The following is a 57,671-nucleotide window of genomic DNA, read 5'->3' on the forward strand; positions in this document are numbered from 1 at the left end:
CTTGTCCCACTTGGATTTCTTTAGCAAGTGCATTTTCAATTAGGGTATAAAAAGCTCTTACCGGGTAACTTGCTTTGTCTTTTAATAGTGTGCGGATCCGTTCGTAGTCGGCAGGTGATTTCTCTAATACCAAATACTTATAGCGTGCCCATTCTTTCTCTAACAAAGAAATATTAGCATCAACTTCAGTGGCATTTACACATTTAAGAGCAGAAATATTTTTATCTTTTACTTCCAACATGATATCGATTGATTGGTCAGTCAGTCCCTCGTAAAATGCTAAGAAGGTTTCGAGATTGATTGTTTGGGTATGTGCACCGAGTCTTTTTTTTGAAGCCTGTTGAGAATAGTGAATTTTTTGTTTCCCATCTTCTGCTTTCCAGGTATTTTTTACTTGATCAATCCACTGACTATCACTTCCGAATTCAGGAGGGGGATTGATAGCGTGATGTAAATTATCGTACACGACGGGAATGCCTAATGTCTCTGCTAAGGTGAGTACATCGACGATATTGTAGAGACGATCATCGTTTTCAATAATCAAACGTTTTTTGACAGCGGAACTCAAACGTTGGAAGTTCTCAGCAAAACGCGCCATGGCTTCTTCTTTATCTCCATATACGCCACCGACATGTAAGATTATTTTGTGGTCGTAGCCACTCCCTAAGCAGTCTAGTACCTTACTATGATAGTCCAAATCTAAGATAGCTCTCTCAACAACGTCTTCTCGTGGAGAATTCAAAACTGTATATTGGCCAGGGTGAAAGGATAGACGCATGTTACTTTTTTTGACTTTCGCTGCAATCCTTTGAAAAGTGTCATGATGAATATTCCACCATGCGAGTTGATTAACCGGACTAGAACCAAATGGAATGAGGTCTGAACTAATTCGAAAGAGTCGAATATTATTTTCAATGTTGTAATCAATCATTTTTTCTAATGCTTCTAAATTATGCTGGGTAACTTGTGTTAACATTTCGTTAGTAGCATTGCGCTTAATAACGCTACGCATTGCCGTGTTTGGTGTTCCTACATTTAAACAGGCATAACCGATACTCATACAATCACTCCTTTTATGTGCCTATTATACTAATAGACGCAATCTTAAACCATTTATAAGAACCTGAATTATTCATACTTCTAAATTTTCCTTATTAATTTAGGAAAACCGTTGGTTTATACTTTTTTATCATTGTATTCCGAATGTGAATCGCACCATTGTTTCAAATTTTGTTTGCGTTCAAGAATCAGTACGAAAAACTTCCGGTTTTTGGGCGCACGATCCCCTTGGAATTCATTAATTTTTTTAAAATTTCAGTTGGCTCTCGGCCCTACCAACAGAGTTGCTGGATTTTGTCCAATAAGTGGTAGAACAGGTTTTGGTAGACATGGGAAGAGCTCGTCTTCAAAAACAACTTTCGGCCACTGCGGACCAGCTTGCCAGCCACTTTGAAGAGGCGCAGGCGCAAGGTGTCTACTTGGAAGGCCGCTTCTTTCGCCGGTAAACAGATTGTTTTCACGAAGTTGACCAGGTTGTAAGCCAAGAGGCTTACCATCATCCGGCCATGGTTTTCCAGAAAACAGGAGCTATCCGTCTTGTCGAAATGGAAACCGTTCTTCGCTTCCTTGATATAATTCTCCATGGTGCCACGCTTGTGGTACAGCTGGAACATTACTTTGGCGGATACATTCTCCGAAAAGTTCGTCACCAAGTATTCATGGCGAAACGTTAATTCCCCTGCATCGCGTGTCGATTTGATGCAGACACGCCTCTTTTTTTCCCAACTGCTGGCTTGATAGGTTGTCGAGTAATAGTAGACTTCCCGGTGTTCCCAGGGATGGTCGTCGCCGATCAAGACGAAAGATTCGGCCAACTTGGCCAGTTTCGCATTCGCCTTGAGGCGAATCACATAATAACTTTTGTAGGTTTCACAGGTATCATAGACTTCCGGTGTCGCAAATCCGCTATCTCCACGCACCATGATATCGGTGCACGGGAGGGTGTGGCTGTAATGCTCCAGCATTGGCTCCAGAAATGTTTTCACCCCATTTGAGGTATAAACATTGCCAGAACGAAGTTCTGCTTTCAGGAAATCACCCGTTAGGCCATCGAAAGCGACCAAGGGATGGTACCCGTTCGTGCCATAGTGGGCATTGTAGTTGGCAGCCTCTTGATTACCGAATGTATCGGAATGAGTGGAATCCAAATCGATGATGAGTTCGGTCGCATTCCGTTTCGTCCGCGCTTTATCAATTATGGCTTGATTCAGGCTTTGGAATTGGGAGATGGTTGCCTCCGTTATTCGGTCCCAGAACCGAGAAAGAGACGCTTGCGATGCAATCCCGTCCTTATCAAGCACCAAACGGAAAATAGGATCTTCCTTCAGTAAATTGGCGGAAGAATCCGTAGCGTATCCGGCAATCAACTGGAACAAGAGTTGCTCCAGCAAGGAAATGTTGTCATGATGCCAGTAGTGTCGGTTGTCCTGGAAGGTGAGAGAATGGGTAGCTAATGTTGAGAAGCCAATGGAATCCATGAATTCTTTTACCAAAATCAGCCCAGAATCGGTGGAAAGATTTCCGCCCGTATTATTTACGACCATGTTTGAGTTGAAATTTACGCGTTTTTCCTGTAATGTAGCCATTGAGAGAACCCCTTTCATGGTTTAGTTTAGTCGCTTTAACCATAGCAGATTGGGGTTCTTTTTGTACACCCAAAGGGTGTCGGATAACTAAACAAAAAACAGTGTTGGAACAACGCTTAGAGAGCATTTTAGAAAAACTATGAATTATTCAGGAAGAAAATAAATTTCTTTAACTCGTTATTTCTATCTTTACCTTGACCTTCTTTCCATAGGGTGGTAAGTTAAAATATAAAAAATTGTAAAGATGGTCAAAGGAGAGGGGAAATAAAAATGTCAAACTGGGAAACAAAATTTGTTAAAGAGGGTTATACATTTGATGACGTACTACTTATTCCAGCAGAAAGCCACGTTCTACCGAATGATGTCGATATTTCTGTACAACTTGCGGATAACATTCGTTTGAATGTTCCTATTTTAAGCGCGAGTATGGATACTGTTACCGAATCGGAAATGGCAATTGCGATGGCACGTAGTGGCGCTTTGGGTGTCGTTCATAAAAATATGTCTATCCAAGAACAAGCAGATGAAGTGCGAAAAGTAAAACGCTCTGAAAGTGGCATTATCAAAGACCCTTTTTTCCTAACTCCAGATCGATTAGTTAGCGAAGCACATAATTTAATGACCACTTATAATATTAGCGGTGTTCCGGTTGTAAATGATATCAAAGAACGTGAGCTTGTGGGTATTTTGACCAACCGTGATTTACGCTTTATTTCGGATTATACACAAGCAATTGGGGATGTGATGACCAAAGAAGAGCTTGTAACAGCACCCGTTGGAACGTCCATTGAAGAAGCCGGTCGTATTTTACAACAATATAAAATTGAAAAACTACCTTTAGTTGATGACAAAGGAAAATTAGCAGGTCTCATTACCATTAGAGATATTGAACAAATGATCGAATTTCCAAATGCCGCTAAAGATGCAGACGGACGCTTGCTCGTTGCAGCAGCGGTGGGAGTAACTTCTGATACCTTTGAGCGTTCACAAGCCTTGATAGATGCAGGGGTGGATGCGATTGTTATCGATACAGCCCACGGTCATAGTGCAGGTGTAATTCGTAAAATTCGTGAAATCCGCCAACAATTTCCTGATACAACTTTAATTGCTGGAAACGTAGCGACAGCAGAAGGAACGCGGGCACTATTTGAAACAGGTGTTGATGTTGTTAAAGTAGGAATTGGTCCAGGTTCGATTTGTACAACGCGTGTTGTTGCTGGAGTTGGCGTTCCCCAAATTACCGCTATCTATGACGCTGCTAGCGTAGCGCGTGAATTTGGTAAAACAATTATTGCCGATGGTGGGATTAAATATTCAGGCGATATTGTTAAAGCTATGGCAGCTGGGGGACATGCCGTTATGTTAGGAAGCTTATTAGCAGGTACGGATGAATCACCAGGTGAATTTGAAATTTTCCAAGGACGTCGTTTCAAAACGTATCGCGGAATGGGAAGTTTGGCCGCTATGGAAAAAGGGTCAAGTGATCGCTACTTCCAAGGGGGCGTAAATGAAGCCAACAAATTAGTTCCGGAAGGAATTGAAGGTCGTGTTTCTTATAAAGGGCCAACCAGCGATATTATTTTCCAAATGCTTGGTGGCGTACGCTCTGGTATGGGTTATGTAGGCGCAGCTAATCTAGAAGAGTTGCGAGAAAATGCTCAATTTATGCGTATGACAGGTGCAGGTCTGATTGAATCTCATCCGCACGATGTCCAAATTACGAAGGAAGCACCAAATTATTCAATGAAGTCTTAAAACAAAGCCACTGCCTTTTGGGTAGTGGCTTTTATAGTAGGCTTGTTTATAAAAGCATATAAAAAAAACAGGCTTTCTTAACGATTCCTTTATGTTTTTTTGGTAAACTGATAGCAATTATTGATAAAAAGAGGTGTAACAATGGATAAACTACTAATTGTTGATGATGACCGTGAAATTGTAGATTTATTAAGTATCTATTCTCGAAATGAAGGTTACGAGGTATTGAAAGCTTACAACGGGATAGAAGCGCTTCAGTTGTTAAAGCAACACTTAAATATTCAGTTAGTTATTTTAGATGTCATGATGCCGCGTAAAGATGGAATTACCGTCTTAACAGAATTACGTGAAAGTGACAATCATATTCCTGTTCTCATGCTGAGTGCAAAGACGACAGATATGGATAAAATTCAAGGCCTCACTTCAGGGGCGGATGACTATGTATCCAAGCCGTTTAATCCACTGGAAGTCATGGCCCGTATTAAGTCGTTATTGCGCCGATCATCTATGACCCAACAAGAAATAGAAGGAAATGTCATTGAGCGGGGACCACTTATCATTAAAAAAGAATCACACGAAGTGAAAACACTAACCGGTAAAGAAATTCAATTAACGGCTTTGGAATTTGGAATCCTCTACTTATTAGCCAGCAACCCTAATCGTGTTTTTAGTGCGGATGAAATATTTGAACGTGTTTGGCTACAAGAGAGTATCGTTTCAGCGAAAACGGTCATGGTTCATGTGAGTCATTTACGGGATAAAATTGAAAAAGCCACAGGCGGAGAAAAAGTTATTCAAACTGTTTGGGGTGTAGGTTACAAAATCTCAGAATAAGAAAGGGTTCTTGATTTGCCAAAATTAAAACTCACGAGAAAAGAGCTAGGGGAACTAATTTTTGAAGCTATCGTTACAATGACCATGTTATTTTTCCTGTTCGTCGGTTTTTATTTAATCTTTAATCAAATCGTACAAACGCCTTCTGATCTTTTAATCAAGACGAATTCTTTGTGGGATATGATTTTGTATTTTGATTTTATTCTTTTAGAATACCGGGTTGTTTTTTTGATATTTGCTTTGTTAGTATCCATTCTTTTTACTTGGTGGCGATTATTTCGGCGCTACAATCAAATGCAATTGCGTCATATTTTAGCTGAGCTCCATTATATTGCATCAGGAAATTTTGATCATCGTATTAAAGCTAACTTAACGGGAGATATGAACGATGTAGTTAATAGTATAAATACGTTAGTTGAGAGTACCGTAGCTGCTATGGATGAAGAACGTAAGATTGAACAATCTAAAGACGAGCTGATAACCAATGTCAGTCATGATATTCGGACCCCGCTTACTTCGATTATTGGCTATTTGGGTTTAATCGAAGATAAGCAGTATTCTTCTATAGAAGACTTAGAACGTTATATTCATATCGCTTACGAAAAAGCACTGCAAATGAAAGTGCTAGTTGATGATCTTTTTGAATATACCAAAGTCCGCCAACCAGCCACACCGCTTAATTATACCAAGTTAGATTTGGGGAAGTTTTTAGAGCAAGTTGCGGCTGAGTTTGAATTAGAATCAGCTAGACGAAAAATCGAAATAGAAGTAATAATGAAAACAGACCCGCTCATGATTGAGGTAGATGTAGACAAAATTGTTCGTGTTTTTGGGAACCTTGTTTCGAACGCTTTGAAATATGGAGAAAAAGAAGGCTGGATTAAAATCCAAGCAGATAAGGTCGGTTCAGAGGCCATTATTTCGGTTATTAATAGTGGGGAGAAAATTCCTCAAGAAGCTCTGGAAGAATTGTTTGGACGATTCTATCGCTTAGAAAGTTCGCGCTCCCAACAAACAGGTGGAACAGGCCTAGGATTAGCAATTGCACAAAGTATCGTTGCCCTGCATAGTGGTTATATCTACGCCGAATCTGATGATGAAGAAACAAAATTTGTGATGCATTTACCCTTAACACAATCAAGCGAGTAAGCATTGTATTTATAAGCTATTTCCGATATTATAGTAAAGAACTTTAATTTGACGGGAGTAGTAGAAAAATGTATAAGATGAAAAAATGGGCAGTCGGTATTGTAACCACAGGTATGTTAGGAAGCACCCTTTTCGCCACAAGAACAGTATCAGCAGTAGAGCCAATATCAGTTTCAGCAGAAGCAGCCTTTGTAATGGATAATGGAACGAATAAAGTTTTATTAGACCAAAACGGCAATGAACCTTTATACATTGCTTCTATGACGAAACTATTACCAATATATTTAATAAATCAAGCAGTTGAAGAAGAAACCATCAGCTGGGATACAGCGGTTCCGATTAGTGATTATGCTAAGGCTATTAGTCAAAATTATGAGTTATCTAATGTGCCATTGCGACAAGACTTTGACTATACGGTAAAGGATTTATACGAAGCAATGGTTATTTATTCTGCAAACGGGGCAACAATTGCGGTTTCTGAATTGTTAGCAGGATCTGAACCAGCTTTTGTTGATCTTATGAAAAAACAGCTGGATGAATGGGGAATAGAAGGTTACAGTCTTTATAATGTAACGGGATTACCAAATAATTACGCATCAGAATTAGGAAATCTCTATCCAGACGCTCCTGTTAATGAGGAAAACAAATTATCAGCGCGCGGTGTAGCTACTGTGGCGGATCACTTGTTAGATGATTATCCAGAAGTTCTGGAAACCGCAAAAATCCAAGAGAAAATATTTATGGAAGGTTCAGGCGATGAAGTGCGTATGACCACTTATAATTTAATGTTGCCCGACCAACTTTATGCGCGACCAGCTGTAGATGGACTGAAGACAGGAACAACCGATGCATCGGGTGCGTCTTTTACAGGAACTGCTTTAGAAAATGATATGCGTGTGATTACAGTTATTATTGGTGCCGAAGACAATTTGATGCGCTTTGGAGAAACAGGACGGCTGATGAATTATGCCTTCACGAACTTTGAGAAAGTTCAAGTTGGAGAAAAAGGAATGGCTGTAGAAACTGAAAAACCGCTGACAGTTGATAAGGGGAAACAAGAAGAAGTTGATTTAATTTATAGCGAAGATGCGTATGTAGTCACTGCGACTGAAGAAGCAGAACGTACAATAACGACAGAGCTTTCTTTAGACACGGAGTTACTAAATGAAAAAGGACTTATAGAAGCACCTATTGAAAAAGACACCAAAGTTGGAGAAATCAGTATTTCAGTTGAAGGTGAAGAGTCAGATTATATAGGAGATTCCTCTAATCAAGCCAGTGTCGCAGTTGGCAGTACTATTGAAAAAGCGAATGCTTTTGTCTTAGCTGGCCGGTGGATTACTAACACGGTTTCCAATGGTTGGAACAATATGACTGAATTTATAAGTGGCTTCTTCAATTAAGTTGACGAATGAATGAAACATCTAGTAAAATAGATTCAAACAACTTTATAAATCGCTAAGCATGTAGCTAGTAAGCAAAATGAAACAACCAGAGAGTCGGTGGTAGGTGCGAACCGATTGTATCATTTGCTGAATCCATACGTGAAGCAAACAATGAAAACGAGCTAATCGACTAAATTGTTTCGGGTCCCCGTTATCGTCACAAAGTGCGGATGCTTTTGCGTCCGAAGCTGGGTGGTACCGCGAACGAGAAGTCACTTCGTCCCAATATATTTCGATATGGGATGAAGTGACTTCTTTTATATAACGAGGAGGAAAAAAGATGCTAGATATGAAAAGAATTCGCGATGATTATGAAGGAATGGTTGAGCAATTAGCTAAACGCGGTGTAGATGAAAGTGAGTTAAAAAATTTATACCAATTAGATCAAGAGCGCCGAAAGCAAATTGCTGAGACTGAAAATTTGAAGAAACTACGTAATCAAGTTTCACAAGATATTGCAACACTTAAACGTAACAAAGAAAATGCTGATGATAAAATTGCAGAAATGCAAAATGTCGGGGAAAAGATTAAACAGCTCGATACCGAGTTACACGAAGTGGAAGAACAAATAACTTATATAGCGGCCCGTTTACCAAATGTTCCCCATGAATCCGTTCCTGTAGGGGAAGATGAAGATGATAACGTTGAAATACGTAAATGGGGTAAACCTCGCGAGTTCGACTTTACACCTAAAGCGCACTACGAAGTGGCAGAAGATTTAGGAATTCTAGACTTTGAGCGAGCAGCAAAAGTAACCGGTTCACGTTTTGTCTTCTATAAAGGACTAGGTGCGCGTTTGGAACGTGCATGCTATAACTATATGCTCGATTTACATTCCGAAGAACACGGATATTTAGAAGTTATCCCACCATACATGACAAACGAAGCATCTATGTTTGGTACAGGCCAATTTCCTAAGTTCAAAGAAGATGTATTCCAATTAGAAGATGAACGTCATTTTACCTTAATTCCAACTGCGGAAGTTCCTTTAACAAACTATTACCGCGATGAGATATTAAATGAAGCAGACTTACCGATTTATTTTACGGCAATGAGCCCATCTTTCCGTTCGGAAGCCGGAAGTGCAGGCCGTGATACACGAGGTCTTATTCGTATGCACCAGTTCCATAAAGTTGAAATGGTTAAATTTAGTAAACCATCAGAATCTTATGATGAATTAGAAAAAATGACAGATGATGCAGAGTCAGTTTTACGTAACCTCAAACTACCGCATCGTACAATCGTATTGAGTACAGGTGATATGGGATTCTCAGCTGCTAAAACATATGACGTTGAAGTTTGGGTTCCAGCGCAAGATACTTATCGTGAGATTTCTTCTTGTTCGAATACGGAAGATTTCCAAGCACGTCGCGCAATGATCCGTTACCGTTCAGAAGAAACAGGATCTATTGCTTACTTGCATACTTTGAATGGTTCGGGTGTTGCTGTAGGACGAACAGTAACTGCAATTCTAGAAAATTATCAAAATGAAGACGGTTCTATAACAGTACCAGATGTTCTTGTTCCCTACATGGGCGGTATTACAAAAATTACTAAAGAAAATGCTTTAAATAAAAAATAAAAAAGGTGGTTAGTAAAATGACTTTAGAAAAAGCAACGTTTGCTGGTGGCTGTTTCTGGTGCATGGTAAAACCCTTTGATTCACTACCAGGGATTGAATCAGTTGTATCAGGATATACAGGTGGCCATGTTGAAAATCCTACTTACGAACAAGTTACAACAGGTAGGACAGGGCATACGGAAGCCGTTCAAATTACTTTTGATCCTGAGATATTTCCATATAAAGATTTAGTAGAAGTATACTGGCAACAAACAGATCCTACCGATCCAAATGGACAGTTTGTTGATCAAGGGAATTCATACAGACCTGCAATATTTTTCCATTCAGAAGAACAGAGAAAGATAGCTGAGGAATCGAAAAAAGAGTTGCAAGAAAGTGGGCGATTCTTAAAACCTATTATTACACCTATTGAACCTGCTCAACCTTTTTATGAAGCAGAACAATATCACCAAGACTTTTATAAAAAATCTGCTAGCCATTACAATCGTTACCGTGCGCATTCTGGTAGAGATAGCTATATTAATAAACATTGGTAAAATGAAGGGATTATAAAGATATTCACGTCAAGGAGTTAGGCTCAACTCTAGCTCCTTGTTTTTTTATGCCTAAAATATGCTTTGAAATTTAAAATTAACTTGCCAAAAGATATAATCCGGTGTATTATTAAATTCTGCTAGCAAATAAAAATATTTATTTGTTAGTAGAGATGAATTGACTTGACAGTTTTTTTATCTTAATGTAAGATAGTAACCGTATTTGTTAAAGAGATGTACGAAAACATTTTCAATGTTTTTCAAATTAAGTGTTGACACATTGAACAGCGCATGTTATTATTTAGAAGTTGTCACGAAGAGCAATACACGTAACACGTGATAACCTATTGACCTTTGAAAACTGAACAAAGAATGAACGAACCAAACGTGCAGGGCATCCTTCGGGATGCACAATTAGTCGACAGGTAACTGTCGCAACACAAGTAAGTCAGCAACAAATGAGCAATTAAACGTATCATTGTGGATCTCTGTACAAGAATCCATTATTAATGAGAGTTTGATCCTGGCTCAGGACGAACGCTGGCGGCGTGCCTAATACATGCAAGTCGAACGAACGGAAGAAGAGCTTGCTCTTTGGAAGTGAGTGGCGGACGGGTGAGTAACACGTGGGTAACCTGCCCTTCAGTGGGGGATAACATCCGGAAACGGGTGCTAATACCGCATAGGTTCTCTTTCCACATGGAAAGAGAAGGAAAGACGGCCTTTGTGCTGTCGCTGAGGGATGGACCCGCGGCGTATTAGTTAGTTGGTGGGGTAAAGGCCTACCAAGACCATGATACGTAGCCGACCTGAGAGGGTGATCGGCCACATTGGGACTGAGACACGGCCCAAACTCCTACGGGAGGCAGCAGTAGGGAATCTTCCGCAATGGACGCAAGTCTGACGGAGCAACGCCGCGTGAGTGAAGAAGGTTTTCGGATCGTAAAACTCTGTTGTCGGAGAAGAACACGTAAGCGAGTAACTGCGCTTACCATGACGGTACCCGACCAGAAAGCCACGGCTAACTACGTGCCAGCAGCCGCGGTAATACGTAGGTGGCAAGCGTTGTCCGGATTTATTGGGCGTAAAGCGAGCGCAGGCGGTTCTTTAAGTCTGATGTGAAAGCCCACGGCTCAACCGTGGAAGGTCATTGGAAACTGGGGAACTTGAATGCAGAAGAGGAGAGTGGAATTCCATGTGTAGCGGTGAAATGCGTAGATATATGGAGGAACACCAGTGGCGAAGGCGACTCTCTGGTCTGTTATTGACGCTGAGGCTCGAAAGCGTGGGGAGCAAACAGGATTAGATACCCTGGTAGTCCACGCCGTAAACGATGAGTGCTAAGTGTTGGAGGGCTTCCACCTTTCAGTGCTGCAGTTAACGCATTAAGCACTCCGCCTGGGGAGTACGGCCGCAAGGCTGAAACTCAAAGGAATTGACGGGGACCCGCACAAGCGGTGGAGCATGTGGTTTAATTCGAAGCAACGCGAAGAACCTTACCAGGTCTTGACATCCCTTGACACGCCTAGAGATAGGCCGTTCCCTTCGGGGACAAGGTGACAGGTGGTGCATGGTTGTCGTCAGCTCGTGTCGTGAGATGTTGGGTTAAGTCCCGTAACGAGCGCAACCCTTATTGTTAGTTGCCAGCATTTAGTTGGGCACTCTAATGAGACTGCCGGTGATAAACCGGAGGAAGGTGGGGATGACGTCAAATCATCATGCCCCTTATGACCTGGGCTACACACGTGCTACAATGGATGGTACAACGAGCCGCTAACCCGCGAGGGCATGCGAATCTCTTAAAGCCATTCTCAGTTCGGATTGCAGGCTGCAACTCGCCTGCATGAAGCCGGAATCGCTAGTAATCGCGGATCAGAACGCCGCGGTGAATACGTTCCCGGGTCTTGTACACACCGCCCGTCACACCACGAGAGTTTGTAACACCCGAAGTCGGTGGGGTAACCCTTAGGGGAACCAGCCGCCTAAGGTGGGACGGATGATTGGGGTGAAGTCGTAACAAGGTAGCCGTATCGGAAGGTGCGGCTGGATCACCTCCTTTCTAAGGAAAAATCGGAACCTGCCGGTTCATTCATTCTTGTTCAGTTTTGAGAGGTTAATCCTACTCACTATACAGGAGAACCATCTTACCGGAATCTCTTGGGCCTATAGCTCAGCTGGTTAGAGCGCACGCCTGATAAGCGTGAGGTCGATGGTTCGAGTCCATTTAGGCCCATTCCTTTTTTAGGGAGTTCCTGTGTCATTATAAAGCCCTGGGGGCTTAGCTCAGCTGGGAGAGCGCCTGCCTTGCACGCAGGAGGTCAGCGGTTCGATCCCGCTAGTCTCCATTAGTAACCATTCTGGTTACTTCTTTTGTTCCTTGAAAACTGAATACCATAACATGAAAGTAACAAAGAAAGACCAAAACATTTATACCGCGTTCATAGAGGATTATTCCCTATGATGGCCAGCAATGGCCGAAACTTGACTCAGGTTAAGTGAATAAGGGCGCACGGTGGATGCCTTGGCACTAGGAGCCGATGAAGGACGGGACTAACACCGATATGCTCCGGGGAGCTGTAAGTAAGCTGTGATCCGGAGATTTCCGAATGGGGGAACCCCATATCTGTTATAGGATATGACGTAGACGTGAATACATAGCGTGTACGAGGTAGACGCAGGGAACTGAAACATCTCATTACCTGCAGGAAGAGAAAGAAAAATCGATTCCCTGAGTAGCGGCGAGCGAAACGGGAAAAGCCCAAACCAAAGAGCTTGCTCTTTGGGGTTGTAGGACTGGGACATGGGATGGCGTGAGATAGCAGAAGCCAACTGGAAAGTTGCGCGATAAAGGGTAAAAGCCCCGTATGCGAAATTGACCGTCACCCTACCAGTATCCTGAGTACGGCGGAACACGCGAAATTCCGTCGGAATCCGGGAGGACCATCTCCCAAGGCTAAATACTCCCTAGTGACCGATAGTGAACCAGTACCGTGAGGGAAAGGTGAAAAGCACCCCGGAAGGGGAGTGAAAGAGTACCTGAAACCGTGTGCTTACAAGTAGTCAGAGCCCGTTAATGGGTGATGGCGTACCTTTTGTAGAATGGACCGGCGAGTTACGATCCCATGCGAGGTTAAGCTGAAAAGGCGGAGCCGTAGCGAAAGCGAGTCTGAATAGGGCGAAGAAGTATGTGGTCGTAGACCCGAAACCAGGTGACCTACCCATGTCCAGGTTGAAGGTGCGGTAATACGCACTGGAGGACCGAACCCACGTATGTTGAAAAATGCGGGGATGAGGTGTGGGTAGCGGAGAAATTCCAATCGAACCTGGAGATAGCTGGTTCTCTCCGAAATAGCTTTAGGGCTAGCCTCGGACGTATAAATCATGGAGGTAGAGCACTGTTTGGACTAGGGGCCCTTCTCGGGTTACCGAATTCAGATAAACTCCGAATGCCATTGATTTAAGTCCGGGAGTCAGACTGCGAGTGATAAGATCCGTAGTCGAAAGGGAAACAGCCCAGACCACCAGCTAAGGTCCCAAAGTATCTGTTAAGTGGAAAAGGATGTGGGGTTGCATAGACAACTAGGATGTTGGCTCAGAAGCAGCCATCATTTAAAGAGTGCGTAATAGCTCACTAGTCGAGTGACCCTGCGCCGAAAATTTACCGGGGCTAAACAGATCACCGAAGCTGTGGACAGAACCATTGGTTCTGTGGTAGGAGAGCGTTCTAAGGGCGTTGAAGCTGGACCGTGAGGACTGGTGGAGCGCTTAGAAGTGAGAATGCCGGTATGAGTAGCGAAAGACGGGTGAGAATCCCGTCCACCGTATGACTAAGGTTTCCTGGGGAAGGCTCGTCCTCCCAGGGTTAGTCGGGACCTAAGCCGAGGCCGATAGGCGTAGGCGATGGACAACAGGTTGATATTCCTGTACCAGTTGATTTTGTTTGACCAATGGAGGGACGCAGGAGGCTAAGGAAAGCGTGCGATCGGAAGAGCACGCCCAAGCAACACGTCTAGTGGTGAGTCAAATGCTTACCGCTGTGAAGGACAAGTTGTGATGGGGAGGGAAATTTAGTACCGAAGTTCCCAATGTCACACTGCCAAGAAAAGCTTCTAGTTAGAAATCAACTGCCCGTACCGCAAACCGACACAGGTAGTCGAGGAGAGCATCCTAAGGTGAGCGAGCGAACTCTCGTTAAGGAACTCGGCAAAATGACCCCGTAACTTCGGGAGAAGGGGTGCTGACCACATGGTCAGCCGCAGTGAATAGGCCCAAGCGACTGTTTATCAAAAACACAGGTCTCTGCTAAATCGAAAGATGACGTATAGGGGCTGACGCCTGCCCGGTGCTGGAAGGTTAAGAGGAGAGGTTAGCCGCAAGGCGACGCTTTGAATTGAAGCCCCAGTAAACGGCGGCCGTAACTATAACGGTCCTAAGGTAGCGAAATTCCTTGTCGGGTAAGTTCCGACCCGCACGAAAGGCGTAACGATTTGGGCACTGTCTCAACGAGAGACTCGGTGAAATTATAGTACCAGTGAAGATGCTGGTTACCCGCGACAGGACGGAAAGACCCCATGGAGCTTTACTGCAAGTTGATATTGATTGTTTCTGCTACACGTACAGGATAGGTAGGAGCCGTAGAAGTCGGGACGCTAGTTTCGATGGAGGCATCATTGGGATACTACCCTTGTAGCAGGACCAGTCTAACCCGCCACCCTAATCGGGTGGGGAGACAGTGTCAGTTGGGCAGTTTGACTGGGGCGGTCGCCTCCTAAAGAGTAACGGAGGCGCCCAAAGGTTCCCTCAGAATGGTTGGAAATCATTCGTAGAGTGCAAAGGCAGAAGGGAGCTTGACTGCGAGACAGACAAGTCGAGCAGGGACGAAAGTCGGGCTTAGTGATCCGGTGGTACCGCATGGAAGGGCCATCGCTCAACGGATAAAAGCTACCCTGGGGATAACAGGCTTATCTCCCCCAAGAGTTCACATCGACGGGGAGGTTTGGCACCTCGATGTCGGCTCGTCGCATCCTGGGGCTGTAGTCGGTCCCAAGGGTTGGGCTGTTCGCCCATTAAAGCGGCACGCGAGCTGGGTTCAGAACGTCGTGAGACAGTTCGGTCCCTATCCGTCGCGGGCGTTGGAAATTTGAGAGGAGCTGTCCTTAGTACGAGAGGACCGGGATGGACACACCTCTGGTGTACCAGTTGTTCTGCCAAGAGCATCGCTGGGTAGCTATGTGTGGAAGGGATAAACGCTGAAAGCATCTAAGCGTGAAGCCCCCCTCGAGATGAGATTTCCCATCATCTAGAATGAGTAAGACCCCTGAGAGACGATCAGGTAGATAGGCTAGGAGTGGAAGTACAGCGATGTATGGAGCGGACTAGTACTAATCGGTCGAGGACTTAACCACGAATAAAACAAGGTGGTTGTAATGGCTTTGGTCAGCTGTTCATTGTTGTGTTATGGATTCAGTTTTGAGGGAACGCAATGTTTCTTCAATTAAATAGAAAATGTGCGGTGGCAAGGGCAAGAAGGTCACACCTGTTCCCATCCCGAACACAGAAGTTAAGCTTCTTAGCGCCGATTGTAGTGAAGGGTTCCCCTTTGTGAGAGTAGGACGCTGCCGCGCATTTTTACATTATTCCGCAATAGCTCAGTCGGTAGAGCGCTTGACTGTTAATCAAGATGTCGTAGGTTCGAGTCCTACTTGCGGAGTTTTTTCTTTGCCGTCTTAGCTCAGTCGGTAGAGCGTCACCTTGGTAAGGTGGAGGTCGTCGGTTCGATCCCGATAGATGGCTTAATAAAATAATTTGTATTATTTAATCGGAATAAAATTAAAAGGTGCTGTAAATATTTGCATAAGCAAATATTTACAGCACCTTTTTTATTTGAAGGATGCAGGAGTTTTTTAATAGATAAGACCAAAGGTCACTGACGCTTTTATTTTATAGTTCGCTTTAAATTGAGAATAAAGAGTCTGTAGCAATTAATCTATCGATTGATATTATACAAGCGCGATTGACTATGATAAACTGAAACAATAAAACGTTTTCAGAAGGAGTGTTAGTGTGAGAAAAGTAAAAATTGCTAATACAGATTGGGAAGTTTCAGAAATTGCTCTAGGGGTTATGCGAATGAATGTATTATCATCCCAAGAAGCAAAATCAGTTATCGAAGCTGCAATAGAGAATGGTATAGATTATTTTGATCATGCAGATATTTATGGTGGCGGAGAATCTGAACAAGTTTTCGGATCAGCTTTTACTGAGTTAAGTATTCCACGTGATTCAGTATTTTTACAATCTAAAACTGGAATCATTCCTGGTAAAATGTATGATTTTTCTAAAAAACACATAATCGAGTCTGTAGATGGCAGTCTAAAACGGTTAAAAACAGATTATCTTGATGCTTTGCTATTGCATAGACCAGATACCTTAGTCGAACCAGAAGAAGTTGCTGAAGCATTTGAGCAGTTAGAAGAGCAAGGAAAAGTTAGAAGCTTTGGAGTAAGTAATCATAACCCCATGCAAATTGAATTATTGAAAAAATATGTAAGACAACCACTTTTAATAAATCAGTTGCAAATGAGTGTAACTCATCATCCCTCTATAAATGCGGGGTTTAATGTAAACCGTACAAATCAAGAAGCTATAGTTAGAGAAGGGTCAATTCTTGAATATTGTCGAGTAAATGATATTACAATTCAACCATGGTCACCATTTCAAGTGGGAAATGAAAAAGAGGGCATTCTTTTTGATCATCCTGACTTTATAGGTTTAAATGAAGTTCTTGCAAAGCTAGCTGAAAAATATAAGGTGGAACGTGAAGCAATTGCAATTGCATGGCTACTTCGCCACCCAGCAAAAATGCAACCGATAATAGGAAGTATGAACCCTAAACGTATTGCTATCACGTGTCGAGCTTCTGATATTAAGTTGTCACGAGAAGAATGGTATGAAGTTTATCGTGCTGGGGGTTTCCAATTACCATAGTATTAATTTAAATAAGCTATTGCTAAAAGATCTTACAGATGTTATACTGTTAGAATTGTTAATTTAGATGCGTATACGGTGATGAAAATACTTTATATATTTTCTTGACAAGCTTATTTCTAAGTGTTAAGATATTAAGGTTGTCACATTGATAGCGACATAACATCTGTAAATTCTTTTTAAAAATAATTTCAAATAAGTGTTGACATATTGAACAACACATGTTATTATTTAGAAGTTGTCACGAAGAGTAGTACACGTAACACGTGATAACCTATTGACCTTTGAAAACTGAACAAAGAATGAACGAACCAAACGTGCAGGGCATCCTTCGGGATGCACAATTAGTCGACAGGTAACTGTCGCAACACAAGTAAGTCAGCAACAAATGAGCAATTAAACGTATCATTATGGATCTCTGTACAAGAATCCATTATTAATGAGAGTTTGATCCTGGCTCAGGACGAACGCTGGCGGCGTGCCTAATACATGCAAGTCGAACGAACGGAAGAAGAGCTTGCTCTTTGGAAGTGAGTGGCGGACGGGTGAGTAACACGTGGGTAACCTGCCCTTCAGTGGGGGATAACATCCGGAAACGGGTGCTAATACCGCATAGGTTCTTTTTCCACATGGAAAGAGAAGGAAAGACGGCCTTTGTGCTGTCGCTGAGGGATGGACCCGCGGCGTATTAGTTAGTTGGTGGGGTAAAGGCCTACCAAGACCATGATACGTAGCCGACCTGAGAGGGTGATCGGCCACATTGGGACTGAGACACGGCCCAAACTCCTACGGGAGGCAGCAGTAGGGAATCTTCCGCAATGGACGCAAGTCTGACGGAGCAACGCCGCGTGAGTGAAGAAGGTTTTCGGATCGTAAAACTCTGTTGTCGGAGAAGAACACGTAAGCGAGTAACTGCGCTTACCATGACGGTACCCGACCAGAAAGCCACGGCTAACTACGTGCCAGCAGCCGCGGTAATACGTAGGTGGCAAGCGTTGTCCGGATTTATTGGGCGTAAAGCGAGCGCAGGCGGTTCTTTAAGTCTGATGTGAAAGCCCACGGCTCAACCGTGGAAGGTCATTGGAAACTGGGGAACTTGAATGCAGAAGAGGAGAGTGGAATTCCATGTGTAGCGGTGAAATGCGTAGATATATGGAGGAACACCAGTGGCGAAGGCGACTCTCTGGTCTGTTATTGACGCTGAGGCTCGAAAGCGTGGGGAGCAAACAGGATTAGATACCCTGGTAGTCCACGCCGTAAACGATGAGTGCTAAGTGTTGGAGGGCTTCCACCCTTCAGTGCTGCAGTTAACGCATTAAGCACTCCGCCTGGGGAGTACGGCCGCAAGGCTGAAACTCAAAGGAATTGACGGGGACCCGCACAAGCGGTGGAGCATGTGGTTTAATTCGAAGCAACGCGAAGAACCTTACCAGGTCTTGACATCCCTTGACACGCCTAGAGATAGGCCGTTCCCTTCGGGGACAAGGTGACAGGTGGTGCATGGTTGTCGTCAGCTCGTGTCGTGAGATGTTGGGTTAAGTCCCGTAACGAGCGCAACCCTTATTGTTAGTTGCCAGCATTTAGTTGGGCACTCTAATGAGACTGCCGGTGATAAACCGGAGGAAGGTGGGGATGACGTCAAATCATCATGCCCCTTATGACCTGGGCTACACACGTGCTACAATGGATGGTACAACGAGCCGCTAACCCGCGAGGGCATGCGAATCTCTTAAAGCCATTCTCAGTTCGGATTGCAGGCTGCAACTCGCCTGCATGAAGCCGGAATCGCTAGTAATCGCGGATCAGAACGCCGCGGTGAATACGTTCCCGGGTCTTGTACACACCGCCCGTCACACCACGAGAGTTTGTAACACCCGAAGTCGGTGGGGTAACCCTTAGGGGAACCAGCCGCCTAAGGTGGGACGGATGATTGGGGTGAAGTCGTAACAAGGTAGCCGTATCGGAAGGTGCGGCTGGATCACCTCCTTTCTAAGGAAAAATCGGAACCTGCCGGTTCGTTCATTCTTGTTCAGTTTTGAGAGGTCAACTCTCATTTTACACTTGTTCCTTGAAAACTGAATACCATAACATGAAAGTAACAAAGAAAGACCAAAACATTTATACCGCGTTCATAGAGGATTATTCCCTATGATGGCCAGCAATGGCCGAAACTTGACTCAGGTTAAGTGAATAAGGGCGCACGGTGGATGCCTTGGCACTAGGAGCCGATGAAGGACGGGACTAACACCGATATGCTCCGGGGAGCTGTAAGTAAGCTGTGATCCGGAGATTTCCGAATGGGGGAACCCCATATCTGTTATAGGATATGACGTAGACGTGAATACATAGCGTGTACGAGGTAGACGCAGGGAACTGAAACATCTCATTACCTGCAGGAAGAGAAAGAAAAATCGATTCCCTGAGTAGCGGCGAGCGAAACGGGAAAAGCCCAAACCAAAGAGCTTGCTCTTTGGGGTTGTAGGACTGGGACATGGGATGGCGTGAGATAGCAGAAGCCAACTGGAAAGTTGCGCGATAAAGGGTAAAAGCCCCGTATGCGAAATTGACCGTCACCCTACCAGTATCCTGAGTACGGCGGAACACGCGAAATTCCGTCGGAATCCGGGAGGACCATCTCCCAAGGCTAAATACTCCCTAGTGACCGATAGTGAACCAGTACCGTGAGGGAAAGGTGAAAAGCACCCCGGAAGGGGAGTGAAAGAGTACCTGAAACCGTGTGCTTACAAGTAGTCAGAGCCCGTTAATGGGTGATGGCGTACCTTTTGTAGAATGGACCGGCGAGTTACGATCCCATGCGAGGTTAAGCTGAAAAGGCGGAGCCGTAGCGAAAGCGAGTCTGAATAGGGCGAAGAAGTATGTGGTCGTAGACCCGAAACCAGGTGACCTACCCATGTCCAGGTTGAAGGTGCGGTAATACGCACTGGAGGACCGAACCCACGTATGTTGAAAAATGCGGGGATGAGGTGTGGGTAGCGGAGAAATTCCAATCGAACCTGGAGATAGCTGGTTCTCTCCGAAATAGCTTTAGGGCTAGCCTCGGACGTATAAATCATGGAGGTAGAGCACTGTTTGGACTAGGGGCCCTTCTCGGGTTACCGAATTCAGATAAACTCCGAATGCCATTGATTTAAGTCCGGGAGTCAGACTGCGAGTGATAAGATCCGTAGTCGAAAGGGAAACAGCCCAGACCACCAGCTAAGGTCCCAAAGTATCTGTTAAGTGGAAAAGGATGTGGGGTTGCATAGACAACTAGGATGTTGGCTCAGAAGCAGCCATCATTTAAAGAGTGCGTAATAGCTCACTAGTCGAGTGACCCTGCGCCGAAAATTTACCGGGGCTAAACAGATCACCGAAGCTGTGGACAGAACCATTGGTTCTGTGGTAGGAGAGCGTTCTAAGGGCGTTGAAGCTGGACCGTGAGGACTGGTGGAGCGCTTAGAAGTGAGAATGCCGGTATGAGTAGCGAAAGACGGGTGAGAATCCCGTCCACCGTATGACTAAGGTTTCCTGGGGAAGGCTCGTCCTCCCAGGGTTAGTCGGGACCTAAGCCGAGGCCGATAGGCGTAGGCGATGGACAACAGGTTGATATTCCTGTACCAGTTGATTTTGTTTGACCAATGGAGGGACGCAGGAGGCTAAGGAAAGCGTGCGATCGGAAGAGCACGCCCAAGCAACACGTCTAGTGGTGAGTCAAATGCTTACCGCTGTGAAGGACAAGTTGTGATGGGGAGGGAAATTTAGTACCGAAGTTCCCAATGTCACACTGCCAAGAAAAGCTTCTAGTTAGAAATCAACTGCCCGTACCGCAAACCGACACAGGTAGTCGAGGAGAGCATCCTAAGGTGAGCGAGCGAACTCTCGTTAAGGAACTCGGCAAAATGACCCCGTAACTTCGGGAGAAGGGGTGCTGACCACATGGTCAGCCGCAGTGAATAGGCCCAAGCGACTGTTTATCAAAAACACAGGTCTCTGCTAAATCGAAAGATGACGTATAGGGGCTGACGCCTGCCCGGTGCTGGAAGGTTAAGAGGAGAGGTTAGCCGCAAGGCGACGCTTTGAATTGAAGCCCCAGTAAACGGCGGCCGTAACTATAACGGTCCTAAGGTAGCGAAATTCCTTGTCGGGTAAGTTCCGACCCGCACGAAAGGCGTAACGATTTGGGCACTGTCTCAACGAGAGACTCGGTGAAATTATAGTACCAGTGAAGATGCTGGTTACCCGCGACAGGACGGAAAGACCCCATGGAGCTTTACTGCAAGTTGATATTGATTGTTTCTGCTACACGTACAGGATAGGTAGGAGCCGTAGAAGTCGGGACGCTAGTTTCGATGGAGGCATCATTGGGATACTACCCTTGTAGCAGGACCAGTCTAACCCGCCACCCTAATCGGGTGGGGAGACAGTGTCAGTTGGGCAGTTTGACTGGGGCGGTCGCCTCCTAAAGAGTAACGGAGGCGCCCAAAGGTTCCCTCAGAATGGTTGGAAATCATTCGTAGAGTGCAAAGGCAGAAGGGAGCTTGACTGCGAGACAGACAAGTCGAGCAGGGACGAAAGTCGGGCTTAGTGATCCGGTGGTACCGCATGGAAGGGCCATCGCTCAACGGATAAAAGCTACCCTGGGGATAACAGGCTTATCTCCCCCAAGAGTTCACATCGACGGGGAGGTTTGGCACCTCGATGTCGGCTCGTCGCATCCTGGGGCTGTAGTCGGTCCCAAGGGTTGGGCTGTTCGCCCATTAAAGCGGCACGCGAGCTGGGTTCAGAACGTCGTGAGACAGTTCGGTCCCTATCCGTCGCGGGCGTTGGAAATTTGAGAGGAGCTGTCCTTAGTACGAGAGGACCGGGATGGACACACCTCTGGTGTACCAGTTGTTCTGCCAAGAGCATCGCTGGGTAGCTATGTGTGGAAGGGATAAACGCTGAAAGCATCTAAGCGTGAAGCCCCCCTCGAGATGAGATTTCCCATCATCTAGAATGAGTAAGACCCCTGAGAGACGATCAGGTAGATAGGCTAGGAGTGGAAGTACAGCGATGTATGGAGCGGACTAGTACTAATCGGTCGAGGACTTAACCACGAATAAAACAAGGTGGTTGTAATGGCTTTGGTCAGCTGTTCATTGTGTTATGGATTCAGTTTTGAGGGAACGCAATGTTTCTTCAATTAAATAGAAAATGTGCGGTGGCAAGGGCAAGAAGGTCACACCTGTTCCCATCCCGAACACAGAAGTTAAGCTTCTTAGCGCCGATTGTAGTGAAGGGTTTCCCTTTGTGAGAGTAGGACGCTGCCGCGCATTGAATAAAGGCTATAGATTCTAAATGAATCTATAGCCTTTTTGTTTGTTTTTAGGAGTAACCATGCTAAGCTAACAGTAAATAAGTAATGGAAGGTGAAGCAAATGGAATTTGAAAAATATAAGAATGGCTATCACAAGCTTGATGATATGGGTGATGTGATTGCTGAGATTACTTACCTACCAGTAGATGATCATACGGTTATTGCTAATCATACGTATGTGAGACCAGATTTCCGTGGACAGGGTGTTTCGCAAAAAATACTGGATCATTTTGTTGATGAAATGAGAAAAGAAAATAAGAAAATCATTCCAAAGTGCTCTTTTGTTGTTGCGATGTTCAAGCATAATCAAGCTAAGTATGAAGATGTTATCGCTGAAGGATATAAGAAGTAGATTGTATTGAGTACATATGAATTAGTTTGTAGAAAAGTATCTTTTTATAAGGTGCTTTTTTATCTTTACATGCATAAACAATAATTATAGCTTATAGTAGGTTATATATGTTACTTTAATTAAGAAAGGAGCGAGTAAAATGTGGCAAGCCTTTAAACTTGTTTTTGAAGAAAAAAAGATATGGGTCACACTAGGTGGGAGCGTGCTCTTTTCTTTTGTATTAGCTATGGGTGTTATTCTTCTAGATACACGCTTTATTTTAACATTGGACTATTTTCCTTCCTTCCTACTAACCAGTGTTAACCTAGCCAAGTCCATATTAAGTCTGCTAGCAGGTTCACTATTCTCGGTAGCGACATTTACCTTTGCAACAATGTTATCCGTTATTTCATTTTATTCTTCAAATTTTAGCCCGCGGACTGTTGAAAATTTTCTTTTGCATAAAACTTCTATGCAGACGCTAGGTATCTTTTTAGGAGGATTTATTTATTGTCTATCATCTCTCTTCTTTATGCGTAGTTCTGAAGATGAATATTTAGTTATTTCGGCAACTATTGCTCTTTTTTACGCACTAGCATGTGTTTTTTATTTTATTAAGTTTGTCTACAATGTTTCTACTTCAGTACAGTTAAATAAACTGGTTGATCGACTATATGAAGAAGCAGACGGTGTTTTTAATGAAACCATCAAATACTTCAAAGACATGCCAACATACGATCATCTTCCCCAGATAGAAATGCTTCACTGGTACAATCTTCATGCTAATAAAAGTGGTTATGTTGAGCATGTTAACTTTAATCGGCTTTTAGATCTTAGCAAAGAATATGAAGGTGTATTAATTCTAAACTTTAGAGTGGGTGAATTTATTTCGCACAATCAGCCGTTAGCAGTATTACACACGAACAAAAAAATAGACAATATCGGTAATTTACAAGAATCTATGAATCAATGTTTTACTTTTGAAACAGAGCCTTCAACCATGTTTGATCCGAATTTTGCGCGTCAGAAATTAATTGAGATTGCCCTTCGAGCTGTTTCGCCGGGTATTAATGACCCCAATACTGCTATCCACATATTACGGTATAAAGCGCTTTTGGACGTTAAATTTGCACGTTTACCAGGACGGTTTGTTTTAATAAGTGATGGCGATAAAGATTCTTTTGAGCAAGAGGGTGGCGTATTCTATGATTTTAATAACTTTTCCAAAGATCTATATCAAAGTAACTGGCAATTAATCCATTATATGAAGACAGATATTTCGGGTGTAGTAGCTCTCTTAGACTCTGTATTGATGATTGCTTACGGAGCTGAACAAAAGAAATTAGGCTATCTTAAAGATTATAGTTATTACCTTTGTAACTTAACAACCCCAAACTTCACAGAAGACTGGGATATCCAAAATATTAAAGAGCGACAAGAGCGTATTTTAGCGATTAATGTTGATGAAGAAAAATAAAAGATATAAGAAAAAGCTGATAAAAAGTTTAATTTTTTATCAGCTTTTTCTTTTTTTGACGATTTAAGGTTAAACGATAAAGTCTTTCTAGACGAGGGCGATTAAAACGTTGTGCCATAATAAAGGGGACATTTGCTATAAGCGCATAGACAATCATAATAAGGCCTGCCCAGATAGGATTCCAAATAAAAAATAGAAAAGCAGGTGGAATTAGTAACCAGTGAGTGAGTTCAGCACGTTTGGTTTCAATAATAAATTTATTAATGCTTTCTAAATCGGTAGCAGGTAAATGAGTCTTATTATATCCTTCGCTAATAATCATCGTTCCATCAGGAAGAAATTTTTTCCAATCTTTAATCCTAAAGAGAGACTGCCAAATACTACCGTTTTTCTCCCACTTCCAAGAGGTGAAACCTTTTTGCGTTTTTTCATACCAACTATCTGGTACTTTCATCAGCAACAAGGAGATGGTCATATGAAAGAAAAACCACGCCACAATATCGAGGATAATAATCCATAACATTGGTAGGTCAACAAGCATACGAATCGCCTCCTACAAATTGATTTTTCGACCTTTCCAAGAGACAGATTGGAAAAAATGCGTTTGGATGGTTGACCAAATGAAAGTAGCTACAAAATATAAAAAAAGAATGGGATAACATAAGATAGCAACCCAATGAAACTGACCAGCTTTTTGTGACATGATTAAAAACTGCATAAAATATAAAAGATACCCAGCTAAAGCGATTAAGATAATAGGTATGTCTCCTTGAAGAAGGGCTATAATAAAATAAAAGAAAGTGATGAAGGCGCCGCTAATCCACAGACTTATTCCCATGATGATGGCCGGATGTGTAGATCCAGAAGCAGAGGCGAAGCTCTTTGACCAGCCTTGTGTCAATAGTCGCAGACCATCTGGATACATCCGGAAATGCAAGGTACCTTTTCCACCATAAAGGGTAAGAGGATACTGGTTATCTAAAAAATATTTGCCTAAAGCGATATTTTCCATAATAGAGTCCTTTACTTGTTTGTGACCACCTAATTTAAAATAAATAGTGCGATCACAAAGGAAAGATGGACCGAAGGCACCGGCGGCTTCCAGTCTTTCACCCAAGAAGGAGAAGCGGTTCATACCTGTTAAAACAAGGATATTAAAAATAACTGAAAAGTTTTCGTAAGCAGACCGAATGACATGATAGGGCTGAATAGAAAGCACGCCCCTAGCACCGGTATTTTGATAGGTCTGAACAATAGCTGCTAAACTATCTTTTTCGGGAAGAAATATATCTGCATCTAGAAATAGCAACCACTCTCCATTGGCTTCTTGGGAACCTCTCCAGCAAGCTGCAGACTTCCCAACCCAATTAGTCTCATCGACTAGGAAAGCGAGCACACGGGCACCGAATTGCCTTGCAATTGCAGCGGTGTTGTCTTGAGAGTCATCATCTACGACAATCACTTCAAGCGGCTTCAAGGACTGCTTGTTAATGGATTCCAAAAGGATGGGTAAGTTATGAGCTTCATTTCGAGCTGGGATAATAATCGAAAACGATTTAGTCTTCGTAGAAGGATTAAAATCTCTTTGTAGAGTGGGAACTTTCCAAAGAATTAACCAGCCGCTAATGTAAATTAAGAGAAAAATAAAAATGTAGACATAAATCACGAGTGTGTCATCCTTTCTAAGCTTTTCTCTTTAATTATTACGTTCTTTCTTGCTGATTTTATCACTCACTTGTTGCCCACTTAATGTAACCATTGGCATCCCACCACCAGGGTTTACCGTACCACCGACAAAATAAAGATTGTTATAAAGCTCACTTTCTTTGGGATGTTTGAAGCCTTTATTCTTTTTACGATTTGAAACGGTACCGTATATAGCACCGTGATGAGAGTAGTAATTTTTCTCAATATCTTCAGGGTACCAGACATTCTTGGTAACGATTCTTTTACGTAAGTCCGTGAGTCCCATTTTTTCCAGTTTATCAAGAACGCGTTCTTCTAGCGCATCGTATTCTGCCGCCGTAAAAGGTTTGTCCTGGATATAAGGAATATGGGGAAGGATTTTAATGTTTTCATGACCGGGAACTGTTTGAGTGGGATCAGTTTTATTTACATTAACTAAGTAGATAGTTGGGTCAGTAGGAAGTTCATGTTTGTGGAAAATTTGCTCAAAGTTATTTTTTGAGTTATTAGAGAAGAAAAAGTTATGATGCGCGAGTTGTGGGTATTCTCCCTTAACACCTAGGTGCAAGACTAGACCAGAACTAGCAGGTTCAAATTTCTTTTCTAATTTTTCAGTGAAATCTTTTTCTTCATGCAAGAGTTTTTCATAAGCGGGAATAACTTCCATATTGGAAACAAAATAATCAGCTTGTAGAAGTGTTCCGTCAGCTAATTCTGCACTTTTAATGCGTTTGCCGTCTGTATTTAAACGGACTACTTCCTGTCCTGTATGGAAATTTGCCCCTATTTCTTTTCCTAAACGGACGATCCCTTCAGCAATGCCATGCATGCCTTCTGGCACATACCATACGCCTTGCGCATGCTGCATATAAATCATCATATTCAAAATAGCAGGAGCATCATCAGCGGAGGACCCGACATATTTAATGAAATAGGCAAGCATATCCGTTAATTTAGGGTTTTTAATACGTTTATCAATGGCATCGTACATAGTAGAAAAGTAATCAAATGATTTCAAAGAGCCAATAACTCCATGATGTTGAATCACTTCTTTCAAATTATCGAGTCCTTCTTTGAAATAGCCTTCTTCCGTTGCATCGTATAAATCTTTTGCATATTCCAAGAAAAGACGATAATCCTCCATATCTTCTGCGGTTAATTCTTTATTCATTTGAGCCATTTTTTCAAGGTTACCATATAAATCAATAACCGTATCATCTGGAAAGAAAGAGCGCCATTGGAGCTCCACTTCAACTGTTTTGATATAGTCATCCATATCTACACCACTCTTAATAAAGAGTCTTTCGAAAATATGCTTCATAGTTAAAATAGACGGCCCTAAGTCGAAACCAAAGCCATCTTGGTTTAAACGATTTAGTTTGCCACCCAAATGTTCATTTTTTTCATAAAGTGATACATCAAAACCTTCTTGTGCTAAGGATACAGCTGCAGAAAGGCCTCCTAAACCACCACCGATCACTACAACTGTTTTCTTGTTTTCCATTTTAATCACTCCCATTTTCTATAAAAACTGTTTCAATCAATCTATCATACTAACATCATCATACTCAGTGTCTTTAATGATGTAAAGGTTTACTCTATTAAATTACTTGAATTAAAAGAAATGAAAGGAATTGTTGGGTTTTTGTTTACATCGTACAAGATATAAAATATGATAGAGGTATCAAGACAATAAATTAGAAAAGATGGTGACTAAATTGAAAACAAACAAACGCGTAATTGTAATAGGAGCGGGTGTAGCAGGACTGTCAACAGCGATTCGACTCCAAAAAGAAGGCTATCAAGTAGACCTTTTTGAAAAAGAAAGTTTACCAGGCGGTAAAATGAACCAAATTGAAAAAGACGGCTTCCGTTTTGATGTTGGACCGACAATTGTGATGATGCCAGAAATATATCGCGAAATTTTTGAAATTGCTGGAAAAGATCCAGAAGATTATATCCCAATGAAGCGCATTGATCCGATGTATCGTTCTTACTTTGATAAAGGACAAGATTATATCGATGTTTCATCTGATTTGACTAAGTTAATGAAAACGCTTGAAGACATTGACCCAGAAGATGCGGCAGGATTTTTGAGATATTTAAGTAGTGTCTATGACCGCTTCTTAATTGCCAAAGATTATTTCCTCCAACGTCCTTTCCGTGATAAAAAAGATTTTTACAATCCTTTTATGCTTAAGCAAGGCCTCAAATTAAAGACATTCGATAGTGCAACGAATTCTATTTCTAAATTTGTCAAGAATGAGAAAATTCGTAATATGTTAACCTTCCAGACTCTGTATATTGGTGTTAGCCCCAATAACGGCCCATCACTCTACACCATTATCCCAATGATTGAATTACTATATGGTATTTGGTATATCGAAGGTGGCATGCACAAAATGGCAGAGGGAATGGCTTCAGTTTTAGAGGACTTGGGTGGCAAGATTCACTATGATTCAGAGGTCACTGAAATCTTAATTGAAGATGGTAAAGCCAAAGGGATTGCTGTAAATGGACGTCAAGAGTTAGCAGACTATGTTATGTGTAATGCAGATTTCCCTTATGCAATGAAGAGCTTGGTTAAAGAAAAGTCAGCTAAAGGCAAGTATACCGATCAAAAAATTGATAAAATGAAATATTCGTGTTCTTGTTTCGTTATGTATTTAGGAATGGATCGCCAGTACGATGAACTTGAGCATCTCCATACCTTTATTTTTTCAGATGATGTAGATAAGAACTTAGAACAAGTTTTCTCTGGTGAGGTAATTGAAGACCCATCCGTTTATGTGGTCGCTTCTTCCAAAGTAGATCCAACAGCTGCACCAGCAGGGAAAGAGAACTTGTATATTTTAGTACCTGTTGCGGAATTATCAACTGCAAAATACGATTGGGAAGATGAAGTAACCGTCCAATATTACCGTAAGAAAGCATTGGATGCAGTTAGCAACTTACCTGGTATGGCAAATATCGAAAATGAAATTATTTCGGAGAGTATGATGACACCGATTGATTTTAAAGAACGTTTCAATGCCTATAACGGTGCTACTTTTGGCCTACAACCAACGCTTACACAAAGTAACCACTGGCGTCCACAAGCAAAAGCAGAAGCATGCGAGAACCTTTACTTTACCGGAAGTAGCACACATCCGGGTGCGGGAGTCCCAATTGTATTGTTATCTGGAAAAATAGCAGCAGATGAGCTTATGTTAGATGATCGCGGCTGATAGGGGAAAGGGTGATAAAAATGATTGCAACGGACCTGAAGCATGATTATGCTTATTGCGAAGCGGTTATAAAAACGTCATCCAAAAGTTTTTATACAGCATTTTCGAAATTGCCAAAAGGTAAAGCGGAAGCTGTCTATGCAATTTACGCTTTTTGTCGTCAAGCAGATGATACAGCAGATGCACAAAAGCCTATTGAAGAAAAGAAAAAAAATCTAATAAAATTAGAAAAAGACTTACACGCATTTGTAGCGGGAAACACACCTAATCATCCTATGTGGCGAGCTTTGCGCGATGTGTTTCACCGTTATCGAATGGAACCAAAACCATTCTTCGACCAATTAGAAGGGCAAAAACGTGACTTGTCTTTTAAAGAAATTAAAAGCATGACTGATTTAAAAGAATATAGCTACTACGTTGCAGGATCAGTTGGTTTAATGTTGTTGCCTGTTCTAGCATCAGATCAAGACGACCGTAAGCCTTTAGAAGCGAGTGCGATCTCTCTGGGGGTAGCGATGCAATTGACGAATATTTTACGAGATATAGGCGAAGATTATCGTGATAATAATCGTGTTTATATTCCTTCTGACTTATTAGAAAAATATAGAGTAGATCTTCCGATGATTATGCAAGAAGGACCTAATGATCGTTTCATTGCCTTGTGGGAAGAAATTGCTCATGAATCTCAAACCGGGTACCGTGAATTTTGGGAAAGTATCCAACTCTATGATAAGGATTGCCGGTTTCCTATCTTAGTTTCTGCCAAGCTCTATAGTGCGATTATGGATAGTGTTCGTCAGAACGGGTACGAGTGTATTAAGACTAGAAATTATGTATCCGAGCGAAAAATGGCAGCACTTGTTCTAGAAGCAAGAAAACAAGCGAAGGCATGGTAAAGAGTATGGATAAAATGATATTTGAGCGAAAATTAGAAGACCATTTATGTTTTCATTTATATCGCGCCTCTAAAGAGATGGGTAAGCTCTATTCCCAAGCACTTAAACCTTTTAAACTAACTTTTTCGCAGTACCTAGTACTTCTAGCGCTATGGGATAAAGATGGTATATCAATCAGTGATATCGGCGGGCGTACAGGAATGGGAATAGGAACACTTAATCCCATACTAAAACGTCTGGCTTCTCAAGAGTGGATTCAAAGACAACCACATGAGTCTGATAAACGCACGATGCTGATTTATTTAGCACCTAAAGCAAGCGAAACAAAGTACGCCATTAACCAGGCTATTTTAAAAAAATTAGAACATGTTCAGTTTGAAGCTATGAATGTGTCGGTATTAGTGAAACAATTAGGTCTTCTTCAAGAACAATTAGGGAAACTAAATCTTCAAGATGATGACTCTTAGTCAACTATAAAAGAAAGGAGAAAAAATGATGACGACTAAAACAAAAGCGTGGGTTAATTTAGGATTATTACTTGTGACATTGGGTGTCAATTTTCTAGGTGCGGCAGGTTACATTAACGATTCCTCACAAGCAGACGTCTCTGCTCGATTTCAAACGTTAATTACACCGGCTGGCTTTACATTTAGTATCTGGAGTATTATCTATGGGCTGATGATTATAAGTTTAATTGTGATGATTGTTAAATATAAAGATGATTATTATCATCAAGCAATCGAAGCTATAACGCCATTACTTTGGATTACCTTCGCAGCAAATATGGTATGGATTGTCACTTTTTCTTATATTCTAGTGGGTATTTCAACCATTTTTATTGTAATTTATTTGTTAGGTCTCACTTCTATTTTGATGAAACTGTTATCGCTTAATAAAGAAAGACGTTGGTTACTGCCGCTTACTTTTGGGATGCATGGAGGATGGTTATTTATTGCAACCTTAGTAAATATTAGTGCTTTCTTAGTTAAAATTGAATGGAGCGGTTTTGGTATTTCCGAAACAACATGGACTATCATCACTATGATACTTTCAATCGTAATTGTTATCTATGTCTTATCTCAAGTAAAAAATGCGACTTTTACACTTCCTATTGCATGGGCTTACTTTGGGATTTATAAGGAATTGCAAGCAGCAGGTTCTTATGGAACTTTAGAAGTGATTGCTTTAATTAATATGGCTTTATTAATAGCAATGGCGGTTTATGTATTCGTACGTAATAAGAATAGTATCTTACCCATTCTGGATAGACAAACAAGAGAGGTTTAATAAATTGAATATTTATGATATTGAAGTGACACTCGAAAATGGCGAAACCTATACCTTAGATCGCTATAAAGGTAAACCTTTATTAATTGTTAACACTGCTACTAAGTGCGGTCTGGCAGGCCAATTCGAAGAAGTGCAAGGGTTATATGAAGCCTATGAAGACCAGGGGCTTGTGGTACTAGGCTTTCCCTCGGATCAATTTAAACAAGAAGTCAGTACAGCTGAAGAAGCTGTTGAATTTTGTCGCTTAACGTATGGGGTAACTTTCCCTATGCATGAAATCGTTAAAATAAACGGCGCAGATGCGCATCCCCTCTTTAAGTTACTAACCGAAGAGACAAAAGGAGTTATGGGTAAAGCAGTCAAATGGAACTTCACTAAATTTCTAGTGGATAAAAACGGACATATTGTTAAACGCTTTGGACCTACGGCAACTCCACTAACCTTTCAAGAAGAGATAAAAACGTATTTGTAATAAATAAAAAGAGGGACCACGTAAAATTCTACGTGGTTCCTCTTTTTTACTAGACTATTAAAGCGATATTTTTGTTTTAATCAAGCAACCTACGGTATACTGTTAATAAGTAAGTAAAGAAAGGGAGAGATAAAAGTATGGAAGAGAAAGACACTGCATTGTTTGAATCATTTACATTTCCTAGTGGTGTAACGATTGAGAACCGTTTATTAATGGCTCCAATGACAACAAATTCATCCTTTATTAATGGGATGGTCACAACAGATGAATTAAACTACTATCAACGTCGTACCAAAGGACTAGGAGCCGTGATTACTTCATGTGCACATGTTTTGGAAAATGGCCGTTTCCCCGGTTCGTTGAGTGCGGCTTCTGATGAAATGATACCAAGTCTAAAAAAACTAGCTGATACCATTCATGAAAACGGCACGAAGGCAATTTTGCAAATTTTCCATGTGGGTCGCATGGGCTCAAGCGAAGGGTTGAAGGGCTTGCAACCCGTGAGTGCCAGTGCTGTTGCTTCACTACGTCCGAATGCAGAAGTGCCGCGTGCTCTAGAAAGTCAAGAGGTAGAAGAGGTCATAGAAGCATTTGGCCAAGCAACGCGTCGTGCGATAGAAGCAGGTTTTGATGGTGTAGAGCTTCATGGTGCAAATACCTATCTCATACAACAATTCTTTTCACCACATTCCAATCGCCGCGAGGACAAATGGGGCGGTACACGCGAAGCGCGTATGAAATTCCCGCTAGCAGTTGTGGATGCTGCAAAAAAAGCAGTTACAGAACATGCAACAAAACCATTTGTTTTGGGCTATCGTATTTCCCCAGAAGAATTAGAAAATCCAGGCATTACTTTTGAAGACACAGCTGCTTTATTAGAGCACCTAACGCAAAAAGACTTAGATTATATCCATTTGTCGCTTGGACACTATCAACAATCATCTATTCGCGATCAAGCAGACAAAGAACCAATGCTTGATAAAGTCTTAGCAGTAATTGATAACCGGGTACCCGTCATTGGGGTTGGACAAGTCCATACACTAGACGAAGCGGCAGAGGTAGTAGCATCTGGTGCATCCCTTGTAGCAGTAGGGCGCCAACTGATTGTCGAACCGGATTGGCTTGAAAAGGAAAAAAACAATCAACCTATTCGTTCAGCACTTTCAAATGAAAGCCGTTCAGACTTAGCTATCCCTAACATGATGTGGGCTTACCTAAAAAGCGTTCCAGGTTGGGTGCCATTTAAATAAAAAATATCAACCATTACATGCTCGTAATGGTTGATATTTTTATTTTCTTTTAACTTTTATCAACGCATTACTGATAACCGGCGCCAAGATGGCGGCAACAACAGCTTCTGCAATTCCGCTCGTTGCGACCACGGTAGCAAGGACACCCATGAGATTAGTAGCTGGTACGCCTAAGGCTTCTGAGTACTCTTGCCCAAATAAGAGAGCAATAAATCCCAGAACAAGTAAGGTGTTGGTCAAAGAGCCTACTACCGCTCCGATAACCATTCCACGCTTTGTATTGCCTTTTTTATGGAAAAATTGAAAAACCAAACCAGCTGTTAAGCCAATTAAGATTCGGGGAACAAGTGCAATCAAGGGATTGGTGAATAAGAGCAAATCAAGAGGTGAAGCTGGCAAAGTATACGCCTTAATCATACGAACGAGCCCCCAAATACCTCCAACAATCATCCCGTCTTTTATTCCCAAGACAAAAGTAGCCACAATAACAGTTATATGAATAATAGTTGGGTTAAGCGGAGGAATAGGAATATTTCCCAGAAAAGGAACGAAGTTTTGGATAATAATGATAGCAGTTAAAATACCAAGAACCGCAATACGGTAAGTTTTATTTTTAGAATTCTTCAAGTCGGTAACCTCCTTTTAGATGTTCTCTACATATTACCAGATTTTTTTGAGAGTTAGAATAGTCTTGCACTTATAGATGCTAAAATGATTCATTTAGGTTAGAATAACATTAGAATAGATCATTTATAAAAGGAGATGGAGAAAATGGAAGAACTCAAGAAAATCTTTTTAGCTGGCGTTGGAATCACCTCTACCTCTGTTGAAAAAGCAGAGAAGTTAATCGATGAAATGGTCGATAAAGGCAAAGTGACGGTGCAAGAAGGCAAAGAGTTGCAAAGTGAACTAACTCGTAAAGTAACAGACAAACGTCCCCTTCAAAAGAGCGAATTAGAAAATTTTGGTTATGCTAAAAAAGAAGATTTAGATGCTCTCAATGAAAAATTAGATCAATTAAACGAAAAATTAGATACACTACTAAATAAATCGTAAAGATAGGTAGGAGAGAATGATGGCAAATGATAAACGTTTAAGGGAAATCGTACGAACACTTTCGAGTTACGGGCTTCGTTTCGTTTACCACCATAAAATTCAAAACCGTGAAGATGCTGTTGAAATAGATGCAGTCAATTTACGGAAGGCTTTTGAAAAGTTAGGTCCAAGTTTTATTAAAATTGGCCAAATTCTCTCTACACGTCTGGATATTTTACCGCAGGCTTTTATTGATGAGCTGGCGCTGCTGCAAGACCGTGCACCAGAATTTCCTTTCTCAGAAGTGGAGCGCATTTTCTTTGAAGACACAGGTTTGTCTTTAGGCGAAGTTTTTTTGAAGTTAGAGGAAGCACCTCTAGCAAGTGCATCCATGGCCCAAGTGCATAAGGGAATCTTACGAACAGGTGAAGAAGTTATTTTGAAGGTTCAAAGACCCGTGATTGATAAACTACTCATTCGGGACTTGGATATTCTAATCCGTTTGAGTGATTTCATCCCTAAAGGCATTGTGGATGTCATTGATCCCAAAGAAGCTTTGCAACAAGTTAAAGATGCAACACTGGTTGAATTAGACTTTCAAAATGAAGCGAAATTGCTAGCAGAGTTTAAGGAGCTAAATAAAGACGTTGCATGTGTAGGTGTTCCAAAAGTTTATGAAGGTCTGACGAAACGGCGGATTTTAGTAGAAGAATATGTTGAAGGTACAAAAATAAATAATCAAGCGGCTTTGGAGAAGCTTGGTTATGATATGGAGGATATTAGCCAAAAATTAATTCTTTCCTATTTAAAACAAGTCTTTAAAGATGGATTTTTCCATGGTGACCCACACCCGGGTAATTTTATTATTAAAGAGGGGAAAATTTATTATATTGATTTTGGTATTATGGGTCGTTTGACAGAGACAACACGACTTGAACTCAATCATCTTATCGAAGCATTGGCGATTCGTGATATTGATTTAATGGTCGACAGTTCGTTAAAGTTGGCAACACCGCGTTCACCGTTAGATAAACGAGAACTTTATAAGGATTTAGAACATATATTTGATGTCTATCTGACTGCAAATATGGGTTCTATTCGTATCTCAGAAGCCTTAACGGACTTTATCCGAATGTTTAAACGGCATAATATGGTCATTCCCAGCGATTTAACTATCCTTGCGAAAGCGTTATCAATTTTGGAGGGTGTCTATCTGGATTTGTCCCCCGATTTAAACCTTATCGAAACAGCCAAAGATTATTTAGCAGGAAAACTGACTGTAACGAGCTTATTAGAAGGTATTGATAAAGATCGCTTGGCTATGGACAGTTATATTTTTCTGAAGGAGACCAAGGCCCTGCCAGCTACTCTCTCTGGTTTACTAAAACAAATTGTCAATGGACGCTTGCGAATCAACATTGACACAGACGACTTAGATGAAAAATGGGTTGATTTGAAGAAGATGTTCAACCGCGTTGTCATGTCCTTAATTATTGTTGGACTACTCTTGTCTTCTGCAATTATGTCTGGAACCAGTGGTGGTCAAGTATTAGGCCAAACAGGTTTTGTTATTTCCGGTTTATTCGGTATGTGGTTGCTATATTCTATTTTTCGTTCTGGCAATTTGTAGCGCTTTCTAGAGCCAGTAAACGGGGCAAACCAGTCGTGGTTGCCCCGTTTATTTATTTTAACGCGATAATTTTAAGTAGTAGTGAGCACGCGTCGCTTTTTTATAAGGAATGACGTAAAGAGCAACGAGCCCAAAGGTTAAGAGAGAGGCTAAATTCCATAAAATAAAAGAAAAATCGAGGATGAACAAATCAAATTTGTAACCCTCCGTCATTTTTCTGGATAGCAAGATGGCTTCAGAAATAGAAATATTGTTGTCCTCCGCTAAAATATAGGGAACAAAATAATATGCATAGGACATTACGATACCTGGTATAATAAAGAGTAGCGTCCATAAAAACGTATAGATTGAGACCAATAACATGGCACCAATATCGCGTAGCCATAACTGATTTTTAAACATACTGTCTTTCATACTAGAATAGGTGTTGGTCGTCAGATGAATAGCTAAGCGTGTAAAAGGAACCACTAAAATGAGTTGAATCAAATCAAATAAACGTGCTTGCAAGTGAATATTTCTTGAAACATAACCATAAACATCGGTTTGATTTGTTTGTGAAACGAATTGGTAAGACGATAAAATAATCGTTACAACAGCAAAGAGTAGCCAAGGTGAATAATTTTCACGAATATCTGCTTTTGCTTGCTGTTTTAAGTTAGCATGATTCATCTGATCCTCTCCTTTATATGCCTTTATTATAACATTTTGGTATATTTTTTGTAAAAATAATAGCAATTAGAGCATCAAGCCGACAGCGTGTGATATAATTAGTAGAAACTTATAAGTAGGGGGGTTACCTTTTGCAATGAATTTTAACTTAGAAACACTTATTAGTTGGGAAAATGCAATGAACGTCATTGATATTGTGTTGGTTTGGTACCTTGTTTATAAGCTTATCACCATTTTAAAAGGAACACGTGCCATCCAATTATTGAAAGGCGTCTTAATTATAGTATTGATTAAGTTAGCAGCTGTCCTTTTAGGATTAAATACGATGGATTGGATCATTAACCAAGTCATTCGTTGGGGTGTTGTAGCAGTAATTGTCGTTTTCCAACCTGAAATAAGAAGAGGACTTGAACATTTAGGAAAAGCAAGCTTCCAAAATAGAGCCAATCGGATGCTACGTACGGGTGATTATTTTGTCCAAGAAGTAGATACTGCCATCCAGTATATGGCAAGGCGAAAAATTGGGGCTCTTATTTCCATTGAACTAAATGATATTTTAGACGAATATGCCAATACAGGTATTCAACTAAATAGTGATGTATCCAGTCAATTATTGATTAATATATTTATACCGAATACACCCTTGCATGATGGCGCCGTCATCATCCAAGACTTCAAAATTACTTCAGCGGCTAGTTACCTGCCTTTATCTGAAAATCCTCTTATTTCAAAGGAATTAGGGACACGTCATCGTGCTGCCATTGGATTGAGTGAAGTTTCGGATTCGATTACGATTATTGTATCTGAGGAAACAGGCGATGTGAGTATCGCGCACAATAACCGTTTAATAAGGGATATGGAACAGGAAGATTTTGTCGCTTATTTGAAAGAAGAATTAGTATTTGATGAAGAGGATGAAAAAATAAAGACGAATGCGCTTCAAGAGTTCCTTGAAAGTTTGAGATGGGGGAATTCTGAATGAATAAAAAAAATAATGATATCTTTAAAAATATCTGGTTTATACGAATTGTCTCATTATTCGTTTCAATCTTACTTTTTAGTTATGTTTATTCGGAAAATTATGGGTTAACGACTACTAACCGTAATGATTCAATTAGTACCTTAAGGAGTGAAACCATTTCTAATTTACCCATTGAGGTGAATATGAATACTGACCAATATTTTATTTCGGGATTACCAGAGACGGTGATGTTGAATTTATCCGGACCGGAAAGTGTGATTGTCCAAACTTTATCTGCTAATGATTTTAAAATTACCACAGAGGACTTGGATTTGTTAGGACCCGGTAATCACACTATTAAACTTCAGGTAGAAAATTTATCAGATGAGCTGACCTATCAAATAACGCCATCGCGTATCAATGTTCAAATTGAAGAAAAAGTTTCTTTTGAAAGCGCAGTGGAAGTTCTATTTGATTCCAGTGCAGTCGCGGATGATTACGTGGCGAAAGAGCCTATTTTAAGTCGTGAAAAAGTTGTGGTGTCTGGACCTAGTTCTACGATTGAGCGAATTGATCGCATCTATGTCCGTGTACCGGCAGACGAAACAATCATCAAGACAATAAACGAAAAAACTGTGGTACAAGTGGAAGATAGTAATCGCAACAAATTAAATGTCGTCGTCGAACCACAAGAAATTAATGTTGAAATTCCAGTTGAACCTTACAAAAAAGAAATTCCTATCCGTTTAACTCAAGTGGGAACGCCTGTAGCTGGGTTGACCTACCAGATGAGTGTTGTGGGCAATGATGAAATAACGGCGACGGGTAACAAGAAGTTACTCGCAGAAGTTGATGAAGTTCTGCTTGAAATAGATGTTAGTAAGGTTAATTCCAGTAAAATAATAACTAAAAAAATAAAACCACTTGATATTGAAGGTGCTACAATAGCACCAGAACAAGTTGAAATAGAAATTACAGTCGAAAAAGAAAAACCAGAATAAAACGAGATAGAGACAAAGGGGATTTAAAAATGAGTAAGTATTTTGGAACTGATGGTGTAAGAGGATTAGCAAATAGTGAGTTGACACCCGAATTAGCATTTAAATTAGGACGTTATGGGGGTCATGTTTTAAAACAACATGCGCCAGATATTAAAAAACCGCTCGTATTAGTGGCAAGAGATACACGTATTTCTGGTCAGCTTTTAGAGCATGCGCTGATTGCAGGACTATTATCTGTTGGTATTGAAGTCTTACAACTTGGCGTCATTACCACACCGGGTGTTGCTTATCTGACACGTGTTCAAGGTTCTGTAGCGGGGATTATGATTTCTGCATCGCATAACCCGGCGGAAGACAACGGTATTAAGTTTTTTGGATCAGATGGGTTTAAGTTATCGGATGACCAAGAACTTGAGATTGAAGCGTATCTTGATCAAGAAGAAGATGCCTTGCCACGTCCCTCTGCGGATGGATTGGGATCAGTGGATGAATACAATGAAGGAATTTTAAAATATATATCCTTCTTAAAGACAACCATTCCAGATGACTTATCTGGGTTACGCGTTTGTATCGATGGCGCACATGGTGCCTCTGTTCCCATCGTAAATCGCCTGTTTGCTGATTTAGAAACGGATTTTTATACAATGGGAGTAAAACCAAATGGAATCAACATCAATGACGGTGTTGGTTCAACGCATCCGGAAAAACTGCAAGCCTTTGTGTTAGATAAAGAAGCAGATATTGGGGTCGCGTTTGATGGCGATGGGGACCGTGTTATTGCAGTAGACGAAAATGGCGAAATAGTTGATGGCGATAAAATTATGTTTATCTGTGGTAAATTCTTAAAATCTAAAAATGAGTTAGTGAAAAATACGATTGTCTCAACCGTAATGAGTAATTTAGGGTTCCATAAAGCGGTAGAAGCTGAAGACATGGTTGCTTTGAAAACAAGAGTAGGTGACCGTTATGTGGTTCAAGAGATGCGCGAAAACGGGTATAACCTTGGTGGCGAACAGTCCGGTCATATTGTCTTTTTAGATTTAAATACAACGGGCGATGGTATTTTAACGGCTATTCAATTGATGTATGTTATGAAAGCAACTGGTAAAAAACTATCTGAACTTGCTGCTGAAGTCACTACTTATCCGCAACTCCTCGTCAATATTCGTGTCAGCGATAAACATAATGTGATGGCTATACCAACTGTGAAGGCAGTAATCGATGAAGTAGAAGCAGAAATGGCGGGAAATGGCCGCATTTTAGTACGACCAAGTGGAACAGAACCCTTGTTACGTATTATGGCAGAAGCAGAAACCGATGAAAAAACACGTGAATACGTTGAGCGCATTGCAACAGTTGTTCGTAATGAAATTGGAATTGAATAAAAAAAGTACTTAAAAAGTAAAGAAAAAAGATGAGACAGAAGTCTCGTCTTTTTTTGTTTACAAGTCAAAATAAAGGGTTCACGAATATAAATATGTTAAAATACTTCTAAGATTAAAATAACGAGTAAGGGGATAATCGAGATGAAAAAAGAAGCATTAGTTATTGTCGATATGAGTAATGATTTTGTAGCAGATGAAGGCTCATTAACAGTAGGCAAACCTGCGCAAGCCGTTGTACCGTATATTATTGAACTAGGTAATCAATTCATCGAAAACGGACAGCCGGTTGTCGTGGCCATGGATGCGCATCAACCGAACGATCCTCATTTTGATTTGTGGCCGGTCCATAACGTTGTGGGGACGAAAGGTCAGGAACTCTATGGGCAATTAAATGAATGGTATCAAGAAAATAAACAAGACATCACCTATCTTCCTAAAGAAAATTATAATGCTTTCTTTAAAACCGGTTTAGCGGAACAATTGAAGGAAAATCAGGTAGGAAAAGTTCACGTGGTTGGAGTGACAACGGATATTTGTGATTTTTTAACGATTGGTGGCGCTGATGCTGAAGGGTTTAAAACAGCTATTCACAAACAAGGCGTGGCAACTTTTACAGATTTAGAAATAACGATGTTAAACCACATGGTTCGCTGCTTTCACACTGAAATCATAGAATAAGGAGTGGAGAACAAAATGAAACGAGGTCTATTCTTAAAAACGGCAGCAATTACAGGGATTGCAGCAGCCTCCTATTTAGCTGTTGGTAACTATTTTTATGATTTTGCGTTAAAAGTTAAAGGTGAAAAAGACTTTGAAGATGAGGAAGCAGATCCAGAAAAAAATCCTGCCATCGACTCAGAAGTTGAAGCAGCCGCTCAAGAAGCAGATCGACTGTTTCTCAAAGAAAACCCACCTGTAGAACGACATATCATTTCGCCTGATTTTAAAAAATTACGACTTTCCGCATCTTTTTATCCAAATAAAGAAACAAGTCATAAATACGCTATACTCTTTCATGGGTATACTGGAAGCAACGAAGAAATGCTTCGATGGGTAAGAGGATTTTCTAAGAAAAATTTCCATGTTCTCACACCCGATTTTCGTGGACACGGGCAAAGTGAAGGGAATTACATCGGGATGGGTTGGCCAGATCGCTTCGATATTTTAGCTTGGATTGATGCTGTTATAGAAGAAGACTCTAAAGCAGAAATTGTTTTATTAGGTCTTTCAATGGGAGCCGCAGCGGTTATGATGGCATCTGGCGAAACACTTCCAAATAATGTAAAAGTCATTGTGGAAGACAGCGGTTATAGTACTGTTAAAAAGGTTTTCTCACACCAATTAGATGAGATATTTGGTTTGCCAGCTTTTCCGATTATGAACGCTGCTAATACAATGACAAAGCTTCGTGCTGGCTATGCCTTATTTCAAGCCTCTGCTATTAAGCAAATAAAAAAAAGTCAGACTCCCATTCTATTCATCCATGGCAAGGATGATACCTTTGTACCTTTTAGAATGTTAGATGACCTTTATAACGCCGCAAGAGTAGAAAAAGAAAAATTAGTTGTGCCAGGGGCAGGCCATGGGGAATCCATTATGGTAGCACCCCAATTATATTGGCGCACTGTATGGGATTTTGTCGACCGCTTTTTCGAATGATAAAAAATACCAAGCATCCATTGCGGAATGTTCAGACCCTGGAAGTGGTTTATTTAAGAGATGGAAACCAAACTTTTCGTAAAGTTTACAAGCAGCGGATAATTCAAAAAGTGTTTCTAAATAACAAGCTTGGTAATGCTGAGCTGCAAAGGCTAAGGCTACTTCCATGAGATGATTAGCGTAACCATAACCTTGGAAATTATCCTTTATATATAATTTTTGTAACTCGCAAATACCATTGCTATAAGGAGCGATTCCAACTCCGCCGATGACTTGTTGATCAATTTCTATAACCCAATAGGCTGCTGCCTCTAAACTTTGATAATGGTGGGTTAAGTCATCGAGTTGTGGATCAAAATAAGCAGTACCAGGAAGGTCGAACCCTCGTTTTTTTAGAGAATCTTGAATAATTGTTTTTATAACGAGATTATCAGCTTTATTTATGTTACGAATCAGCATCGAGGTCCCTCCTTTTTTCCAAGTCTAACTAATAAACTAACGTTGGTCAATAATAAACCATTGTTATAAAAGTGAGGAAGTAATAGTTCCTTACTCTTTTTTTACTTTTGTTTGAACGAAAGTGATTGATTGTGAATGAATTTGATGTTATAGTGGCGGTGCGAGGTGATGAGAGTGCTTACAGAAGAGCGGCAGCAATATATACTTGAGAAATTAGACCGTGAACACATTGTAAAATTAAATGATTTAACAAAGCAGTTAAACTGTTCGATATCAACTGTTAGACGAGACTTATCACAGTTAGAAGAAAAGGGATTACTTATCCGGGTTCATGGTGGTGCCAAACGGAATTATTCAATTCAGACGGAAATAGAAATGGAAGAAAAACGTTCCAAAAACGTTCAATCAAAACAGCTAATTGGTCAATTAGCTGCTTCCATTATCAAAGATCAAGAAATTATTTATTTAGACGCTGGCACTACGACTTATGAAATTATTCCCTATTTAAAGGAGTTTACAGATTTAAAAGTGATAACCAATGGCTTAGCGCATGCACAATTGCTAACAGATTTGCATATTGAAACGATTCAAATTGGTGGCCAAGTGAAAGAAAAGACTCAAGCGATTATTGGTTCGGTTGCACAAAAACAGTTGCAACAGTATCGATTTAATAAAGCATTCATCGGAATCAATGGAATTGATTACGAATATGGCTATACAACTCCTGACTTGGAAGAAGCTGCGATGAAAAAATTAGCCGGAAAACAGGCGAATCAATGTTTTGTAGTAGCAGACCATACAAAATTTCACCATGTTAGCTTTGCCAAAGTAGGAGAACTAGATGATTACTCTTTGCTGACCGATTATGTCAACGATAAAGATAAACGACAGCTTGGTAAAGAGATTAAAATATGGGAGGCGAAAAAATGATCTACACAGTAACGTTGAATCCGTCTATTGATTACATTATCGGTGTCGATAATCTTTCGATGGGTACGCTCAATCGCTTTGAAAGTAGCGAAATGTTACCAGGAGGAAAAGGGATTAATGTTTCACGTATTCTTAAAAGATTAAACCATGAAACAATAGCGTTAGGATTTCTAGGTGGCTTTACGGGTGCATTTATCGAAGACAGCCTGGCTCGGGAATCAGTTGCAACGAAATTTATTAAAATTTCCGAACCCACTCGGATAAACGTCAAGATAAAATCCAATGTTGAAACAGAGTTAAATGGTAATGGACCTCATATAACGACACAAGCGAGTGATCAATTAATAGACACGTTAAGAACAGCTCACCAGGAGGATATTGTGATTCTTTCCGGTAGCAAGGCAGCAAATCTACCAGAAAACTACTATCAAGAAATTATTGAAAATTTAACGAGCGAATTTATTATCGACACAACAGGAAAAGAATTACGGCAAGCCTTAGCTTATAAACCTTTGCTTGTGAAACCGAACCATCACGAGTTAGCCGATTTGTTTGAAGTCACGATTTCTTCAGAAGCAGAATTAATGACTTACGGAAAAAAACTTCTGACCAAAGGCGCACAATATGCCATTATTTCTATGGCTGAAAAAGGCGCCCTATTGTTTACGCAAGATGGCGTTTATCAAGGGAGTGCTCCTAAAGGTCAGGTTCAAAATTCTGTAGGCGCAGGAGATTCGATGATTGCTGGTTTTGCTGGAACCTATGCGGAAACAGCGGATGCAATTGCGGCGTTTCGAATGGGACTCGCTTGTGGAAGTGCAACAGCATTTGAGAAAGATTTAGCAACTGCTGAACAAATAAAAAAATTATTACCAGAAATTACCATAACAAAAGTAATAAGGAGTGAGGAAAAATGAAAATTAAAGACGTATTACTAAAAGAGTTAATGATTATGGATTTACAGGCTAACTCCAAGGAAGCAGCTATTGACGAAATGGTTGAAAAATTATTTGAGAACGGCGTCATTGATAATATCGCAACCTTTAAAGCGGGTATCATGAAACGTGAAGCGGAAACCTCAACAGGTTTAGGCGATGGGGTTGCTATGCCACATGCCAAGAATGCCGCTGTAAAAAAACCTGCTGTTCTTTTTGCAAAGAGTGTATCCGGTCTTGATTATGAATCTTTAGATGGACAACCGGCTCATCTCTTCTTTATGATTGCCGCACCTGAAGGTGGAAATGACGTTCATCTACAAGTGTTAGCAGCCTTATCTCGTTCTTTGATTGATCCAGATTTACTAACAAACTTAAAACAAGCAGAAACACCAGAAGAAGTGCACGCCTTGTTCGACCAAAAAGAAGCTGAAAGAGAACAAGAAGAGGCAAAAGAAATGCCAGCCACCAATACGCGCCCACTGATTTTAGCGGTGACCGCTTGCCCAACCGGAATTGCACATACTTATATGGCTGAAGATGCACTAAAGAAAAAAGCTAAAGAAATGAATGTTGACATACGAGTTGAAACAAATGGTTCAGAAGGAATCAAAAATCCTTTAACAAAAGATGAAATCGATCGTGCAGTCGGCGTTATTGTTGCAGCTGACAAAAAAGTTGAACTGAATCGTTTTTCAGGAAAGCATTTGATTCAACGTCCAGTAAGTGATGGTATTAATAAAACAGAAGAGCTCATCAATAAAGCATTGAGCGAACAAGCACCTATATTCCAAGTTGATGGTACAAGTGAGCCAACTGCCAATACCGAAAAAAATTCAATTGGATCAACCATTTATAAAGACTTAATGAATGGAATTTCGCACATGCTACCCTTTGTGGTAGGTGGAGGGATCCTCTTAGCAATTTCCTTCTTATTCGAAAACTCATTTGGTCAAGAAAGTGAACTTTTCATTGCTTTTAATACAATTGGAGGAACGGCATTCAACTTCCTCATTCCAATTTTAGCAGGTTACATCGCCATGAGTATTGCAGATAGACCCGGCTTACTGCCAGGTATGGCAGGTGGGTTGCTTGCAGTTAATAGTAATGCTGGTTTCCTGGGTGGGTTAGTGGCAGGTTTCCTTGCCGGTTATATCGTTCTTGGCTTGAGAAAAGCGTTTAAAGGATTGCCACGATCTCTAGATGGGTTAAAACCTATTTTAATCTACCCAGTATTGGGGCTTTTGATAACTGGTTTACTCATGTACTTCCTAATCGGTCCTGTTTTTGCAACGATAAATAATGCTATGCTACAGTTTTTAGAGAACTTAGGAACCGGTAATACAGTTATACTGGGTCTATTACTAGGTGGAATGATGGCGATTGATATGGGTGGGCCCTTTAATAAAGCTGCTTATGCTTTCTCAATTGGAATTTTTACTGATACTGGTGATGGTAGCTTTATGGCCGCAGTTATGGCTGGCGGTATGGTTCCACCGCTAGCAATTGGTTTAGCAACTGTTTTATTCAAAAATAAATTCACTACTGCTCAAAGACAATCAGGTCTTTCTAACTTCGTAATGGGAGCGTCCTTTATCACTGAAGGAGCCATTCCTTTTGCAGCAGCGGATCCACTTCGGGTCATTGGGTCGTCTATAATCGGTTCAGCTATTGCGGGTGGTTTGACACAATTGTGGAATGTCTCTATCCCAGCTCCTCACGGCGGATTATTCGTGATTGGTCTAGTGGAGCATCCATGGTTCTTCCTAATTGCGCTTGTCGCTGGAACGCTAGTAGCGGCAATCATGTTAGGGTTATGGAAACCAGTAGTTGTTGAAGAATAAGTATTAACAGACTCTAGGAAAAAGACATTGAGCCAATGTCTCTTTTCTAGACTTTTTTGTTTATGATGAATTGTAATATTAAGTGCAACACCTAGGTAAAATAAAAGAAACCCATGACGACCTCGTGTAGAATGGAGTTACCACACAACATTCGACTGGAGGACTCGCCATGAGCTACACTCATTTTACCATAGCCGAACGCTCAAAAATAGAAACGCTTCGTGATCTAGGTTTTTCGATCCGCCGGATCGCTCGAATCCTTGGTCGTGCCCCTTCTTCTGTTTCACGGGAACTGAACAGGAACCCATATTATCAGTGTGATCAGGCACAGGAACGCTATAAACAAAAGAAAGCGAACTGTGGAGCAAAATCAAAGTTGACTTCTGAAATCAAAAAAAAGGTTCAGGAAAAACTAACTCTTACCTGGTCTCCAGAACAAATTGTAGGCCGGCTATTTCAAGGGAAAATTTCTTTCAAAACAATCTATCGCTGGCTCTATTACGGTCTCTTACAAGTTCCATTGTCCGTTCTGAGACAAAAAGGCAAACGACAGAAACCAAAAGAAACCAGAGGAAGATTCAATATCGGAACCTCTATTTCAAAACGACCAAAAGACGTCAAGAAGCGAACGACCTTCGGTCACTGGGAGCTGGACACCGTCGTATCAGGACGCGGACAGGCAAAAGGTTGCGTTGCTACTTTCCTAGAGAGGAAAAGCCGCTGGTACCTCGCCATCAAAATACCCAACCGTTCCGCTTCCTCAATGGAAGGGGCTATACGAAAACTGACTACGCTTTTTCCTGAAACTGCCTTCCAAAGTTTTACGACAGACAGAGGAAAGGAATTCAGCTGTTATCCTGTCATTGAAGAAGACTTAAGCATCCCTGTTTATTTCGCAGATCCTTATTCTTCTTGGCAACGAGGAAGCAATGAAAACAGTAATGGACTCCTGAGGGAGTTCTTTCCGAAGAGAACCAACTTTGATCATGTGGAACAGGAAGAACTTCAAAAAGCTTTGTACCTGATTAATAATAGACCAAGAAAATGTCTTGGCTACCGAACACCTCACGAGGTCTTTATGGAAGAGGTGTTGCACTTAATTTGACAAACTATCTTATAAAAAAATGCTTATACCCACAGACGTATATAAGTGTTGTTGAAAATGATTTGTGATATGCTTAAATTAATCCGAATAATTAAAAAAAGGAGGAACGTATTATTTTATTAATATTATCCAATCCTGTTGTTATACCCGTTTTACTATTGATTAGTGGGTCAGGTATTTGGTGGCTTCTCTCTGCTAGTGAACGGTCACTTAAGTTAAAAATCCTTTCCAAATTTAATGATGAAATATTCCGTTTTTTATTAATAGCTTTTGTCAGCAATGTTTTATTTCATTTATCGGATGTTCTGCAAGCACCTTATCAAGCACTCTTACTAACCAAAGAACCAATTTCCCTAGCAGTCGTTATCGCTGTTACTTACAATTTGTGGGAATTATTACCAAAAATAGTAGGTAAACCGGCACTCTTAGTTTCCGTTTTACAATTTATTTTTTTACAGTTTTTCACTCAACCATTTATTTTACTATAGTCTCTATAACAGTTCGAAACTACTTACGTTAGCTAGCCTAAACATCATTTTACTCATTACGATTACCTTTATTAAATTGCAGAACTGGCAACAGATGGGATTAATATTAGGTAGTGCAATAGGGAACCTTGTTTTGATGAATGGGAGTCGTGTCCTTTATTTTGGCTTCGTGTTCACACCCGAGCTCTTAGTTACAACGACTTTTCTATTTATTATTATTATTTTTGTTAGGAGGAAACAGCTATCGAAACAGACTTAACAAGTTGGATAGCCTTTGCTGCAGGTTCTTTATCTTTTTTATCACCTTGTACATTGCCTTTGTTACCCTTGTATATTTCCTATATTACAGGACTAAATGTTCAGCAAATAAAAGAAGATACTTCGCTTTCAGTTAGGCGTAATATTATGTTACATTCTCTAGTTTTTTTATTAGGTGTTTCAACTGTCTATATAACGCTTGGATTAGGTGTCAGCTATCTCGGTAACTTATTTGGTTCTATCATGACTGGTCCCACCAGTGTACTTTTGCAGAGACTAGCTGGCTTATTAATTATTATTATGGGACTCGTTACTCTGGGCTATTTGAAAATCCCATTACTCTTGAGCGATTATCGAAAGCTTCAAACACAATCCGGAGTCAGTTTTCTGTCTACCTTTCTCATTGGGTTAGGTTTTGCATCAGGGTGGACGCCTTGTATCGGTCCAATTTTTTCATCTATTCTATTACTTGGTAATGCGATGGGTTCCCCACCAGTTTTATATTTATTTATGTATATACTCGGATTCTCCTTACCTTTTCTATTTGTTTCTTTTTTTATTGGGAGACTAAAGTCAATTTTAAAATATAGTGAAGTACTGATGAAAATTGGTGGTTGGATGATGATTTTATTCGGGATTTTATTAATGACAGGTAAACTAGAGGCATTATCAATTGGTATATTGAATTTACTAGAGGGAACGCCATTCGAGCGTCTCGGTTAGGAGAGTAATGATGCAGAAAAAAATAATTTGGACTCTATTAGGAGTAGGTTTTTTATGGATTCTGTTTGATTTTGGAAAAGAGCTATATTCAAATAATGAATCGAAAGAAGCACAACTATCACAAAGTATTGAAACAGATGAAGAAGAATCACTCGCGCCACCAATAGCTCAGACAGGTATTAAGATTGGACAAGTGGCTTATGATTTTGAACTCCAAGATATGGCAGGTAATCAAGTAAAACTTTCTGATTATCGTGGGAAGAAAGTCTTTTTGAATTTTTGGGCTAGCTGGTGTCCACCTTGTAAAGCAGAAATGCCCCATCTTCAAGAATTTTCGGATGAACAAGATGAAACAGTTGTGTTGGGTGTAAATGTGACAACATCAGAAAACAATCCAGGTGATGTTGAAGTGTTTCTAGAAGAATACGCTATTAGTTTTACTAACCTGTATGGTACCGTCAAACAATTTCAACAATATCAAGTCCAATCCATGCCAACTTCATACTTAATTGGGTCGGATGGAATCATATATGAGCGTATTGTCGGTCCGGTTACAAAAGATATGCTGGAAACTAAATTTTCTATGATTAAATGAGAAAACTATGAGACAAAGATGGTTGAACCTGATAAACTTAGGTCAAACCATCTTTATTTTATTAGTAGTATTAAGAAGAATGAAGGAGGAATAGGAGTATGAACGAGCAAGTAAAAGTGTTCGCTAAAATGATAGCAGAATCGAATAAAATTGTCGTTTTTTCAGGTGCTGGGATTAGTACAGCAAGTGGTATTCCCGATTTTAGATCTTCAGGAGGAATTTACGACCAAATAAAGAATCGGCGCTACTCAGGCGAAGAAGCTTTGAGTGTTAGATTTATGGAAAGAAATCCACGTATGTTTTTTGAAAATATGCAGAAAAACTTATCTTTCCCAGATGCAAAACCGAACTTTGGGCACCGTTTTTTTAGCGAATTAGAAAACATGAACAAAGAAGTGACCATTATCACTCAAAATATTGACGATTTACATGAAAAGGCTGGAAGTTCAAAGGTCTTGCCCCTTCATGGGAGTATAAATAGATGGGTGACTAGTCAGGGGCAAAAACCAGTTGCAAACGGTGAAGTACATTCTCAAGACGGAATTGCTGTTGATAGTCAAGGACGCTCTGTCCGACCGGATATTGTTTTGTATGGTGAACAATTAAATCAGGTTACTATGCAGGCAGCGAGTCAAGCTATTCAAGAAGCAGATTTATTAATCGTAGTTGGAACCAGTTTAATGGTAACCCCTGCATCATTTTTCGTTGATGCGTTTCAAGGGCGTTATGCGGTTCTTATTAACCAAACAGAAGTTCCTCAAATGAATCGCTTTGATCTTGTTGTGAAAGAAAAGAGTAGTGATTTTTTAAGGAAGGTTTGGGAATGTATTCAAAACAAATAAAACGTAAAAAAGAGCACTCATTTCGAGTGGCTCTTCAAAGGTTTAATAGTTTTGTGGAGGTGTTGGTGGGATATTTCCTTGACGACGATACTGAGAAGGCGTCATATTGGAAAGCTCACGGAATGTTTTAGAGAAATGTGAAGGGGATTGGAACCCAACAAGATGGGCAATATCTGCAATAGCAATATTTGTATTGCGAAGCATTTTTTGTGCTTCATCGATGCGGATATGGATAAGATAATCGATGGGTGACATCCCAACTTCTTGCTTAAAGATACGAATTAAATAGAATTTGTTTATATGAACTAATTCAACTAAATCGTCTAAAGTAATATTTTTGTGATAATTAATTTTCATAAAGTTTTTAACAATTTGGATTTCTTTATGGTTCTTTTTGTTTAGAGAGTTGCGAATAGAGAAACGTTCATTACGTAATAAATGGATGAGAATAATCTCCACATAGCGCTTAGCGACTTCTTCATAACCTAGTTTTTTATTAGCAATCTCATCTGTTAAGGCAGAAATAAATGGTTCATTCTCAACATCTGCTTCATTATGAATATAGTGAGAAAATTCAGCTTCAGAATCATTGACTTCTGAAAATTCTAAACCTTGAATCCCAATTTCAGTTATTTCAATCGCAGATTGATCTTCTAGATCCCAGTAGTAATCTACATTAGGATTAATCAAAATAATTTGATTTTTTCTGACAGGCTCGGAACTATTTTTAAAAGTTAATGTGGCTGTTCCATTATGGATAAAAATCATTTTAACATAAGTCTGTTTCTGGAAGGTTGTTGATTGTTCAGGTGTAATCTTGATTTTATCGGCAGAAAGGGTTTTTAGCGATAAGTTTTTTATATTTGACATTGTATACATAAGAAGCCTCCTTTGGCTAAGATGATAATGATCCATGGTCACAACTATTTGTTATAGGGTTAGTCCCATAATATCTTAAAAATACAAAATGTCTAGTAATTTATTCGTAATAACTAAAAAATAAATAAATAAATTGATTAGACACTCTAAATTTTTTTAGTTTAAAAAATCTTTATTTTTCATATTTCAGAAAAAATAGATGTAGAAAAACCACAAATCATAGTATAACATATGTTATTCTGAATGAAAATATAAATTAACAAATAATCGTTTTAGGTAAATTAATAAAAGATAATTTATTGATAGGAGGGAAAAAAATGAGACTTTTTAAAAAGATGCAAGATGGAATGCTAGCAATTGCAAACTCATTGACGCGCTATCCAATGACTATTATTTGGCTTTTGGGAATGAGTATCATGAATGCAATTCAAATCCAAGAGGATATTGATTCTTATAGTCGTTTGCTGTTTACTTTTTCTATTGGAGCTTTACTAGCTATGGTTGGACAACAGGTTTATGAGCGTTTCTTCCATAAAAAAAGTGAGCGATGGATAATGGTAGCAATCACAACGTTACTTACTGCCCTCTACTATTTCACTCTACCGCAAGAAGACACCTATCAAATGATTTATCCAGTCCGAACCATTGTTTTGTTGTTTGCCCTATTTATTTCCTTTATCTGGATTCCGACTATCAAAAATAAGGTCATTTATTTTCACCAAAATATAATGGCGGTTTTTAAGGCAGCAATGTTAACGCTCCTTTTTGCTGGTGTTCTGGCTATTGGCGTCTACACTGTTTTAGGTAGTATTGATTTTTTATTATTCAATTTAGATTATCGGGTATACTTACACGCCATGAATATTATCTGGACCTTATTTGCGACAAGTTACTTTCTCTCTCAAATTCCTGATTACAGCAGTGGTATGACCATTGAATTAAAAGAAGCGTTTGAAGTACCACGTTTTCTAGAGGTCCTTTTGACTTTTATTGTAATTCCCATCGTTGCAGTTTATACAGTCGTCCTGTTTCTATATGTGATCTTAAATATCAGAAGTGAATTTTGGACGGATAACTTATTAGAACCCTTACTTATTTCTTACGCGATTATCGTTATTCTTGTTTACTTGTTAGTGAGTAACATTGAACATAAATATAGTCAGATATTTCAGCGTTTGTTTCCTAAAATTATGTTGATCGTTGTTCTTTTTCAAACCATTGCTAGTATTTTAAAAATTCAAGATTATGGTATCACAGCCGGTCGCTATTACGTCATCCTTTTTGGTATTTTTGCCATAGCAGCTGGCGTTTTATTTAGCTTCTTTACCCGGGATAAAAATGGATTAATCGCTCCTATTTTGATTTTACTGTCAGTGGTTTCAGTTATGCCCCCAATTGATGCCTTTACGGTTGCTCAAAACAGTCAAATGAGATTGTTAGAGACAACACTGACAGATAATGAGATGCTGATTGAAGGTGTAATTAAGCCAAATCCAGATATTCCCCTAAAGGATAAAGTTAAAATCACTAAAAGTGTCGAGTATTTAGGTAGTTGGCATGATTTTGAAGAGGTTTCCTATTTGCCGGATGATTTTGAAATTTATAGTGATTTTCAGGATCTCTTTGGGTTCCCAATGGTCTATTCTCTTTCCCCAGATGATCCAGATAGTTCAGAAAGTAATTTTGTCTACTATGACTGGGGTGAAGAAACGACTATTCCATTAGAAGGAGCAGACTACCTCGTTCGTTTAGGGCTATACAATGCCGAAGAGACAGATGTTCAAACAAATGTTGGTGAAAATTATCAGTTATTGGTTTCAAGAGAAGGGAAGTACTTCTTGTTAACAGTAAAAGATCGGGCTGGGTCAGTCGGGATGGTTTTTGATACAGAGGACTTAATTGTGAAGGCTTTTGAAAACTACACGGAAAATGTTGAAGGTGGTAATATCGATTTAGAAACAATTACTCAAGTAAAAGAAAATGAGCGGATAAGAATTAAAGTTATTGCATCGCAGTTGGATGAATATCAAGAAGAAATATCCGGTGAGTTATTCGTCTTTATCACTTTTAAATAAGGTACCAAGGTCTGAATCTGAAACGATTCGGACCTTTTTTATGACTCTTTATAAATCCTTTATACCTTATTTTGCTTTAGTCTAGTAGAATAGACATATATATAATTTAGGAGGTCTATTTATTCATGGTAGAAATTTTTAAAGCCATTATTCTTGGTATTGTGGAAGGAATAACGGAATGGTTACCCATATCTAGTACGGGGCATATGATTTTGGTTGAAGAATTTATTCAACTCGACACCTCACCAGCATTTAAAGAAATGTTCTTTGTAGTCATTCAACTAGGAGCTATTTTTGCTGTAGTAGCACTTTATTTTCATAAACTTAATCCCTTTTCACCCAAAAAATCATCGTTAGAGAAAAAAGAAACGATGGAAATTTGGTACAAGGTTGTTGTGGGAGTAGTTCCCGCAGCTGTTTTAGGACTTTTTCTCGATGATTGGCTCAATGAACATTTTTATAATTATTGGGTTGTGGCGATTATGTTAATTGTTTATGGTGTGTTATTTATTATTATTGAAAACCGCAATAAAGGGAAAGCGGGAAAAATTACTAATTTTCAAGAGTTAACTTATAAAACAGCTCTTTTTATTGGCTTTTTCCAATGCCTCGCACTTATTCCGGGGACCTCACGCTCAGGTGCCACCATTATTGGTGCCATTATTCTAGGTACCTCACGCTTTATTGCTGCCGAATATTCCTTTTTCCTTTCTATACCGGTAATGTTTGGTGCAAGTGCTTTAAAACTTGCGAAGTTTGGGTTCGTATTTACGGGGGCAGAACTCACGATTCTCCTAATCGGTATGCTAGTCGCTTTTGTTGTTTCAATTCTAGCAATCAAGTTTCTTATGCAATATATTCAAAACAATGATTTTAAAGCATTTGGCTGGTATCGTATTATTCTAGGTGTTTTGGTAATCGGATACTTTTTATTAATCGGATAAAAAAGACGAAAAGGTTGGGCACATAATCTGGATCCCAAGTCAAGGACAGTTTAAAAAAGAGAGAATCTAGGCTACTTGTTTCAAGAGCTGATCCCGGTAGGAAACCGGGGTCAGCTTTTTCAGTTTCCATTGGCCGCGCTCGTGGTTGTAGTAGTCCATATAGTTGATAATGACAGACTGTAACTCCTTCAGTGAATGACACTCCTCGTAAGGAATTTCGTCCTTTAGGTGGCCGAAGTAGCTCTCCTGTGGGGCGTTGTCCCAGCAGTTCCCACGGCGGGACATAGATTGGGTTAGGCCATTCTTCTGCACCAATTTCTGGAAGATGGGGCTAGTGTAGTGCGACCCTTGGTCGGAATGGAGGAGGGCTTGCGCAGGGAGGTCCTCTCCATGTTTTGCCACTAGATCTTTCACCGTATCGAGAGCTATGTCCAAGGTGATTCGGTCGGCGACGGCGTAGGCTAAAACCTCCTTTGTGGCGCCATCCAAGATGGTAGAGAGGTAGCCTAGGAAGCCGTCTTTTCCCCGGAGATAGGTAATATCAGTCAGGAGCACCTTCTTCGGCGCTGACTGATCAAACTGCCGCTGGAGCCGGTTCGGAACGGTGCGATGTTCTTGTGTGGCTTTTGCGATTTTTCGGTACGGGTTCGCACGGCGGATAGGACACTGGAGTCCATACTTTCGCATGATCCGCTGGACTTTCTTGCGGTTCACTACAGTTTTCTTCGTGTTGAGGAAGTACATGACAATGGCACGGGAACCTTTCGCCACCCGTTTATAGGCCATTGCTTCCAGAACACGGTCGCGCCACCTCTGGTCCTCCTCTTCCTTCTCCTGCCTTTTGCATTGGTTCTCGGGGGAGAAATGCGCGTAGTAGCCGGAATTGGATACTTCCAGAATCAGACAAGCTCTCCTGACGGAGAGCGAGCCGGGGCGACTCGTCACCTGTTGGATGAGGGCGAACCGCTCCTGCTTGCTTAACTCATTTCCCCTCCTTTCTGCGAAGTCGATTTTTTTTAACAGCTCATTCTCCTGTCTGAGGAGGACATTCTCCTGCTTGGCCCGGCGGAGCTGCTCTTCGGTCGAAAGCTCCGTGAGGCGGGGGCGCCCCGATGCGCCCTTGCGCTGATCTCGTACGCCCGTGATCCCGCTCTCCTGATAGGCCTTCTTCCAGCGGTTGGCAGCGGTGTGGATTCGCCGCTCGCCTAGGACCTCCACTGGGAGACTCGCCTCCATGAAAATCTGTCGGGCAGTCTTTCCCTTTTTCCACTCCGCAAGGAAGTGGACCTTGAACTCGTCCGAGTAGGTGATGGCTTTGGGGGAGACGTTCTGAACATAGGGGTTGTGGGATAGGTCTGTAACCTGCTCGTCCGTGAATGTTCGTTTTGACATGGGTTCCTCCTCTTAAAAATGTATTTTTTGTAAGGCTCTCTTGGGGGAGCGGTCGCGGTTCCCGTTCCTTTCCTCCAGTTTATCAGGAAAGGGAGACTAATTCTCGTACAAGACATAAAAAGACCCTATAAAGGGTCTCTTTTTTAAAGAGTCTACTTTATAGGGTCCAGTTTACACATGCCCAACCTTTTTGTTTTTAAAGAATCGTAAAAAACTCTGTTTCTGGAAGAAGAATTAAGCTATGCCCTTGACCTTGTAATTGGCGCGCTTTTTCAACGAGCTTACCTTCTAGATTGGTGCCCATTTTTTGCCATTCACTTTTAGATACAATCAAGTAATCGGTTTGATAAGTCAGTGACGGTTCAAAAAAACTTCCAATAGTTGTGAGCATTTGGGCTGCTTCCTGCCGATTCAGACCAGCGATACGTCCGGCAAAAGCGATGTGCTTTTGATAAAAAGGATGAGAAGGCTGCAAGCTCTCAATTGCTAGTAGGTTTGGCTGAGGTACCTGTTTCTTCTTATTTTTGTCAGGACCAAAGCGATGCGAGAAAAGTTGACCGAGTTGATAATGATAATCTGTTAAAAATCCTTTTATGTCATAGTCATAGGGCTGTAGTAGTTTACTGGTAATTTCACCACAGGCAGTCGCGTCATCTGCAGCATTATGATGGTTTTCAATGGTTAAGCCATAATAGTCAAGGACATTAACAAGTTTATTACTCGAAAGCGTCAGTGTTTTTTTTGCTAGAATGCAAGAGCAAAAGTATTCATTTTTAATTTTGGGTAAGTTGTAAGTTTCAATAGTCATTTGCAAACACTTCATATCGAATTGAGCAAAGTGAGCGACTAATGAATCCTCTCCAATGAAAGCGCGAATTTCTGGGTAAAGTTGGTCAAAACGTTTTTCATTGACAACATCACGTGGATAAATCCCATGTATTCGAATATTGCCCGGATGGAAAGGTTGAACAGGGTTAATGAGACGATAATAACGTTCAACTTCCAGACCGTTTGAAAAACGACTCATCCCAATGGAACAGACACTATCGCCACGATGGTTAGCTGTTTCGAAGTCTATTGCGACAAAGTCCAATTTATAAGCCTTCTTTCTTAGTTTAAAATAGTTGTTAATTCTTTTAAATCAGTAATTTGGTAGGTTGGCTTGATATGAGCAGGTTTCGCTAAGTGGTGGGGGTTGAACCAACAAGAATCTATCCCAGCATTTTGACCACCTAATATATCGGAAGTCAAGGAATCGCCAATTATCAACGTGTTATGAGCTTTAAAATTTGGGATGCGTTTGAAGACATAGTTGAAATATTCAAGCATCGGCTTTTGAAAACCCGTATCTTCAGAAACAAAAACATCTTTAAAATAATGGTCAAGTCCAGAGTCAGATAATCGCCTATACTGAGTTTTAGATACGCCGTTTGTAACCGCGTATAAATCGTAGTCAGGAAATAGCGAATCTAGTAAGTTCGTGCTATCCTCAATTAAAAAATGACTTTTTTCAAGATAGGAGCGAAATTTTATATCCATTTCATTTCCATTGACTTCGAGTTGATGCCTTTGGAAAAATGTTTCAAACCGCTCTTTAAGTAAAACGTCTTTTTTAATTAACCCTTTTTCAAAACGATTCCAGAAACTTTGGTTGATTTGCGAGTAAGTTTGAATGTTTTCTTCAGTTGGTGTCACAGCCAGTTCTTTCATTAATGACGAAATAGCATATTTTTCAGCAGCTTTAAAATCAAAAAGGGTGTCGTCTAAATCAAACAATAAGGTTTTATAAGGCATAAGGATCTCCTTAAAGGGTTTATGTTCGTTGTTACTTTTTAATTATACTTTATCAAACAACTCTCTTTCAATTTATAGAGATTTCTTTTAAGATAAGAGAGATATTTATGAGGAGGAATAATAAAAATGGCTAGAGTAGAAAGTTTTGAATTAGATCATAACGCTGTTCAAGCACCTTATGTGCGGATAGCTGGAACAGAAAAAAATCAAGAGTCGATTATTCAAAAAATTGACCTACGTTTCTTACAACCCAATCAAGGGGCCTTACCAACCGCTGCAGTTCATACACTGGAACATTTATTGGCAATTAATATGCGTGACCATTTACCAGGTATTATTGACATTTCACCAATGGGGTGCCGAACAGGCTTTTATTGCATTAAGTGGGGCGAATCTACACCAGAAGAGATTGCCCAAGCTTTAGAAAAAACTTTAAAACAAGTAATGGAAACTGAAGTAGTACCAGCGATAACTGCCAAGGAATGTGGCAACTACCGCGATCACAGTTTATTTTCTGCTAAAGAATACGTACGTGAAGTCCTTGAAAAAGGAATTAGTCGGGACCCATTTGAACGAGTTGGTATTTAAATGATAATTATTAAAGCTGCAAAATCCTTACTTAGGGGTTTGCAGCTTTAATAGTTTTTCATAGCAATAAAGACCAACTGATGCACCTAGGGTATCAAGCAGGACGTCCCAAAAGCTAGGCCCACGATTAGGAACAAAAGATTGGTGGATTTCATCACTGGATGCATATAAAAAACTAATTAATAAGGCCAAGAAAATACGTTTTTTGTAAGGAATATGCGAGGTATAAAGCGCGCGTGTCGTTAAGAAACCTAAAATCAAATAAACAATAAAGTGGGCGGCTTTACGAATAAAAAGGTGCAAAGCATCCAGGTTGAGGGGCCAATTAGGTAAGGTTCTGGTCCAAATATCTTCGATAAAACCAACGACAGAACCACTTAAAGCTCCTGATGTGCTTCCAACTTGTGATGAAAAAGAAAAAATAAGCATCATCCAAATAACCACCATCGCCCAGCTAATCCATATATTTCTTTGTTTCATTGTCTTCAATCCTTTTTTTAGAATAAAACTAGTATATCATGATACAATAATTAAAACCGTTGATTGAAAGGAAGTTAATCATGTT

General features: G+C 40.5%; 47 protein-coding genes, 4 tRNA genes, 6 rRNA genes and 1 other annotated feature (2 of these 58 running past the window's edge). Of the genes, 44 read left to right on the forward strand and 13 right to left on the reverse strand.

The features are described 5' to 3' along the window. Both uvsE and BW727_RS09935 read right to left on the reverse strand, forming a co-directional pair. Positions 1-1,060 carry the 5' portion of a UV DNA damage repair endonuclease UvsE gene (gene uvsE / locus BW727_RS09930; protein ID WP_062469592.1) on the reverse strand. It extends 200 nt beyond the left edge of the window, so 1,060 of the gene's 1,260 nt are visible here — the first part of the coding sequence; its start codon is at positions 1,058-1,060; its stop codon lies off the left edge, out of view. A 271-nt stretch (positions 1,061-1,331) separates the two neighbouring features. Further along, the gene (locus BW727_RS09935) at positions 1,332-2,645 is read right to left on the reverse strand and encodes an IS1380 family transposase (protein ID WP_077795852.1); all 1,314 of its coding nucleotides are present in this window, start codon (positions 2,643-2,645) and stop codon (positions 1,332-1,334) included. A 270-nt stretch (positions 2,646-2,915) separates the two neighbouring features. Between BW727_RS09935 and guaB the strand changes: the two genes are divergently transcribed. The 19 genes from guaB (at position 2,916) to BW727_RS10030 (ending at position 24,094) form a co-directional block, all read left to right on the forward strand. Next, positions 2,916-4,400, forward strand: a complete 1,485-nt coding sequence (gene guaB / locus BW727_RS09940) for an IMP dehydrogenase (protein ID WP_062472378.1) — start codon at positions 2,916-2,918, stop codon at positions 4,398-4,400. A 141-nt stretch (positions 4,401-4,541) separates the two neighbouring features. Beyond that, on the forward strand, positions 4,542-5,234 hold the full coding sequence (locus BW727_RS09945; RefSeq protein ID WP_062472376.1) for a response regulator transcription factor: 693 nt from the start codon (positions 4,542-4,544) through the stop codon (positions 5,232-5,234). 78 nt (positions 5,235-5,312) lie between these two features. Then, a complete protein-coding gene (locus BW727_RS09950) occupies positions 5,313-6,383 on the forward strand; it encodes a sensor histidine kinase (protein ID WP_077795889.1) in 1,071 nt (356 codons plus the stop codon). A 68-nt stretch (positions 6,384-6,451) separates the two neighbouring features. Next, positions 6,452-7,786 (forward strand): serine hydrolase, encoded by a 1,335-nt coding sequence (locus BW727_RS09955; protein ID WP_062472369.1) that lies wholly within the window; start codon positions 6,452-6,454, stop codon positions 7,784-7,786. A 49-nt stretch (positions 7,787-7,835) separates the two neighbouring features. Beyond that, positions 7,836-8,056, forward strand: a binding site (T-box leader). Positions 8,057-8,108: 52 nt separating this feature from the next. Then, positions 8,109-9,410 (forward strand): serine--tRNA ligase, encoded by a 1,302-nt coding sequence (serS, locus tag BW727_RS09960; RefSeq protein ID WP_062472366.1) that lies wholly within the window; start codon positions 8,109-8,111, stop codon positions 9,408-9,410. Between the two features lie 17 nt (positions 9,411-9,427). Beyond that, entirely contained in the window at positions 9,428-9,946 is a 519-nt protein-coding gene (msrA, locus tag BW727_RS09965; RefSeq protein ID WP_062472363.1) for a peptide-methionine (S)-S-oxide reductase MsrA, read from the forward strand. A gap of 502 nt (positions 9,947-10,448) precedes the next feature. After that, positions 10,449-12,002, forward strand: a 16S ribosomal RNA gene (locus BW727_RS09970). Between the two features lie 100 nt (positions 12,003-12,102). Next, a tRNA-Ile gene (locus BW727_RS09975) sits at positions 12,103-12,176 on the forward strand. A 39-nt stretch (positions 12,177-12,215) separates the two neighbouring features. Continuing rightward, positions 12,216-12,288, forward strand: a tRNA-Ala gene (locus tag BW727_RS09980). Positions 12,289-12,432: 144 nt separating this feature from the next. Then, a 23S ribosomal RNA gene (locus BW727_RS09985) occupies positions 12,433-15,348 on the forward strand. Positions 15,349-15,451: 103 nt separating this feature from the next. Further along, positions 15,452-15,567 (forward strand): 5S ribosomal RNA (gene rrf / locus BW727_RS09990). Positions 15,568-15,580: 13 nt separating this feature from the next. Beyond that, a tRNA-Asn gene (locus BW727_RS09995) sits at positions 15,581-15,653 on the forward strand. Positions 15,654-15,663: 10 nt separating this feature from the next. Then, positions 15,664-15,736: transfer RNA gene (locus BW727_RS10000), tRNA-Thr, on the forward strand. Between the two features lie 270 nt (positions 15,737-16,006). Continuing rightward, the gene (locus BW727_RS10005; protein WP_062472221.1) at positions 16,007-16,930 is read left to right on the forward strand and encodes an aldo/keto reductase; all 924 of its coding nucleotides are present in this window, start codon (positions 16,007-16,009) and stop codon (positions 16,928-16,930) included. A gap of 435 nt (positions 16,931-17,365) precedes the next feature. Then, positions 17,366-18,919, forward strand: a 16S ribosomal RNA gene (locus BW727_RS10010). 191 nt (positions 18,920-19,110) lie between these two features. After that, positions 19,111-22,026 (forward strand): 23S ribosomal RNA (locus BW727_RS10015). A gap of 100 nt (positions 22,027-22,126) precedes the next feature. Continuing rightward, positions 22,127-22,242 (forward strand): 5S ribosomal RNA (gene rrf / locus BW727_RS10020). Together the 16S, 23S and 5S rRNA genes with 4 tRNA genes alongside form the textbook arrangement of a ribosomal RNA operon. A 105-nt stretch (positions 22,243-22,347) precedes the next feature. Beyond that, positions 22,348-22,638: a GNAT family N-acetyltransferase gene (locus BW727_RS10025; RefSeq protein ID WP_062469141.1), complete on the forward strand. Its 291-nt coding sequence runs from the start codon at positions 22,348-22,350 to the stop codon at positions 22,636-22,638. 139 nt (positions 22,639-22,777) lie between these two features. Continuing rightward, complete coding sequence (locus tag BW727_RS10030) at positions 22,778-24,094, forward strand: DUF2254 domain-containing protein (RefSeq protein ID WP_062469144.1); 1,317 nt, start codon at positions 22,778-22,780, stop codon at positions 24,092-24,094. Positions 24,095-24,122: 28 nt separating this feature from the next. Here BW727_RS10030 and BW727_RS10035 read toward each other — a convergent pair whose 3' ends face one another. From BW727_RS10035 to BW727_RS10045, 3 genes are read right to left on the reverse strand one after another with little or no spacing between them, the layout of a single operon-like run. Further along, entirely contained in the window at positions 24,123-24,635 is a 513-nt protein-coding gene (locus BW727_RS10035) for a glycosyl-4,4'-diaponeurosporenoate acyltransferase CrtO family protein (RefSeq protein WP_149025748.1), read from the reverse strand. Between the two features lie 12 nt (positions 24,636-24,647). Beyond that, positions 24,648-25,760, reverse strand: coding sequence for a glycosyltransferase family 2 protein (locus BW727_RS10040; protein ID WP_062469150.1), 1,113 nt, complete (start codon positions 25,758-25,760; stop codon positions 24,648-24,650). 30 nt (positions 25,761-25,790) lie between these two features. After that, positions 25,791-27,284, reverse strand: coding sequence for a phytoene desaturase family protein (locus tag BW727_RS10045; protein WP_062469158.1), 1,494 nt, complete (start codon positions 27,282-27,284; stop codon positions 25,791-25,793). A 202-nt stretch (positions 27,285-27,486) separates the two neighbouring features. Here BW727_RS10045 and BW727_RS10050 point away from each other — a divergent pair, with 202 nt between their 5' ends. The 6 genes from BW727_RS10050 (at position 27,487) to BW727_RS10075 (ending at position 32,915) form a co-directional block, all read left to right on the forward strand. Further along, positions 27,487-29,007 (forward strand): phytoene desaturase family protein, encoded by a 1,521-nt coding sequence (locus BW727_RS10050; protein WP_062469161.1) that lies wholly within the window; start codon positions 27,487-27,489, stop codon positions 29,005-29,007. Between the two features lie 20 nt (positions 29,008-29,027). Further along, the gene (locus BW727_RS10055) at positions 29,028-29,903 is read left to right on the forward strand and encodes a phytoene/squalene synthase family protein (RefSeq protein ID WP_062469164.1); all 876 of its coding nucleotides are present in this window, start codon (positions 29,028-29,030) and stop codon (positions 29,901-29,903) included. A gap of 5 nt (positions 29,904-29,908) precedes the next feature. Beyond that, the gene (locus BW727_RS10060) at positions 29,909-30,370 is read left to right on the forward strand and encodes a MarR family winged helix-turn-helix transcriptional regulator (RefSeq protein WP_159443139.1); all 462 of its coding nucleotides are present in this window, start codon (positions 29,909-29,911) and stop codon (positions 30,368-30,370) included. Between the two features lie 28 nt (positions 30,371-30,398). Further along, positions 30,399-31,190: a hypothetical protein gene (locus BW727_RS10065; protein ID WP_062469169.1), complete on the forward strand. Its 792-nt coding sequence runs from the start codon at positions 30,399-30,401 to the stop codon at positions 31,188-31,190. 4 nt (positions 31,191-31,194) lie between these two features. Next, positions 31,195-31,665: a glutathione peroxidase gene (locus BW727_RS10070; protein WP_062469172.1), complete on the forward strand. Its 471-nt coding sequence runs from the start codon at positions 31,195-31,197 to the stop codon at positions 31,663-31,665. A gap of 137 nt (positions 31,666-31,802) precedes the next feature. After that, positions 31,803-32,915, forward strand: a complete 1,113-nt coding sequence (locus BW727_RS10075; RefSeq protein ID WP_062469175.1) for an NADH-dependent flavin oxidoreductase — start codon at positions 31,803-31,805, stop codon at positions 32,913-32,915. A 39-nt stretch (positions 32,916-32,954) separates the two neighbouring features. Here the strand turns inward: BW727_RS10075 and BW727_RS10080 are convergent, their stop codons facing one another. Beyond that, a complete protein-coding gene (locus BW727_RS10080; RefSeq protein WP_062469178.1) occupies positions 32,955-33,542 on the reverse strand; it encodes an ECF transporter S component in 588 nt (195 codons plus the stop codon). A gap of 144 nt (positions 33,543-33,686) precedes the next feature. On the opposite strand from BW727_RS10080, the gene BW727_RS10085 reads away from it, so the two are divergent. Both BW727_RS10085 and BW727_RS10090 read left to right on the forward strand, forming a co-directional pair. Then, positions 33,687-33,971, forward strand: coding sequence for a phasin family protein (locus BW727_RS10085; protein WP_062469180.1), 285 nt, complete (start codon positions 33,687-33,689; stop codon positions 33,969-33,971). A 19-nt stretch (positions 33,972-33,990) separates the two neighbouring features. After that, positions 33,991-35,580, forward strand: a complete 1,590-nt coding sequence (locus tag BW727_RS10090; RefSeq protein ID WP_062469183.1) for an ABC1 kinase family protein — start codon at positions 33,991-33,993, stop codon at positions 35,578-35,580. Positions 35,581-35,637: 57 nt separating this feature from the next. On the opposite strand, the gene BW727_RS10095 is transcribed toward BW727_RS10090, so the two are convergent. Beyond that, a complete protein-coding gene (locus BW727_RS10095) occupies positions 35,638-36,249 on the reverse strand; it encodes a DUF975 family protein (protein WP_062469185.1) in 612 nt (203 codons plus the stop codon). 136 nt (positions 36,250-36,385) lie between these two features. On the opposite strand from BW727_RS10095, the gene cdaA reads away from it, so the two are divergent. The 5 genes from cdaA to BW727_RS10120 all read left to right on the forward strand — a co-directional run bounded on the left by cdaA (position 36,386) and on the right by BW727_RS10120 (position 41,255). Next, positions 36,386-37,231, forward strand: a complete 846-nt coding sequence (gene cdaA, locus BW727_RS10100) for a diadenylate cyclase CdaA (protein ID WP_062469188.1) — start codon at positions 36,386-36,388, stop codon at positions 37,229-37,231. Then, on the forward strand, positions 37,228-38,211 hold the full coding sequence (locus BW727_RS10105) for a CdaR family protein (RefSeq protein WP_062469191.1): 984 nt from the start codon (positions 37,228-37,230) through the stop codon (positions 38,209-38,211). The genes cdaA and BW727_RS10105 overlap by 4 nt, the downstream gene beginning before the upstream one ends. 29 nt (positions 38,212-38,240) lie before the next feature. After that, a complete protein-coding gene (gene glmM / locus BW727_RS10110; RefSeq protein ID WP_062469193.1) occupies positions 38,241-39,596 on the forward strand; it encodes a phosphoglucosamine mutase in 1,356 nt (451 codons plus the stop codon). 141 nt (positions 39,597-39,737) lie between these two features. Continuing rightward, positions 39,738-40,274: a cysteine hydrolase family protein gene (locus tag BW727_RS10115; protein WP_062469196.1), complete on the forward strand. Its 537-nt coding sequence runs from the start codon at positions 39,738-39,740 to the stop codon at positions 40,272-40,274. Between the two features lie 15 nt (positions 40,275-40,289). Then, positions 40,290-41,255 carry an alpha/beta hydrolase gene (locus BW727_RS10120; protein WP_062469199.1) on the forward strand — a complete coding sequence of 322 codons (966 nt, stop codon included), beginning with the start codon at positions 40,290-40,292 and terminating at the stop codon, positions 41,253-41,255. Here the strand turns inward: BW727_RS10120 and BW727_RS10125 are convergent. Next, on the reverse strand, positions 41,208-41,714 hold the full coding sequence (locus tag BW727_RS10125; RefSeq protein WP_062469201.1) for a GNAT family N-acetyltransferase: 507 nt from the start codon (positions 41,712-41,714) through the stop codon (positions 41,208-41,210). The genes BW727_RS10120 and BW727_RS10125 overlap by 48 nt on opposite strands. A gap of 168 nt (positions 41,715-41,882) precedes the next feature. On the opposite strand from BW727_RS10125, the gene BW727_RS10130 reads away from it, so the two are divergent. The 8 genes from BW727_RS10130 (at position 41,883) to BW727_RS10165 (ending at position 49,434) form a co-directional block, all read left to right on the forward strand. Beyond that, positions 41,883-42,644 carry a DeoR/GlpR family DNA-binding transcription regulator gene (locus tag BW727_RS10130; protein WP_062469204.1) on the forward strand — a complete coding sequence of 254 codons (762 nt, stop codon included), beginning with the start codon at positions 41,883-41,885 and terminating at the stop codon, positions 42,642-42,644. Continuing rightward, positions 42,641-43,561 carry a 1-phosphofructokinase gene (gene pfkB, locus BW727_RS10135; RefSeq protein WP_062469207.1) on the forward strand — a complete coding sequence of 307 codons (921 nt, stop codon included), beginning with the start codon at positions 42,641-42,643 and terminating at the stop codon, positions 43,559-43,561. Before BW727_RS10130 ends, pfkB begins: the two co-directional genes overlap by 4 nt. Continuing rightward, a complete protein-coding gene (locus tag BW727_RS10140; RefSeq protein ID WP_062469210.1) occupies positions 43,558-45,423 on the forward strand; it encodes a PTS fructose transporter subunit IIABC in 1,866 nt (621 codons plus the stop codon). The genes pfkB and BW727_RS10140 overlap by 4 nt, the downstream gene beginning before the upstream one ends. Positions 45,424-45,592: 169 nt before the next feature. Then, positions 45,593-46,528: an IS30 family transposase gene (locus BW727_RS10145; RefSeq protein ID WP_077795855.1), complete on the forward strand. Its 936-nt coding sequence runs from the start codon at positions 45,593-45,595 to the stop codon at positions 46,526-46,528. 158 nt (positions 46,529-46,686) lie between these two features. Further along, positions 46,687-47,016 (forward strand): hypothetical protein, encoded by a 330-nt coding sequence (locus tag BW727_RS10150; RefSeq protein ID WP_062471657.1) that lies wholly within the window; start codon positions 46,687-46,689, stop codon positions 47,014-47,016. A 267-nt stretch (positions 47,017-47,283) separates the two neighbouring features. Next, entirely contained in the window at positions 47,284-47,997 is a 714-nt protein-coding gene (locus BW727_RS10155; protein WP_227807271.1) for a cytochrome c biogenesis CcdA family protein, read from the forward strand. A gap of 10 nt (positions 47,998-48,007) precedes the next feature. Then, a complete protein-coding gene (locus BW727_RS10160; RefSeq protein ID WP_062471651.1) occupies positions 48,008-48,592 on the forward strand; it encodes a TlpA family protein disulfide reductase in 585 nt (194 codons plus the stop codon). 98 nt (positions 48,593-48,690) lie between these two features. Further along, positions 48,691-49,434: an NAD-dependent protein deacylase gene (locus BW727_RS10165; RefSeq protein ID WP_062471648.1), complete on the forward strand. Its 744-nt coding sequence runs from the start codon at positions 48,691-48,693 to the stop codon at positions 49,432-49,434. A gap of 42 nt (positions 49,435-49,476) precedes the next feature. On the opposite strand, the gene BW727_RS10170 is transcribed toward BW727_RS10165, so the two are convergent. Further along, complete coding sequence (locus BW727_RS10170; protein ID WP_062471645.1) at positions 49,477-50,313, reverse strand: helix-turn-helix transcriptional regulator; 837 nt, start codon at positions 50,311-50,313, stop codon at positions 49,477-49,479. A 317-nt stretch (positions 50,314-50,630) separates the two neighbouring features. Between BW727_RS10170 and BW727_RS10175 the strand changes: the two genes are divergently transcribed. Together BW727_RS10175 and BW727_RS10180 are read left to right on the forward strand one after the other, a co-directional pair. Then, positions 50,631-52,388 carry a DUF4153 domain-containing protein gene (locus BW727_RS10175; protein ID WP_062471642.1) on the forward strand — a complete coding sequence of 586 codons (1,758 nt, stop codon included), beginning with the start codon at positions 50,631-50,633 and terminating at the stop codon, positions 52,386-52,388. 125 nt (positions 52,389-52,513) lie between these two features. Continuing rightward, positions 52,514-53,332, forward strand: coding sequence for an undecaprenyl-diphosphate phosphatase (locus BW727_RS10180; protein WP_062471639.1), 819 nt, complete (start codon positions 52,514-52,516; stop codon positions 53,330-53,332). A gap of 66 nt (positions 53,333-53,398) precedes the next feature. Here BW727_RS10180 and BW727_RS10185 read toward each other — a convergent pair whose 3' ends face one another. From BW727_RS10185 to BW727_RS10195, 3 genes are all read right to left on the reverse strand, one after another. Further along, on the reverse strand, positions 53,399-54,724 hold the full coding sequence (locus tag BW727_RS10185; protein ID WP_062532880.1) for an IS3 family transposase: 1,326 nt from the start codon (positions 54,722-54,724) through the stop codon (positions 53,399-53,401). Between the two features lie 196 nt (positions 54,725-54,920). Beyond that, positions 54,921-55,817 carry an exonuclease domain-containing protein gene (locus tag BW727_RS10190; protein ID WP_062468331.1) on the reverse strand — a complete coding sequence of 299 codons (897 nt, stop codon included), beginning with the start codon at positions 55,815-55,817 and terminating at the stop codon, positions 54,921-54,923. A gap of 17 nt (positions 55,818-55,834) precedes the next feature. Continuing rightward, entirely contained in the window at positions 55,835-56,518 is a 684-nt protein-coding gene (locus tag BW727_RS10195) for a YjjG family noncanonical pyrimidine nucleotidase (protein ID WP_062468329.1), read from the reverse strand. 126 nt (positions 56,519-56,644) lie between these two features. Between BW727_RS10195 and BW727_RS10200 the strand changes: the two genes are divergently transcribed. Continuing rightward, a complete protein-coding gene (locus BW727_RS10200; protein ID WP_062468326.1) occupies positions 56,645-57,106 on the forward strand; it encodes an S-ribosylhomocysteine lyase in 462 nt (153 codons plus the stop codon). A 27-nt stretch (positions 57,107-57,133) separates the two neighbouring features. Here BW727_RS10200 and BW727_RS10205 read toward each other — a convergent pair whose 3' ends face one another. Beyond that, positions 57,134-57,586, reverse strand: a complete 453-nt coding sequence (locus tag BW727_RS10205; protein WP_062468323.1) for a VanZ family protein — start codon at positions 57,584-57,586, stop codon at positions 57,134-57,136. An 80-nt stretch (positions 57,587-57,666) separates the two neighbouring features. Between BW727_RS10205 and BW727_RS10210 the strand changes: the two genes are divergently transcribed. Next, positions 57,667-57,671: the 5' end (the start) of a thioredoxin family protein gene (locus tag BW727_RS10210; RefSeq protein ID WP_062468321.1), read on the forward strand. The gene runs 322 nt beyond the window's last position; the window shows 5 of its 327 coding nt (coding positions 1-5); the start codon lies at positions 57,667-57,669; the stop codon falls past the right edge of the window.

Source organism: Jeotgalibaca dankookensis, from assembly GCF_002005405.1.
Lineage (GTDB): Bacteria > Bacillota > Bacilli > Lactobacillales > Aerococcaceae > Jeotgalibaca > Jeotgalibaca dankookensis.

Excerpts from the sequence above, each read along its gene's own strand:
- BW727_RS10045 (WP_062469158.1), bottom strand. The coding sequence starts at position 27,284 with ATGGAAAACAAGAAAACAGTTGTAGTGATCGGTGGTGGTTTAGGAGGC.
- BW727_RS10140 (WP_062469210.1), top strand. The coding sequence starts at position 43,558 with ATGAAAATTAAAGACGTATTACTAAAAGAGTTAATGATTATGGATTTA.
- BW727_RS10180 (WP_062471639.1), top strand. The coding sequence starts at position 52,514 with ATGGTAGAAATTTTTAAAGCCATTATTCTTGGTATTGTGGAAGGAATA.
- serS (WP_062472366.1), top strand. The coding sequence starts at position 8,109 with ATGCTAGATATGAAAAGAATTCGCGATGATTATGAAGGAATGGTTGAG.
- BW727_RS10055 (WP_062469164.1), top strand. The coding sequence starts at position 29,028 with ATGATTGCAACGGACCTGAAGCATGATTATGCTTATTGCGAAGCGGTT.
- BW727_RS10075 (WP_062469175.1), top strand. The coding sequence starts at position 31,803 with ATGGAAGAGAAAGACACTGCATTGTTTGAATCATTTACATTTCCTAGT.
- BW727_RS10025 (WP_062469141.1), top strand. The coding sequence starts at position 22,348 with ATGGAATTTGAAAAATATAAGAATGGCTATCACAAGCTTGATGATATG.
- BW727_RS10185 (WP_062532880.1), bottom strand. The coding sequence starts at position 54,724 with ATGTCAAAACGAACATTCACGGACGAGCAGGTTACAGACCTATCCCAC.
- BW727_RS10120 (WP_062469199.1), top strand. The coding sequence starts at position 40,290 with ATGAAACGAGGTCTATTCTTAAAAACGGCAGCAATTACAGGGATTGCA.
- BW727_RS10125 (WP_062469201.1), bottom strand. The coding sequence starts at position 41,714 with ATGCTGATTCGTAACATAAATAAAGCTGATAATCTCGTTATAAAAACA.
- BW727_RS10170 (WP_062471645.1), bottom strand. The coding sequence starts at position 50,313 with ATGTATACAATGTCAAATATAAAAAACTTATCGCTAAAAACCCTTTCT.
- BW727_RS10050 (WP_062469161.1), top strand. The coding sequence starts at position 27,487 with ATGGTGACTAAATTGAAAACAAACAAACGCGTAATTGTAATAGGAGCG.
- pfkB (WP_062469207.1), top strand. The coding sequence starts at position 42,641 with ATGATCTACACAGTAACGTTGAATCCGTCTATTGATTACATTATCGGT.
- BW727_RS10145 (WP_077795855.1), top strand. The coding sequence starts at position 45,593 with ATGAGCTACACTCATTTTACCATAGCCGAACGCTCAAAAATAGAAACG.
- BW727_RS10090 (WP_062469183.1), top strand. The coding sequence starts at position 33,991 with ATGGCAAATGATAAACGTTTAAGGGAAATCGTACGAACACTTTCGAGT.
- BW727_RS10105 (WP_062469191.1), top strand. The coding sequence starts at position 37,228 with ATGAATAAAAAAAATAATGATATCTTTAAAAATATCTGGTTTATACGA.
- glmM (WP_062469193.1), top strand. The coding sequence starts at position 38,241 with ATGAGTAAGTATTTTGGAACTGATGGTGTAAGAGGATTAGCAAATAGT.
- BW727_RS10205 (WP_062468323.1), bottom strand. The coding sequence starts at position 57,586 with ATGAAACAAAGAAATATATGGATTAGCTGGGCGATGGTGGTTATTTGG.
- BW727_RS10095 (WP_062469185.1), bottom strand. The coding sequence starts at position 36,249 with ATGAATCATGCTAACTTAAAACAGCAAGCAAAAGCAGATATTCGTGAA.
- BW727_RS10130 (WP_062469204.1), top strand. The coding sequence starts at position 41,883 with ATGAGAGTGCTTACAGAAGAGCGGCAGCAATATATACTTGAGAAATTA.
- cdaA (WP_062469188.1), top strand. The coding sequence starts at position 36,386 with ATGAATTTTAACTTAGAAACACTTATTAGTTGGGAAAATGCAATGAAC.
- BW727_RS10160 (WP_062471651.1), top strand. The coding sequence starts at position 48,008 with ATGCAGAAAAAAATAATTTGGACTCTATTAGGAGTAGGTTTTTTATGG.
- BW727_RS10065 (WP_062469169.1), top strand. The coding sequence starts at position 30,399 with ATGACGACTAAAACAAAAGCGTGGGTTAATTTAGGATTATTACTTGTG.
- BW727_RS10200 (WP_062468326.1), top strand. The coding sequence starts at position 56,645 with ATGGCTAGAGTAGAAAGTTTTGAATTAGATCATAACGCTGTTCAAGCA.
- BW727_RS10085 (WP_062469180.1), top strand. The coding sequence starts at position 33,687 with ATGGAAGAACTCAAGAAAATCTTTTTAGCTGGCGTTGGAATCACCTCT.
- BW727_RS09950 (WP_077795889.1), top strand. The coding sequence starts at position 5,313 with ATGACCATGTTATTTTTCCTGTTCGTCGGTTTTTATTTAATCTTTAAT.
- guaB (WP_062472378.1), top strand. The coding sequence starts at position 2,916 with ATGTCAAACTGGGAAACAAAATTTGTTAAAGAGGGTTATACATTTGAT.
- BW727_RS10195 (WP_062468329.1), bottom strand. The coding sequence starts at position 56,518 with ATGCCTTATAAAACCTTATTGTTTGATTTAGACGACACCCTTTTTGAT.
- BW727_RS10175 (WP_062471642.1), top strand. The coding sequence starts at position 50,631 with ATGAGACTTTTTAAAAAGATGCAAGATGGAATGCTAGCAATTGCAAAC.
- BW727_RS10165 (WP_062471648.1), top strand. The coding sequence starts at position 48,691 with ATGAACGAGCAAGTAAAAGTGTTCGCTAAAATGATAGCAGAATCGAAT.
- msrA (WP_062472363.1), top strand. The coding sequence starts at position 9,428 with ATGACTTTAGAAAAAGCAACGTTTGCTGGTGGCTGTTTCTGGTGCATG.
- BW727_RS09935 (WP_077795852.1), bottom strand. The coding sequence starts at position 2,645 with ATGGCTACATTACAGGAAAAACGCGTAAATTTCAACTCAAACATGGTC.
- BW727_RS10030 (WP_062469144.1), top strand. The coding sequence starts at position 22,778 with ATGTGGCAAGCCTTTAAACTTGTTTTTGAAGAAAAAAAGATATGGGTC.
- BW727_RS10115 (WP_062469196.1), top strand. The coding sequence starts at position 39,738 with ATGAAAAAAGAAGCATTAGTTATTGTCGATATGAGTAATGATTTTGTA.
- BW727_RS10035 (WP_149025748.1), bottom strand. The coding sequence starts at position 24,635 with ATGCTTGTTGACCTACCAATGTTATGGATTATTATCCTCGATATTGTG.
- BW727_RS10060 (WP_159443139.1), top strand. The coding sequence starts at position 29,909 with ATGGATAAAATGATATTTGAGCGAAAATTAGAAGACCATTTATGTTTT.
- BW727_RS09945 (WP_062472376.1), top strand. The coding sequence starts at position 4,542 with ATGGATAAACTACTAATTGTTGATGATGACCGTGAAATTGTAGATTTA.
- BW727_RS09955 (WP_062472369.1), top strand. The coding sequence starts at position 6,452 with ATGTATAAGATGAAAAAATGGGCAGTCGGTATTGTAACCACAGGTATG.